Source organism: Aquabacter cavernae (assembly GCF_003993795.1).
Lineage (GTDB): Bacteria > Pseudomonadota > Alphaproteobacteria > Rhizobiales > Xanthobacteraceae > Aquabacter > Aquabacter cavernae.
In genome coordinates, this window is sequence record NZ_RWKV01000008.1 from 1,192,180 (window position 1) to 1,249,850 (window position 57,671).

Sequence of the window (57,671 nt, forward strand, 5' to 3'; positions counted from 1 at the left end):
CGTGAGGTCATGCGGGCCGAGGACTGGCTGTTCCGCATCGGCGGGGAGGAATTCGCCGCCATCCTCATCGGCTGCGACGGCAACTCCGCCACCGAAGCCATGGACCGCTTTCGCCGGGAAGTGGCCAACCGCGACTTCGCAGTGAGCGAGGGGCGCTTCCGCATGACCGCCTCGGGCGCCGTGATCGAAGCGGCCAATGCCGAGGGCACCGCCCTCGGCCCCCTCGCCCACCTGCTGGAACTGGCGGACAAGGGGCTTTATCAGGCCAAGCGCCTCGGGCGGAACCGCATCGTCAAGGTGGCCTAGCCCATCTCCCGCACCCGCCCCGGACCCTCCGGCACGGCACGCAGGACCTTTTGGCGCAGGCCCGCCACGGCCGCCCAGCGCCCCGCCAAAACCAAGAATATCAATTTAAATTCAACATCTTGGAAAGACGGACCCGAGCCCGCCGGACGCGGCCGCGGGCGCCTTACTTTTGACTTGTATCAAGGAGGGACAGCGGCCCCCCACGCATGGTGCATCCAGAAGCTTCGGGGACCTCCGTCTCCGGGGCAGGGAACCGACGATGCCGACCGCACCAGCCCCAACCACCTTGCCCCGCAAGTCGATGACCAACGGCGAGATGCTGCTTCTCGTGGTATTCGCCCTGCTGGCACTCCTCTCCATCACCGTGATGGCGAAGGCCCATACCAGCGCCTATGCCTTCCATGCCTTCCTGTTTGCCGCCGCGTCGATCGCCTCGGTCTTCGCCATCGGCAACCGCTACATGGACAGGCCCGCGGAACTCCCGCCCCAGACCATCGACGGGCTGCCCAACTACAATATGGGGCCGGTGAAGGTCTCCACGCTGCTGGCAGTCTTCTGGGGCATTGCGGGCTTCCTGGTGGGGGTGATCATCGCCCTGCAGCTCGCCTTCCCGGTGTTCAACTTCGACCTGCCCTGGATTTCCTTCGGGCGCCTGCGGCCGCTGCACACCTCGGCGGTGATCTTCGCCTTCGGCGGCAACGTGCTGATCGCCACCTCCTTCTACGTGGTCCAGCGCACCTGCCGCGCCCGGCTGGCCGGCGACCTCGCCCCCTGGTTCGTGATCCTGGGCTACAATTTCTTCATCGTCATCGCGGGCACGGGCTACCTGCTGGGCATCACCCAGGGCAAGGAATATGCGGAGCCGGAATGGTATTCCGACCTGTTCCTGACCGTGGTCTGGGTCACCTATTTCCTGGTCTTCCTGCTCACCATCCTGAAGCGCAAGGAACCCCACATCTATGTGGCCAACTGGTTCTATCTCGCCTTCATCGTGACCATCGCGGTGCTGCACCTCGGCAACAACGCCACGGTGCCGGTGTCGCTGTTCTCGCCGCACTCCTACATCGTCTGGTCGGGCGTGCAGGATGCCATGGTGCAGTGGTGGTACGGCCATAACGCGGTGGGCTTCTTCCTCACCGCCGGCTTCCTCGCCCTGATGTATTACTTCATCCCCAAGCGCGCGGAGCGGCCGGTCTATTCCTACCGCCTGTCCATCGTGCACTTCTGGGCGCTGATCTTCCTCTATATCTGGGCCGGTCCCCACCATCTGCACTACACCGCCCTGCCGGACTGGGCGCAGACCCTGGGCATGACCTTCTCCATCATGCTGTGGATGCCCTCCTGGGGCGGCATGATCAACGGCCTCATGACCCTCTCGGGCGCCTGGGACAAGCTGCGCACCGATCCGGTCATCCGCATGATGGTGGTGTCGGTCGCCTTCTACGGCATGGCCACCTTCGAGGGGCCGATGATGTCGGTGAAGGCGGTGAACTCCCTCAGCCACTACACGGAATGGGGCATCGGCCACGTTCATTCCGGCGCGCTCGGCTGGGTCGCCTACATCTCGTTCGGTGCCATCTACTGCCTGGTTCCCTGGCTCTGGCACAAGAAGGAGATGTATTCGGTCAAGGCCATCAACTGGCACTTCTGGATCTCCACCCTCGGGATCGTGCTCTACATCTGCGCCATGTGGGTGGCGGGCATCCTCCAGGGCCTCATGTGGCGTGCCTATACCGCGCTCGGCTTCCTCGAATACTCGTTCATCGAGTCCGTCGAGGCCATGCACCCCCTCTATGTGATCCGGGCGCTCGGCGGAATCCTGTTCCTCGTCGGCGCGCTGATCATGGCCTGGAATGTGGTGATGACCATCCGCAAGGCCGAGCCCGTGGCCGCCGCCGAGACCCCGGCCGGCCTCACCCTCGCCCCTGCGGAATGACGGAGAGAGACATGTCCACGAAATCCGCCTCGCTCTGGGCCAAGCACGCGATCTTCGAGAAGCACTCGTCGATCCTGCTGCTGGGTGTGCTGCTGGTGATCTCCATCGGCGGCCTGGTCGAGATCGTTCCCCTCTTCTACCTGAAGAGCACCATCGAGAAGGTAGAGGGCATCCGCCCCTACTCGCCGCTGGAGCTTGCCGGCCGCAAGATCTATGTGCGCGAGGGCTGCTACAGCTGCCACAGCCAGATGATCCGCCCGCTGCGCGACGAGGTGGAGCGCTACGGCCACTATTCGCTCGCCGCCGAGAGCATGTACGACCACCCCTTCCAGTGGGGCTCCAAGCGCACCGGACCGGACCTTGCCCGCGTGGGCGGCAAGTATTCGGACCTCTGGCAGCTTGAGCACCTGAACAATCCGCGCGCGGTGGTGCCCCCGTCCATCATGCCTGCCTATCCCTGGCTGGCGCAGAACAAGCTGGACGCCAAGCACATCGCCAAGGACATGCAGGTGCTGCGCCTGGAAGGCGTGCCCTATACGGAGGAGATGATCGCCAGCGCCCAGGACGACCTGGCCGCCCAAATCAATCCCGACGCCGACACGGACGCGCTGCTCAAGCGCTATCCCAAGGCCCAGGTGCGCGACTTCGACGGCAATCCCGGCATGGTCAGCGAGGCCGATGCGCTCATCGCCTACCTGCAGATGCTCGGCACCCTCGTGGACTTCAAGCTCTACGACAACAAAGCGAATGTGAGGTGAGCCATGAGCGACCTTTACATGACCCTGGCCTCCTTCGCGCAGACCTGGGGCCTGCTCCTCTTCTTCTTCGGCTTCCTGGGCGTCATTGCGTATGCCTACTGGCCTTCCAAGAAGAAGAAGAAGGAATTCGAAGACGCCGCCCAGATTCCGCTGAAAGAGGATTGATGCCGTGAGCACCGCGCATGAGAGCCACGATACCGACGTGGACGCAAAGAGCGGGAAGACCACCACCGGTCACGAGTGGGACGGCATCCGCGAACTCAACAACCCGCTGCCCCGCTGGTGGCTCTGGTCCTTCTATGCCTGCATCGTGTGGGCGGTGGGCTACTGGATCCTCTACCCGGCCTGGCCGCTCGTCTCCTCCGCCACGCCCGGTCTGCTGGGCTGGAACTCGCGCACCGCCGTGCAGGAGCAGCTGACGGACCTCGCGGCCCTGCGCGCGGCCTCCTCCGCGCGGCTCAACACGGCCTCTCTGGAGGAAATCGAGCGCTCGCCCGATCTGCTTTCGCTGGCCCGCGCGGAAGGCCGGGTGGCCTTCGCCGACAATTGCGCGCCGTGCCACGGCGCCGGGGGCGGCGGGGCCAAGGGCTTCCCCAACCTCAATGACGATGACTGGCTGTGGGGCGGCACGCTGGCCCAGATCCAGGCCACCATCGCCCACGGCATCCGCGCCGGTGACGATGAAGGCCACCAGGGCAACATGACGCCGTTCGCCGGCGTGCTCTCCCGCGCGCAGATCTCGGACACGGCGGACTATGTGCGCTCGCTCGCCGGGCTGGTGCCCGCCACCGATCCGGGCGCGCAGCGCGGCGCGGTGGTGTTCAAGGCCAATTGCGCCGTCTGTCACGGCGAGGACGGCAAGGGCAAGCTGGAGCTGGGCTCGAAGAACCTCACCGACAACATCTGGCTCTATGGCGGCGACAAGGCCACCATCATGCAGACCATCGCGCTGGGCCGGGGCGGCGTCATGCCCGCCTGGGGCACCCGCCTGCCTGCCTCCACCATCAAGGCCCTCACCGTCTACGTCCACACCCTGGGCGGCGGGCAATAGGAGGCCGCTGGCCGGCTCCCCCCATGAGCGCACCCATCCGCAAGCCCGACACGGCCTCCACCCCCTCCCTCGCGGAGGAGGTGGAGGAGCCGTTGTATGTCGCCCGTCGGCAGATCTACCCCCAGAGCGTCCACGGCACCTTCCGGCGCATCAAGTGGATCATCCTGGCGATCACGCTGGGCATCTATTACCTGCTGCCCTTCGTGCGCTGGGACCGGGGACCGGGCGCGCCCGACCAGGCGGTGTTGATGGATTTCCCCGCGCGGCGCTTCTATTTCTTCTTCCTGGAGATCTGGCCGCAGGAATTCTATTACGTCGCGGGCCTGCTGATCCTCGCCTCGCTCATCCTGTTCCTGATGAATGCGGTCGCCGGGCGCGTCTGGTGCGGCTATCTCTGCCCGCAGACGGTCTGGACCGACCTGTTCCTCGCCATCGAGCGCCTCATCGAGGGCGACCGGCGCGAGCGCATGAAGGCCGATGCCGGCCCCATGACGCTGGAGAAGTTCACCCACAAGACGCTGAAGCATGCCATCTGGCTGCTCATCGCCTGGTGGACCGGCGGCGCCTGGGTGCTCTATTTCGCCGACGCCCCCACCCTGGTGGTGGAACTGGCGACGCTGCAGGCGCCCACCATCGCCTATGCCTCCATCTTCGTGCTCACCTGCACCACCTATGTGCTGGCCGGGCACATGCGCGAGCAGGTGTGCACCTATATGTGCCCCTGGCCGCGCATCCAGGCGGCGCTCACCGACGAATACGCCCTCAACGTCGCCTATCGCTATGACCGGGGCGAGCCGCGCGGCTCGCTCAAGAAGGCGGTGCTGCTGCGCGAGGCGGGCAAGCCGGCGGGCGACTGCATCGATTGCGACCAGTGCGTGGCCGTGTGCCCCACGGGCGTGGACATCCGCAAGGGCTCGCAGCTCGACTGCATCCAGTGCGGCCTGTGCATCGATGCCTGCAACACGGTGATGGACAAGATCAGCCGTCCCCGGAACCTCATCGCCTATGACAGCGAGGCCAATTTCGCGGCCCGCGCCGCCGGCAAGCCGCAGGTGCGCCACTTGGTGCGCCCGCGCACCCTGCTCTATGTGGCGCTCATCGCGGTGACCGGCATCACCATGCTGGTCAGCCTCGCCATGCGCGACACCGAAGGCGTCGCCGCCATCCACGACCGCAACCCGCTGTTCGTGCGCATGGCGGACGGGGCGGTGCGCAACGCCTATACGCTGCGCATCGCCAACAAGCAGCGCGCCGAGCGCACCTTCCTGCTCTCCGTCGCGGGCGTGCCCGGCGGGACGCTGGACGTGGTGGGCACCGGCGGCACCACGGACGTGAGCGTGGGGCCCGACCAGACCCGCGAGCTGCGCGTGTTCGTGACCACGCACACGCCGCTCGATCCCGGCGTGTCGCTGCCCATCACCTTCCTCATCCGCGACAAGGCGACTGGCGTGGAAGCGAAGGTGCCCGACCATTTCATCGGCCCCTGAACGGGCGCCATGGACCATACGAGGCCCCAGATGCCCGGAACATTGGAGAGCGGTCGGCCCCGCGAGATCACCGGCCGGTTCGTGCTGGTCTGCATCCTCGCCTTCTTCGCCACCATCATCGCGGTGAATGTGGTGATGGCGCGCTTCGCCGTGACCACGTTCGGCGGGGTGGAGACGGCCAGCTCCTACAAGGCTGGCCTCGCCTTCCGCGGCGAGGAAATGGCCGCCGAGCAGCAGGCGGAGCGCCATTGGAACGTGGTGGCCGAGTTCCAGGATTTGGGCGGCGGGGGCCGCATCGTCACGCTCATCGCCCGGGACAATGCGGGCCGCCCGCTTTCGGGCCTGATCGCGGCCACGCGCCTCTCCCACCCCACGGACGCGCGGCGTGACGTGACCACCGAGTTGAAGGACCTGGGCGACGGGCGCTACGGCGCCTCGCTCGACGCGCCCGCCGGGCAGTGGGATCTGGTGATTGATCTTTCGCAAGGCGACCAACGCCTCTTCCGCTCAAAAAACAGGATGCAATTGCGCTGAGCCCGCCTCCAGAGACGGGCCGGAGGATGCGGACCGTGGGAGCTGAAGCCGTCGATTATTCCGTGTTCGTGGATCACGACGCGGCAGGCCATGCCCAGATGAACCTCGTGGTGGAGGGCATTTCCGGCGACGGCTGCATCGAGGAGATCGAGCGCGGCCTCACCGCCCTTCCCGGCGTGGTGCGCGCGCGGCTCAACTACACCAATCACCGCCTGTCCGTGGCCTGGGGCGCGGAGACCTCCGCCGATGCGGTGGTGGCCCGCCTCTCCGATCTCGGCTATCGCGCCCACCCCTTCGCCATGCCGGCGGCAGACGAGGAGGCGGAGCGCGCCAAGTGGCTGCTGCGGTGCCTCGGCGTCGCGGGCTTCGCAGCCATGAACGTGATGCTGCTCTCGGTCTCGGTCTGGGCCGGGAATGTCAGCGACATCACCCCCGAGACGCGCGACCTGTTCCACTGGGTCTCCGCGCTCATCGCCTTGCCCGCCGCCGCCTATGCGGGCCAGCCTTTCTTCCGCTCCGCCCTGGCGGGCCTCAAGGCCCGCAAGCTCAACATGGACGTGCCCATCTCCCTGGGCGTGCTCCTGGCACTGGGCATGTCGGTGGTGGAAACCGCCCTGTCGCAGGAGCACGCTTATTTCGACAGCGCGCTCATGCTGCTCTTCTTCCTCCTGGCCGGCCGCTATCTGGACCATGCCGCGCGCCAGCGCACCCGGGCGGTGGCGGCCAATGTGGCGGCGCTCAGGGGCGAATTCGCGCATCGGCTGGATGCGGAGGGGTGCCCCGTGCAGGTGCCGGTCCAGGCGCTGCGGCCCGGCGACCTCATCCTGGTGCCCGCCGGCGAGCGGGTGGGCGCGGACGGCGTGGTGGTGGACGGCCGCTCCAATATGAGCGAGGCGCTGGTGACCGGCGAGACCTTGCCCCGCACGGTCGCCGCCGGGGACGCGGTGCATGCCGGCAGCCTCAACGGCGAGGGCGCGCTGACGCTCCGCGTGACGGCGGGCGGCGACCAGACGCTGGTGGACGAGGTGCAGCGCCTGCTGGACGGCGCCATGACCGCGCGCACCGCCTATGTGCGCCTCGCCGACCGGGTGGCGCGGGCCTATGCGCCCGTGGTGCATGTGACCGCGCTCGCCTCGGCCCTGTTCTGGATCGCCATGGGCGCGAGCCTGCATGACGCGGTGATGATCGCGGTGGCGGTGCTCATCATCACCTGCCCCTGCGCCCTGGCGCTGGCGGTGCCCGCCGTTCAGGTGGTGGCCACCGGCGCCCTGTTCCGCTCCGGCATCCTGCTGCGCTCCGCCGACATGATCGAGCGTCTTGCCCAGGTGGACACGGTGGTGTTCGACAAGACCGGCACCCTCACCTTGCCCGACCCCGTGGTGCGCCTGCCCGAGGGCACGAACCCCGCTTTGGTCCGCCTCGCCGCCCGCCTCGCTCTGTCCAGCCATCATCCCCTGGCCGCCGTGCTGGCGCGGCAGGCGGAAGGGGCGCCCGTCCCCGAGGCGACGGAAGAGGCCGGCGCGGGCGTGCGCGCCGTGATCGACGGGCGCGAGGCGCGCCTCGGCAGCCTCGCCTTCTGCGGCCTCGACGCCCCCGCCGACCTGCCCGCCTCCGCCTCCCTCATCGCCTTTCGCCTGGGTGACGACGGCTTCGTGGCGGGCATCGACCAGGCGTTGCGGGCGGACGCCGAGGACGTGGCAACGGCCCTCACAGGCATGGGCCTCTCCCTCGTCATCCTCTCCGGTGACCGGCCGGACGCGGTGGCCCCGGTGGCCCGCGCGCTCGGCATTACCGATGCCCGCCCCGGCCTCAAGCCCGCCGCCAAGATCGCCGCCATCGCGGACATGAAGGCGCAGGGGCACCGCGTGCTCATGGTGGGCGACGGGCTCAACGATGCCCCTGCCCTCGCGGCGGCGGACGCCTCCCTCTCCCCCGTGGAGGGCGCCGCGCTCACCAAGGCGCAGGCGGATGCGGAGTTTCTCGGCACCAAACTCGGCCCGGTGCGCGACGCTCTGGCCTGCGCGCGCTCGGCCCTCAAGCGCATTCGTGAGAATTTGTGGATCGCCCTCCTGTATAATCTGATTGCGGTCCCCCTCGCTGTCGGGGGATATGTGACGCCTCTGGTGGCCGCGCTCGCCATGTCGGGCTCGTCCACCCTGGTCACGGTCAATGCACTGCGTGCCGGGGTTCCGCGCGCGGGCGGGATGCCGGCGGCGCAGCCGGGAAAGGCGCGGTCATGAACGTGCTGATCTATCTGGTGCCCTTGGCCCTGGCATTGGGGCTTGCCGGGCTGTTCGCCTTCCTGTGGAGCCTGAAGGCGGGCCAGTATGACGACATGGACGGTGCCGCCCGCCGCATCCTCTCGGACGAGGACGTGCGCAAATGAAGCTCGGCGCGTCCAGCCGGTCGGGGATGACGGTCCGCGCGGGCCTTCTCTCCTGCATCTGCGACGGCCTGAGCGGGCCGCCGCCCGCCAATGACAATGTGGGGCCCGGACCGGGCACGTTCGCGCTCACGGCGGGCTTCGCCTTCGCGGTGCTGGGGCAGACCGCCGCCTCCGCCGCCTTGCCGCTGGCGGGCGCCATGCTGGCCCCGCGCCCGGAACTCATCACTTGGCCGTTCGCGGCCCTCATGCTGGGGGCGGTGCTCGCCTCCTTCCCCGCCTCCTTCCTGCGCGATGCGTTCGGGCGACGGGCGGGCTTCGCCCTCGGTGCGTCCCTCGGCATGGCGGGTGGCCTGCTTCTGGCCATGGGCCTCGTTCAGCACCAGTTCGCCTTCGCCTGCATCGGCGGGCTGTGGCTGGGCATGGCGCAGGGCTTCGCCTTCTTCTACCGGCATGAGGCGGCCGCCGCCTCGGCCAAGCCCGGTGCCGCTGCGGCGGGCGTGCTGGCGGGTGGCCTTCTGGCCGCATTGGCCGGGCCCGCCCTCATGGCCGGGGCGGAACAGCTTCTCGCCCCCTTCTTCCTGGTGGGGGCCGCGCTTCTGGCGGCGCTCGCCCACACCGCCGCGCTCGCCGTGGCGGTGCGCCTCGCGCCGGACCCGGTAAGTGCCGCCCCAAGCGGCGCGGCCGCCCCGCTACGCGCCCTCGCCGCGCCCACCTTGGCGGCGGCGGCGGTGTGGTTCTCCATGACGCTGCTCATGGGCGGCGCGCCCTTGAAGCTGGTGGATTGCGGCATCGGCGAAGGGGCGATCTTCGGCTTCATCGCCCTGCATGTGTTCGCCATGTATGCCCCTGCCGTGCCGCTCATCTGGCTGGGCGCGCGCATCTCGCCGCGCCTGCTGGCTGCGGGCGGGCTGGCGCTCTCGACGCTCGCCTTGTGGATCGCCATGGCGAGCACGCGGCCGGAAGCGCTGGCCCTGGCGCTGATCCTGTCCGGGGCGGGATGGTCGGCCGCCACTATCGGGGCCACCGCATGGCTGCGGGAAAGCGGCGCGCAGGGCCGCCTGGGCCTTGCGTTGCATGACGGCGCCCTGTTCCTCGCCGCCCTCGGCGGCGCCCAGCTCGCCATGGTGCTCTGAACGCACGCCGCCCAATGAAAAAGCCGGGCGCAGAGGCCCGGCTTTTTGTGTCTTCGGCAGATGGCGGTACCGTCAGAGAGCGGCGCGCATCATCTCCAGCTTGCTGCGGAACGCCACCAGGGCGCCGGGAGACTTGGGGTCGATATCCGCGAGGATGAAATCGGCCACCGCACCGGCCTTGTGCTCGCGCAGGAAGCCCTTGGCCTCCTTCAGCGAACGCACTTCGCGCTCGGTGGAGCCGATGACCATGCGGACGGAGGCGGCGGCAACTTCCCTGGAGATCGAGCCCATCGCAGTCTCTTCCTTCTCGGTGCGGGCGCATGGCGCGCTGTCGAGAAGGTAAACCCGCAGCCAAGCCCCGGGTTCCATGGGTTTCGCGGCTCGGGCGATGAAAATTCGCGCACGGCCAGATCCTGTGCGCGGCTCCCTCCCCCGAACCGCCTTACTTCGTCAGCGTACGCGCCGCCAGCGCCGCAACCTCGGCAATGGCGGCGTTCGAGCCCGCAAGGTCGAGGCGCGACTGGGTGAGATAGACCGACAGGATGATCGGCCGCGTGCCGGGGGCGGCGCCGGGTGGGACGGCGATGCCCACATCGTTGACCGTGCCGGTCGTCGCGCCCCCCGTGCCGGTCTTGTCTCCCACCCGCCAGCCGGGCAAGCCTGCACGCAGGCGATCGTCCCCGGTCTTGCAATCATAGAGCCAGGTGGCCAACAGCGTGCGGGACGGCGGGGAAAGGACATCCCCCACCACCAGCGCGTGGATGTCGCGGGCCATGGCGAGCGGGCTCGTCGTGTCCCGTGGATCGCCGGGTATGGCGCTGTTCAGGGCGGTCTCCCAGCGGTCGTTGCGGGTTACCGTGTCGCCTATGGCCCGCAGCATGGCGGTGAGCCCTTTCGGACCGCCCAATGTCGCGAGCAGCAGATTGGCCGCCGCATTGTCGCTGAGAGTGACGGTGGCCGCGCACAGGTCCGCGACGCTCATCCCCTTGCCCAGGTTCGCCTTGGTGACGGGGGAATGCTGGATGATGTCGTCCGTGCCGTAGGCGATGCGCCGGTCCAGGCGCTCCTTCCCCTCGTCCACCCGTTTCAGCACCGCGCCGGCGACCAAAAACTTGAAGGTGCTGCAGAAGGGAAAGCGCTCCTCCGCCCGGTGCAGGATGCGGGGTGCGCCGGTCCCGTCCAGCACGGCAACGCCGAGCCGGCCGCCCGTGCGCGCCTCTATGGCCGCACAGGCGTGTTCGGCCTGTGCCCACGCCGGGCGCGAGACAAAGGCGAACGCGGGAAGCGCCGCGAGGAAAACGCGCCGGTCGATCCGCATGGCACCGCTCAGGAGAAGCCGAGCACGGGATGGGGCACGTAGGGCGCTTCCAGCGCCGCCACCTCGTCATCGGTGAGGGTGACGGAGAGCGCCGCCACCGCGTCTTCCAGATGGCCGGGCCGTGTGGCGCCCACGATGGGGGCGGTGATGCCCGACGTGCGCAGCACCCAGGCGAGCGCCACCTGGGCACGCGGCAGCCCCCGCGCGGCGGCGACGGCGGCCACCGCCTCCACCACCTTGCGGTCCGCCGCCTCCATCACCGCATAGAGGCGGTGGGACACCTCGTCGGTCTCCGAACGGGCGGTGGTCTCGTCCCAGTCGCGGGTGAGGCGCCCGCGCGCCAGCGGGCTCCAGGGAATGACGCCGATACCCTCGGCGCGACAGAGCGGCAGCATCTCGCGCTCCTCCTCGCGATAGAGAAGGTTCACGTAATTCTGCATGGAGACGAAGCGCGCCCAGCCGTTCCTCTCGGAGATGGACAGCGCCTTCATGAACTGCCACGCGGCCATGGAGGAGGAGCCGATATAGCGGACCTTGCCCGCCCGGACCACGTCGTTCAGCGCTTCCAGGGTCTCCTCGATGGGGGTCGCGGGGTCGAGCCGGTGGATCTGGTAGAGGTCGATATAATCGGTGCCGAGCCGCCGCAGGCTCGCGTCCACCTCGCTCATGATGGCCTTGCGCGAGAGCCCGGACCCGTTCGGCCCCGGCCGCATGCGGAAATAGACCTTGGTGGCGATCACCACCTCCTCGCGCCGGGTGAAATCCTTCAGCGCGCGGCCCACGATCTCCTCGCTGGAGCCGTCGGAATACATGTTGGCGGTGTCGAAGAAATTGATGCCGAGGTCCAGCGCCATGCGGATCAGCGGGCGGCTCTCGGTTTCCGGCAGCGTCCAGGCATGGGTGCCGCGCCCGGGCTCGCCGAAGCTCATGCAACCCAGGCACAGGCGGGACACATCGAGGCCGGTGCGGCCGAGCTTCACATAATCCATGGACAGCCTCCCAACGAACAACGCACGCCCGAACGGCGCGCGGCCGGCGAGATGACCCGCCGGCCGCAGCATTCCTACCAGAGTTTTTGGCGTCCGCGTGGCCGCCCGGCTCAGATGAGCGGGGGCACGTCGTTGGTGATGGGCACCTCGATCACCAGCGGGCCGGGACCGGAGAAGCCCGCCTTCACCCGCGCCTTCAGCACCTCCAGGTCGGAAATGCGCTCGGCCTCGCAGCCGAAGCCCTTGGCGAGGCTGACGATGTCGAGGCCGGGAATGTCGAGGCCCGGCACGCCGGGGGTCTCTTCGAGCACCGCGAACGACTTAAGGATGCCGTACTGCCCGTTGCGCAGCACGATATAGACGATGGGCAGCTTGCTCTGGGCCGCCGTGTAGAGCGCCTGGAGCGAATATTGAAACGAGCCGTCGCCCACGATCATGATGACCGGGCGATTGCGCCCCGTGTCCCGCTCGCCCAGGGCGATGCCCACGGAGGCGGGCAGGTTCCAGCCGAGGCCGCCGCTGGCGAAAGTGAAGAAGGTCTGCGGCTCAGTGATGGGCCACCAGCGGTGCAGGTCCGCGAGGTTGGAGGGGGATTCCTCCACCAGCACGCAATGGTCGGGCCGCACCTCGGCGAGCGCCGCGAACACGTCGGCGGCGGTGTGCACGCCGTCCTTGCCGCCGGGGGCGTCCTCGGGATGGCAGGCCGGATGGGGCGCCATGCGGTGGGGGAGAGCGGCGGGCGTCGCCTTGGCCGCGCCGGGCTTCACCAGCTCCACGAGGGCGCGGGTGGCGAGCACGGCGTCGGAAACCAGGCTGTCGCCCACGGGCGCGCGGGAGGTCTCGCCCGGATCGTCCGAAATGTGCAGCAGGCGCATGCCCTCGGGCAGATAGGGGCCGGGCACATAAGGATAATAGCGGAACACGGGGGCGCCGATGACGATGGCCACGTCATGGCCCTTGAGCCGGTCGGACAGGGGCCCGGTGGCGAAGGGCAGGCCGCCCACATAGAGGGGGTGATCTTCCGGGAAGGGCGTGCGCTCGCTGGCGGGGGCGGCGAAGACGGCGGCGTTCAGCTTCTCCGCCAGCGCCACCGCATCCGCCCATCCATTGCCCCGGTCGATGGCCGCGCCGAAGATCAGCGCGGGCGATTTGGCGCCGGAGAGGATGTCGGCGAATTCCTTCAGCCGGTCGAGATCGGGGGCGACGCGATGGCCGAGGGTGCGCACCACGGCCGGGCCATTGCAGGGCTTGTCCCAGTCGTCCAGCGGCAAGGAGAGGAAGACCGGCCCGGCGGGCGCCTGAACGGCGGTGGCATAGGCACGCATGAAGGCCGCGGGCACGTCCTCGGCGCGGGTGGGCTCATAGGCCCACTTCACCCAGGGGCGCGGCAGCATGGTGGAATCCACGTTCGTCAGCCACGGCTCCATGAGCAGCATCTCGCGGGTCTGCTGGCCGGCGGTGACGATGAGCGGGGTCTTGTTGAGGCTCGCCGTGATGAGGTTGCCCATCGCGTTGCCGAGGCCGGCGGCGGTGTGGACATTCACGATGGCCGGCTTGCCGGTGGCCTGGGCATAGCCGTCCGCGATGGCGATGGCGGAGGCTTCCTGGAGGGCGAGGTGATAGGTGAAGTCGGCCGGGAAATCCTTGAGGAAGGTCTCCTCGGTGGAGCCCGGATTGCCGAAGAAGGTGGTGAGGCCGAGCTGGCGGAGAAGATCGTATGTGACGGTGCGCACGGTCGAACTGGACATCTTACCTCCCTGCGGCGCGCAGTGCCGCAACCCGGCGCCCGGCGGCGACGCCCCGCCGCCCGACGCACCCCAAACGACCGGCCGGGAACCGTATCCATCAACCGGGAAGACAGGGACTCGCATACCTAACGGCATGAGACAAGGGTTTAAGGCCGTGCGGCAGCGAGAACCAAGCGACCGGAAGCAGCCCCTAAACCCTTGATAGAGCGCGGTTCACGCCACACGACGAACCACAGGCGTGCCTCGACGCGGGTCGATCCCAGCCTCGGAAAACGGCCAAGCCTCAGTTGCGCAGGCCGCCCGTGACCACGCGGATCGGCGTGGTGATCACCTCGCCGATGACGCTCTCGCCCGGCTCCACGAAATTCTGCCCCGACATGACCCGCGTGCCCAGCAACTGGACCACTTCGGGCGAGGTGGCGAACTTGGAGTGATTGAGGGAATCCCCGTTCTGCACGGCAGTGAGGTCTACCACCGTGATGCCCTCCGCTCCTTCGAGCTGGGTGCGGTAGGGCTCCTGGGCGAGGTCCACGGCGCCCACCCGCGTGATGCCGCCGCTGATGAGCGAGGACACGCTGAGCGCGTGGTCGGTGCGCGAGACGAAGATGGTGATGGCGGGCCGCTGCGTGCCCATCTCCTCCACCTGGCGGCGGAACACGTCCACGTCCAGATCCGGCGAGGCGAGCACCACGTTGGAGATCTTGGCGGGGATGCGCCCGTCCCGCAGCGCCATCTGGCGCAGCGCCTCCACCGTCAGCCAGGCCCCCATGGAATGGGCGATGACGATCACCTCGTCCACCTTGGGGCTGCGGGCGGCGGCGGTCAGCACATAGGCAAGGTCGGAACGGGAGAAATTGGCACTCTCCCGGTCATAGACATAATCCACGATCCGCCCGCGCGAGGGCCAGGAGAACAGCACCGGCGCGAGGCCGGAATCCATGTCGTGGACGATCTGGGCGAAGCGGAACACCGAGGAGTCAAAACGGGTGTTGAAGCCGTGGACGAACACCAGCACCCGCCGCTTGCCCGAACGGGCCAGCCAATGGCCCACATCCGACCGCGGCACGGGGGAGATCTCCGCCACCGCGAACTCCCGGTTCGGATTGGCCTGCGGGCTCGAGGGCCATTGCAGCGAGCCGGGCGCGCGGTCGGGCGGAATGGAGACCACCACATTGGCGAAGGACAGACTGTCGCCCCGCTCGCCGCTGAACACAATGCCCGGCGCGTCGCTGGGCGCGCGGGTGGTGGCGGCGAGAATGTCCACGGTGGCAACATTGGGGGGCAGGTCGGCGACGGGAATCATCACGCCTTCACGGGTCCCGCAGGCGGCGAGCCCGGCCATGGCCGCGACAACCATCAAGAGGCGCCTTGCGCGCATGTCCCGCTCGTCTCCTCGTATCCCACTCGTCCTTAGCCGATCCCGCGCCGGAACAGAAGGCGGGGGTGACGCCATGGTTAGGGGCCGCCCCGGGCAGACGCATGGGCCGCGCCGACATCGAACAGTCTTGAGCCGGTCCAAAGAGCTTCCGGGAAACCCTGGATTGCCAAGCATATCCTGTAAGATTATGTAATTCTCGGCCGATTATTTTTCGTATTGCCGCGCTCAACATCGCTGTTTATCTGTTTGTCGCAGCGCAGCGTCCGGCTGCTGCGTGAATTTTGAGCGACTGCGTTCATCCTCGTGCCGCGGATACACGCGCTGCGAGCAGCGGGAAGGTACTGTTGCGCATGAATATTGCCACGCACGCGGACCGCCCTGGCATTCTCATCGGCCACCGCGACCCCTCGCTGATCCGGGACGAACTGCTCCCCGAAATCTTCGCGGACACCGTGCGCCGCACGCCCGACAAGACCGCGATCATCTTCGGCACCGAGCGCGTCTCCTATGCGGAGCTGGACGCGCGGGCGAACCGCGTGGCCCACACGCTGCGTGCACGCGGCATCGGCCCCCGCGATTTCGTCGGCATCTGGATGTCGCGCTCGCTGGACCTGCATGTGGCCCTGCTGGGCATCCTGAAATGCGGCGCGGCCTATATCCCGTTCGACATGGATGCCCCGCCGGACCGCATCGGCGAGTGCCTGGGCGATTGCGAGGCCAAGCTCGTCATTATCGACGCGGTGACCAAGGCCAAGCTCGACCGCGCCCTGCCCGCCCCCGCCGAGGCGTGCCTCGACCTTCTGGCGCAGAGCGACGACCCGACGCCCCTCGATTTGCGCGCGGACGGGCTGACCCGCTCCGATCCCGCTTATGCCATCTACACCTCGGGCTCCACGGGCAAGCCCAAGGGCATCGTCATCGAGCACCGCAACATCTGCCACCTGCTGCGCTCGGTGAACGCGGTCTACGGCTTCCGCGAGGAGGACGTGGTCTTCCAGGGCGCCTCCATCGCCTTCGACCTGTCGCTGGAAGAGATCTTCGTTCCCTATCTGGCGGGCTCGACGCTGTTCGTCGCTTCCTCCCGCGTGCTGGGCGAAGTTGAGAAGCTGCCGGCCCTCATGGCCGAAGGCGGCGTCACCGTCCTCGATACCGTGCCGACCCTGCTGGCCATGATGCCGCAGGACGTGCCGTCGCTGCGCATCATCATCCTGGGTGGCGAGGCGTGCCCGCCCTCCGTTAAGGCGCGCTGGTGCAAGCCGGGCCGGGTGGTGTTCAATTCCTACGGCCCCACCGAGGCCACCGTGGTCGCCACCGTGGACGAGGTGACCATCGACGGTCCCGTCACCATCGGCCGCCCCATCCCCAATTACACCTGCTACGTGGTGGACGAGCAGATGCAGCCCATCGCCACCGGCGAGGGCGAATTGCTGATCGGCGGGCCGGGCGTGGCGCCCGGCTATCTCAAGCGGCCAGAACTGTCCGCCGAGAAGTTCATCGCCAATCCGTTCGGCGATGCCGAGGGCGACCCCGTGCTCTATCGCTCGGGCGACGCGGTGAGCCTCACCGAGGACGGGCGCATCCTGTTCCACGGGCGCATCGACGACCAGGTGAAGCTGCGCGGCTTCCGCATGGAGCTTGGCGAGATCGAAGCCCGCATGTCGGACCTGCCGGGCATCAACCAGGCGACCGTGGTGCTGCGCAAGGATGACGGCATCGACCGCCTGGTGGCGTTCGTGGTGATGGATTCCGGGGTTAGCCTCGACCGGGGCGCCATCCGCGCCGGGCTGAAGGCGACCCTGCCGCCTTACATGGTGCCGTCCCATTTCGAGGAGATGTCGGTCCTGCCGCGCCTCACCTCCGGCAAGGCGGACCGCAAGACCCTGAAGGTGGCCCCGCTGAGCGCCCCCGCCGAGGCGGAGGAGCAGGAGGAGCCCTCGACCGAGATCGAGGCCGCCCTGCTGGGGGCGGCAAAGCCGCTCTTCCCCGGCCAGTCCATTCCCTTCGACGCGGACTTCTTCGCCGATCTCGGCGGCCATTCGCTGCTCGCCGCCACCTTCCTGGCGAAGGTGCGCGAGAACCCGGCCCTGCCCCCGATCACGCTGGAAGACCTCTATAGCCTGCGCACCCTGCGGGCCATCGCCGCCAAGCTGGCGGAACGCGAGAAGGCGAGCGGGCCGCGCAAGCAGCTGGACCTGTCCTTCGAGCCCCCGCCGCTGGCGCGGCGTGTCATCTGCGGCATCGCGCAGCTCTGCTGTACGCCGCTTCTGCTGCTGGCGCTCACCGGCCCCTGGCTGACCATCTACGTCACCTACGAGATGATCTCCATCGACCAGACCATCCACTGGTACGAGGTGCTCCAGCTGATGGGCGTGTACATGTTCGTCACGTTCGGCATCAGCGTGATCGGCATCGTGGGCAAGCGCCTCGTCCTGTGGCGCGCGACGCCGGGACGCTATCCGGTCTGGGGCTTCTATTTCTTCCGCTGGTGGCTGGCCCGCCAGCTGGTGGAATTCACCCATCTCGGCCTCATGCAGGGCACGCCCCTCGCCCCCGCCACCATGCGCCTGCTGGGCGCCAAGGTGGGCAAGCGGGTGTGCATCAGCGGCCTGCATGCGGGCGCCATCGACCTGATGGAGATCGGCGACGACGTGACCATCGGCGCGAAGGTCAGCATCGGCAATGCCGAGGTGATCGGCAACGAACTGGTGATCGGCAAGGTGGTGATCGGCAAGGACGCCTATATCGGCACCTCCTGCGCCCTTGCCCACGACACCGAGATCGGCGAGGGGGCGGAACTCGCCGACCTCACCGCGCTCCTGCCCGGCGACCGCGTCGGCGCCTTCGAGCATTGGGACGGCTCGCCCGGCACCAAGGTCGGCACGGTGGACCCGTCCACCTGGCCCGCCTTTGCGCCGGAGCCCTCGGCCCGCGTGCAGGCGCTGCAGTCGCTCTATTATGCCGTGCTGCTGTTCGCCATGCCGGCCATCAGCCTGCTTCCCATCTTCCCGGCCTTCTACATCTTCGACCGCTATGACGCGGTGTTCCAGCAGCTCACCGGCTTCCAGTGGTATCTGCCCATCCTGGCATGGCCCACCGCCATGATCATGATGCTGGGCACCGTCATGCTGGTGACCGCCATCCGCTGGATCGTGCTGCCTTCCTCGCCGGCGGGCACCATCTCGATCCATTCCGCCTTCTACATGCGCAAATGGACCGTGGCGCTCGCCGCCGAGGTGATGCTGGAAAGCCTCTCATCGCTGTTCTCCACCATCTATATGCGCTCCTGGTATCGCCTGATGGGCGCGAAGATCGGCCGCGACACGGAGATCGCCTCCAACTTCGCCGGCCGCTACGACACCATCCAGGTGGGTGAGAAGTGCTTCGTGGCGGACGAGGTGACGCTGGGCGACGAGGACGTGCGGCGCGGCTGGATGACCACCAAGATGGTCACGGTGGGCAACCAGGCCTTCATCGGCAACGATTCCGTGCTGCCGCCCGGCGCGGTGGTTCCCGACGGGGCGCTCATCGGCATCAAATCGAAGCCCCCGGCCGACGAGCCCATGCTGCCGGGTGAGATCCGCTTCGGCAGCCCGCCCATCCGCCTGCCCGGCCGCCAGCGCTTCGACAATGCGGACGTGAACCAGACCTTCCGCCCACCGGTCTGGCGGCGCGCGCTGCGCGCGGTATTCGAGCTGTTCGCGGCCTCGCTCCCCACCATGCTGTTCATCCTCGTGGGCACCGTGACGGCGGACTATGTGCTGTTCCCCGCACTCGACGCCGCGGAAAGCTGGGGCGAGTTCCTGCCCACGTTCATCGCCGCCTGCGTCGCCTGCTCCTTCATCCTGGCGGGGGTGGTGCTGGCCATAAAATGGCTGCTCATGGGCACCTACAAGGCCGGAAACTACGGCCTCTGGTCCTGGCGGGCGCTGCGCACCGAGGCCATGACCACCCTCTACTGGGGCACGGCGGGGCGCATCCTGCTGGATGCCTTCCGCGGCACGCCCATGCTGCCCTGGGCGCTGCGCCTGTTCGGCGCGAAGATCGGCGAGGGCGTGTTCATGGACAGCACGGACATTACCGAGTTCGACTGCGTGTCCATCGGCGACTATGCGAGCATCAACGCCACCTCCAATCTCCAGACCCATCTGTTCGAGGACCGGGTCATGAAGATCGGCCATATCGACATCGGCAAGGGCGTCACCATCGGCGCCCTCACCACCGTGCTCTACGACACCAAGGTGGGCGACTATGCCGAATTGGGCTTGCTCACCATCGTGATGAAGGGCGAGGCGATCCCCGGCAATACGCGCTGGGCGGGCGCCCCCGCCCAACCGCACAACCACTGACCGCACGGCGGCGCGCGTCCGCGCGCGCCGCCGCCCGTGACGGGTTTCGGCCCGCGGCTTCGCCCCGAACGGACCCGTCTCCGGATCGGCCCGTCCTATGATCGGCCCTCCCCGCGACCGGCACCAAGACCGGCCCCGCTCAAGGCCGGCCCCGCTCCAGACCGGACCCGCACCATGACCGACGCCAAATCCGCGGGCTCCCCCTCCCCCCAAGGTCCGCCCGGCGGCACCCTCTCGCTCGCCGCCCTCGCCTGCCTGGTGGTGGGCTCCATGGTGGGCGGCGGCATCTTCTCGCTGCCCCAAGCCTTCGGCGCGGCCACCGGCATCCTCGGCGCGCTCATCGCCTGGGGGCTGGCGGGCACGGGCATGCTCATGCTCGCCTTCGTCTTCCAGGCCCTCGCCTCCCGGCGGCCGGACATCGACGCGGGCATCTATGGCTATGCCCAGGCGGGCTTCGGCTCCTATGCGGGCTTCATCGCCGCCCTCAGCTACTGGGCCAGCGCGGTGCTCGGCAACGTGGCCTTCCTGGTGCTGGTCATGTCCACGCTGGGCGCCTATGCGCCCCTCTTCGGCGACGGCGATACCCTGCCCGCTTTGTTCGGCGCCTCCGCGCTGCTCTGGCTGTTCCACATCCTGCTGCTGCGGGGCGTGAAGGAAGCGGCGGGTATCAACACCATCGTCACCATTGCGAAGCTGCTGCCCCTCGCCGCCTTCCTGCTGATCGTCGCCTATGCCTGTCGCGGCGACCTGATGCAGGCGAATTTCTACGGCGGGGAATCCGCGTCCGTGGGCTCCATTCTGGAGCAGGTGCGCCAGACCATGCTGGTGGTGGTGTTCGTGTTCCTGGGCATCGAGGGCGCCAGCGTCTATTCGCGCCTCGCGCGGCGGCGCGAGGATGTGGGGCGCGCCACGGTGCTCGGCTTCCTGGGCGTGCTCACCCTGTTCATGCTGGTCACGGTCCTGTCCTACGGCGTGCTGCCGCGCGCGGATCTGGCGGAGCTGCGCAACCCGTCCGTGGCGGGCGTCCTGTCGGCGGTGATCGGCGATGCGGGCACCGCCTTCGTGAGCCTCGGCGTGCTGGTCTCGGTGCTGGGCGCGTTCCTCGCCTGGTCGCTGCTGGCGGCGGAAGTGCTCTACAGCGCCGCCAAGCACGGGACCATGCCGCGCCTGCTGGCCCGCGAGAACCGGGCCGGCGCCCCGGCGCCCGCCATCTGGGTGAGCACGCTGGCGGCCCAGTTCTTCCTGGTTCTGACCCAATATGCCGAGTCCGCGTTCCGCTTCTTCGTGGACCTCACCAGCATCACCGCCCTCATCCCCTATCTGTTCGTGGCCGCCTTCGGCCTCATCCTCGCCCGAACCGGCCAGACCTATGAGGGACAGCCCCGCGAGCGGCGCCGGGACATGGTGCGGGCCACCCTCGCCACGCTCTGCGCCGTCGGGCTCATTTATGCGGGCGGGCTGAAGCTACTGCTGCTTTCCTCCCTCCTGTTCGCGCCGGGCACCCTGCTGTTCGTGCTGGTGCGCCGGGAACAGGGCCTCACGCTGTTCACCGTCCGCGAGGCGGCGGCGCTGGCGGTGATCGTGCTGGCGGCCCTCACCACGGTCTGGGGTCTTGCCTCGGGCGCGATCCAGCTGTGACCCGCCCCTCCGGGCTCCCCGGCCCCGACCTGTATTGGGTCGAGACGGGCGCGCTCACGGAGAGTGATGTCGTTGCCTTCGCAGCCTGCCTCGACGATGAGGAGCGCGCCCGCGCCGAGCGCCTGCGCCTGCCGGGCGCCCGCCGCGACTTCAAGGTGGCCCATGGACTTGCCCGGCTCGCCCTCTCCCGCGCCCGGCCGGACCGCTCGCCATCCGCATGGCGTTTCCAAACGGGGCCGCATGGCCGTCCCGAGCCAGAAGATGCGCCGGGCCTGCGGATGAACCTCTCCCACACGCGGGGGCTTGCCGTGGTGGCGGTGAGCGAGGCGGGCGCCGTGGGGGTGGATGCGGAAGCGACCGATGCCCCCCATGCCCGGCCGGAGACCGCCGCTTTGTTCTGCAATGACGCCGAACTCACCCAATGGCGGGAGCTGGCGCCCGACGCGCGCGACGCGGCCTTCTATGCGCTCTGGACCCTCAAGGAGAGCCTGCTGAAAGCCTGCGGCGCGGGCTTCACGCTGGATCCGCGCACCATCCTCTGCGACCTCCTCCCCTTGCGGGTCGTTGCCTTCCCACCCCGCCCGACCGGTCGCTGGCGCAGTTGGGCGACCACGCTTCCCGGCGGCTTCCGGCTCGCTCTATCGCTGGACGAAACCGGCCCGTCATCGGAGCCCCGCGCCTGCCGCATCATCGCGCCGGACGACATGAACGCGCCGGAAGACGAGGAGGCAACGGGTCTCTCGCCCGCCGTCACCCTCGATGAGATCCCTCACGGCCCGCCCCCTGATTTTCGTCCGGCATGAGGTAACACGATATGGTCAAGCTCCTGATGGAAGGTCTGATGGCTGCAATGGTTGTCCTGTTTCCCGTCAGGCGCGCAGATGACCCAAGGTCATACCCAGGTTCACGGAGCGATACGAAGCAAGTGCGCGGGCGCCATGTTCGACAAACGACATGGATGTGCGCTACAAAGACTTCAACCTAATTCACTTTTGTTACATTTTCTTCGCGCGGAATGACCTCCTTCCCGGCCGGGCGCCTCGGCAGACCTCTTCTTTTCGGCCGCACGCTGACCCTGGGAGCGGCCCATGGCCCCTGTCCCGGGCATGCGGGAGCGTGGCTTGCGCTCTTCCTCCTGCTGGCCGGTTTCCTGGCCGCCTGTCTTCCCGGATCTTCCGCGCGCGCCGAGGAAAGCACGGTCCTGCTCGATAGCGACCAGGGCCCCGTGCGCCTTGCGGGGCATCTGTCCGTCTATCGCGACGCGGAGGGGACCGCGACCATCGAGACGCTCGCCGCCGACCCGTCGGCCTTCACTCCGCTCGCGGGGGATTTCAACGTCGGCTATTCGGCCAAGGGGGCCTGGTGGCTGCGGGTCCGCCTGATGGCCACGCCGGACGGCGCGGGCACCTGGTATCTCGCCATCAATGCCCCGTTCGCGGACGTGATCGATGTCTATGCGCCCGACGCCGCGCCGGACGGGAGCAATCCCACCGTGCACAAGCGCATGGGCGGTCTGCTGCCCGTGTCCGCCCGCGACCTGCGCACCAATACCCAGATGGCGCGCATCGTGCTGGAGGCGGACGAGGAGACCGAGGTCTATCTGCGTCTCTCCGGCGCCCGCTCTCTCAGCGCCACCCCTACCCTCTGGCGCCTGCCCGCCTTCGTCCGGCACCTGACGCTGGACGTGCTCATGGCGGCCATCGCGGTGGGGGCGGCGGCCATCACCTGTATCGGCGCGCTCACCTTCGGCCTGTGGCTCGGCATCGCCCCCTTCGTCTGGTACGGCGCCTATGTGGGCGCCACCGCCCTGGTCTTCCTCTCCAACAGCGGCTTCCTCGCTTTGATGCTGGAGAACGTGCCGCCAAGCACCGTGCTGCGCATCCACGGCATGGTGGGGTGCCTCAGCATCATGACCGGCGCCTTCATGATCCGCTCCGTCTTCTGCCCGCCCGGCCGGTTGCGGATCATGGGGCTGGCGCTGGCCTTCTATGGCGCGCTGGCGGGCGCCTCGGTCCTGGTTTCCGCTGCGGGCTATTATTCCCTCGTCGCACCGGCGCTCATGAGCGGCGTCCTGCTGCTGGCGCTCATCCTGCCCATCCTGGCGGCCCTGCGCGTCAAGCGGCGCGAGCCGGCGGCGTGGTGGTATTTCGTGGGCTTCTCCGGCTATTCCATCGCCACCCTCTGGTTCGCGCTGGTGGTGCTCGGCTTCCTGCCCCCCGCATCGGCGCTGGACTGGGGGCACCAGACCGTGGGCCTCCTGCACATGGCCGCGGTGTTCGGGGGGCTCGCGGCGGCCCTGCGCGCGGGCATGCGCGAGCGGCGCATCCTGCAGGCGCGCCTGCTCTCCGCCTCGGAACGCAGCACCCATGAACTGGAGCGCGCCGTGACCCAGCGTACCGCCGCGCTGGAGGCCGAGGTGAAAGCCCGAAAGGAAGCGGAGGCGGCGCTGCGCGTGGCGCTGCGCGAGCAGCGCAACTTCCTCGTCATGGTGAGCCATGAATTCCGCACCCCGCTCGCCACCGTGCGCGCCGCCATCGCCATCATCGAGCGCGGCTCCGACGCCATGAACGAGCGCCTTCAGAAGGAGGCGGGCAAGATCGTGCGCGCCGTGGGGCGCCTCTCCTCCCTCATCGACACGTTCCTCACCGAGGATCTGGTGAACAAGGCCACCATGCGCCTGGAATGGGGACAGATGGACTTCGCGCTGGTGGTCCGCGCCATCTGCCGCGACCGGGCCGCCGAAAGCGCGCGCGCCATCCATGTGAGCGGGCTCGAAACAGCCCCCATCATGGGCGACCAGGTGCTGCTGAGCAGCGTGGTGGAGAACCTGGTGGGCAACGCCCTGAAGCACAGCGAGGCCGACATCTTCGTCTCGCTGGGTAGCCATGAGGACGGGGTCTGGCTTCAGGTGGCGGACACCGGCCCGGGCATCGACCCGGCCGAGCACGAAGCCATTTTCGAGCGCTATTACCGCTCGCCCACCGCCGGCTCGCGCCCCGGCGCGGGCATCGGCCTCAACATCGTGCGGCGCGTGGTTGAGATGCATGGGGGCGAGGTGGACGTGGACAGTGCACGCGGCAAGGGCAGCACCTTCTCGGTCTGGCTGCCCCGCCACAGGCCCTCAGGGGACGCCCGGACGGCGCGCCCCCAGACCGTGAAGGCGTAACCGATGCAGATCAAGATCCTCATGGTCGAGGACGACGACGACCTCCGCGACAGCCTGCACTCCTATCTGACCGACGTGGGCTTCCTGGTCCACGCCATGGCGAGCGCCGAGACGCTGGCGGAGGGCCTCGCCGAGATGGAGCCGGACATCGTCATCCTGGACCTGAATCTGCCGGGGATGGACGGGCTGGACGCGGCCCAGCTCGTGCGCGCCCATGAGCCCGCCGGGCTCATCATGCTGACCGGGCGTTCCATGCGCACCGACCGCCTCCAGGGGCTGGCCGCCGGGGCGGACCATTATCTCGTGAAGCCCGCCGACCCGGTGGAACTGGAGATGGTGATCCGCAATCTGGTGCGCCGCCTGCGCGGCCCGGACGCAGCCTTGGTGCCGGACCAGGATGTGTGGGTGCTGGACACCAAGCACTGGCAGTTGCGGGCGCCGGACGGCGCCGCCATGTCGCTCACCTCCGCCGAGAAGCACCTGCTGGCCCATCTGATGGCCCGCCCCGGCGAGCCCGCCACGCGCGGCGCGCTCATGCCGCCGCGCACCCACAGCGACCCCGATGCGGAAGGGCGCGGGCTCGACGTGCTGGTGTTCCGGCTGCGCCGGAAGGTGGAGCGGGATTGCGGCCGCCCGCTGCCGCTGCTCTCGGCACGGGGCATCGGCTACGTGTTCGCGGGCAAGGCGCGGCTGGAAGGCGACTGAGCGGCGCCACCGGCCTCACCCCTTCGCGCACAAAAAAGCGGGCGCGTCTCACGCGCCCGCCGCTTCACCTGCCCCGCCGGGATCGCGGAACGTCAGACCAGCCAGCCGCTGCCCGAGGCGCTGGTGAAGTCGAGCTGCACCACAAGGTCGTTATAGTCCAGGTCGCCGCCGCCATAGAGGTCTTCCCAGCCCCAGGTGTTGAGGCCGTAATTCCACAGATGGCCCACCGACTGGCCGTTCACCTGTTCGTTCGCCTGGGCGAAGGCATAGAAGGTGTTCGTCCCGTTGGTGATCTTCATGGCCACGAGGTCGCCCATGTCCACGCCGGTGATCATGGTCTGGCTGTAGGCGCCATAGCCCGCGCCGTCGATCCAGATCTCTCCGTCCGACGACACATAGGCCCGCCCCGTGGACGCCGCCTCATAGCCCGCCTCGCCCGGGGCGATGCCGTTGACGGTGCCGGCGGCGTCATCCACCGCATAGAACAGCACGGAGATGTCGTTCACGCCGTTCTGGCGCATGCGCACCACCACGTCCTGGTCGTCCGCGCCGCCCGCCGTCGCGGCGAGGGCCACGGCACGGGCCACCTGAACGGCGCTGTCCTGCGTGCCGTTCACGAAGTCCATGAAGCCAAAAGGGTTGGTGAAGGTGCTCTGGGGCTGATAGGTGCCCCCCTCGCCCAGCGTGATGCCGACGGCGACGTCCATGGCCACGTTGGACTGGTAGACCGAGCCGTGGCCGTAGCTATCGAACATGGTGACCAGATCGGCGGAGAAGTCCGCCTGGAGGCTCTGCTGGGCGAACTGGTTCGACCAAGCATAGGCCCCCGACTGCACCCCGGAGAAGCTGACGCTGCCGCCGCCGATGGAGAGCGACCAATCGAGGTCCGAGCTGAAGATGGGCTGGAACAGGAGGCTCTGGTTGGTCGCGCTGGTCCAGCCCGCGCTGGAATCCCCTTCCAGCAGGTTGGTGTCGAGATCGGTCCACTGGGTGTGGCCGATGGTGGTCAGGCTGCGGGCCAGGAGCGTCAGGTTGGGACTGCCGAGGCCGGTGGCGAGGTCGTAGCCCGGGCCCGTCTCATAGCCATAGCCCGTGGGGGTAATGGTGATGGGATCGCCGTCCCGGTCGAAGGTGGAATAGGGGCCACCCTCGTAATAGGTGGAGAAGATGCTGCCATAGGTCACGTCGTTGAACGCGCCGGGCGTGATCGCCGCCACCTGATAGAGCAGGTCGTTGTAATAGCCGAGCTGGGGCAGGCCCTGGTCCTGGAAGATGGCGTTGAGCTGCGCCGACACGGTCGCCCAGAAGGGCGAGGAGGCGCTGGTTCCGCCGCCCGGCGCATAGCCGGTCATGTCGGCATTCGGCACCAGGAAGGACAGGTTGCCGCCCGAGACCGCCGACACGTCCGGCGCGCCGCGCCCGGTCTGCGGGTCCGGGCCGTCCGTGGTGGGCGTGAGGCCGAAGGCCGTCTGGTACCAGGGCGTGGGACGCGAGATGTCCACGCCGCCGGAGCCCGCCTGGTTGACCGCATAGTCGGGGCCGACCAGACCCGTCACGCGGTATTGGTTCCAGACCGTCTCGATGACCAGATCATTGCCTTCCGCGTCCACGTCCATGAGGCCGCCCGCGACGAGACGCCAGATGACGCCGAGATCGCCCGCCTCAATATCGGTCACCACGTCCGCCAGGGTGGCATCGGAGGGAATGACGTTCGCCGTGCTGGCGGACGTGCCGCCCACCTGGATGACGTAGGACGAGCTGATATTGGGATCGATGTTCGGCAGGCCGTTGGCAAGCTCGTCGCCCGAGCCGCCGTCACCCAGCGCGTTGTAGACGGTCATGTTGCGCAGGACCGCGTCGATCATCAATTGCTCGTAGGCCGCGTGGAACGGCGAGCCGGCGGCCGACTTCACCACCTCGGCGAAGGACGAGGCGATGATGTCCGGATTGTTGATCAGGTCCCAGATGGCGAGCTGGAACGAAATGAACGTGCCCTCGCCGGCATAGATGCCGATGCGGCTGTTGGGCGCACCGGCAGCGATGATGCCCACGTCCATGGACCGCTCGACGGCGGCATCGGAGTCATAGGGCCCCATGGGGCCGACGGTGTAAAAGTCCGCCGGCGTGGTGATGCCCAGCGACGTGCGGTAGGCATCCAGGGCCTGCTGGAAGGTCCGCGTCGCATCGGCCGGCATGCGATCGCCGATGTCCGGCTCGATCAGCGCGATGGTGCCGGTGGAGATGCTGCCCGCCGGAACGGGGAAATTGTACATTTCCTGGACCTGCGCCGGGCTCAGGACCGTTTCCGGCCAGGGCAGCGTGGTCGAATTGCCTATGCTCTGAGCTCCCTCCGGCAGCGTGACGCTGACGTCGCCTGCGAGGTTCTGGACCGCCGGAATGGCGCCGGCCAAGACCCAGAGACCCTCCACGTTCCAGGCGTCGGGCACCGAGAGCGAGCCGTTCCAATAGACGAGCTGCTGCTCGGGCGTCGGGCCGGCCGTCATCAGCGGCGTGCCGAACAGAGCCTGGAACTGCGCGGAATCCACCGACACCCAGATGGTGCGGGACTCGGCGGAGGTGACGAAGCCAAAGGAGCCTGCCGCATCGCCGATGACCGGGATGCCCATGGCCTCGATCTGAGCCCTGATGGTGTTGAACTCGGTCTGGTCCGCGCCGAACGTGCTCCAGAGCGTGCCATCGTCATTGTATTGCGCGATCGCCTTCTGCCGGTCCGCCCAGCTCATGTTCAGCAGATCGGTGGGATCGTTCGCGCGGCCAAGGGTGATGGCCACCTGCGTCGTCCCACCCACGCTGATCATGGATGACGGAATGTCGTAGGCTTCCTGGACGGTGGTCGCAGTGGTCGTGTTGTAGCTCGTGTGATCAAGGAAAGTGGAATTCGCCAAAACAGCCATTTTCAAATCCCCCCGTTCTGAAAAACAAACAACGGAACACTCAAGAGGAGCCGGAGTCGAGCCCGTCCCTCAGAACTGCACAGCGAAACGCGCACTCAACTCCTGCGACAAATAATTGTCGCCGATATCCGCCTTGTACTCGGCCCGCACCTCGTAGCCGCGCTGGTCGAACAGCTGGAGCCCGGCGGAGAGGTTCACGAGCGTGCCCGGAATGGTGGTCTGCGTGGTGAAGGCGGCGATGGCGTCGCTCGCTTCCACAAAAGTAACGTCGATGGACATGCTGTCCTTCGCGAAGAAGGTCATGCCCACGGAGGCATAGGGACGCAGCCACAGCTCCGGCGACAAATCCACCCGGCCGCCCAGCTCCAGATTGGGGCTCACCGCGAAATTCACCTGCGCGGCGGAGGAGAAATCCAGGGTGGGGCCGGTGCCGTTCTCCCGATAGCCGGGCATGTAGGTGTAGAGCACATCGAAGTCCACATAGGGCCGCAGATACCAGGCGGCGTGGGCGAACTCGTAGCTGGCGCGGAACCGGCCGGCACTGGTCATGACATTGGCCGTGCCCTGCGAGGTGAAGGCCGCGTCGCCCGCATCTACGATGCGGTCCGTCTCGTAATTGCCGTAGCCCAGATGGCCCGACAGGGAGAACAGCCAGGGGCCGACCTGATGCTTCAGCGACAGCGCGGCATCGAAGCTGTTGCCCTCGGTGCGGGAGGCGCCATCCGCCCCGTTCAGCCAGGATTGGGAGAAGCCCGCCGTGGCGCCCAAGAACCAGTTGTCGATCACTTCCCGCTGGGCACCGATGCGATAGGTCACCGCGCTCTGGTCATAGCCGGAGATGGACGCCGTGCTGGTTTGCTGGGTCCAGGTGCCGATGATGCGCGCCCAGGCGCAATCCGTCTCCTGCATGAGCGTGCCGGAGCCCTCGAAGACCGGGCAGCTCAGGGAGGCGTGCATGGAAGTGCGGGCATTGAGCGTCTGGGACGTGAGGCTGCTGGAGGATTCGTCCGGCACCATGGAGTCGATGCCCTCCATATATTCCTCCGCGCTGCCCAAGCCCGCGAAGGCGCCGAACAGATCGGCGAAGTCGGGATCCACCGCGCCCGAGCGCCAGACATCCTGCAGGTAGCGCATCACCGAGCGCTCGGAATCGGTGGTGCCCACCCCGCGCACCGGCTCGAACCGCGCGTCGGGCGTCAGGTCCAGGTTGGAACCGTTGCGCTGCACGGACCAGACGAAGGGCGCGCCGACCGCGCCAGCCGCCGCCATGCCGCCCCCAAGGGTTCCGGTGGCGGTGAGGATGCGGAACGTCTCCGGCCGCAGCCCGCCTTCCACATTCACATCCACCCGGCCGGACAGGACGGCATTGCCCTGGATGGCGAGGAGATCGCTCTTGGGCGCGCCCGCCGACGGCGTCGAGGTCACGTCCACCGCCAGGACGCCGCCCCTGCCCTGCTGGAACGATGCCGCCCGCACCGTGGTGGTGCCGATGGAGCCCTGGCCCGCCAGCGCGAACACGCCGTCATTGGCGAAGGTCCCGGCCTTGCCCACGTCCACGAGGCCGCCTGCATTGCTCTGGTAGAAGCCCTTATTGGTGAAGGCGTTCACCTCGCCCCGGTCGGCATAGCCGTCCACGAGGTTCACGGAGCCGAAGAGCCGGCCGTAATTGGTCACCTGCTCGCTGCCGAACGTGCCCTGAATGGCAGTGCCCGACAGGGCGCTGACCACGGCATCCTTCGACAGCGTGATGATGTTGGCATTCGCCCCGGACAGGTCCGCCTTGCCGCCGTCCACACGGATCGCCGCGCCGCTGCCGGAGCCGCCCAGGAGCCTGCCGTCGCTCTCGACGGTGATGACCCCGCCCTTGCGCGTGGGATCGAGCGCGCCCTGCGTGTCCTGCACGCCGCTCTGGGCCAGGATGGCATAGGCCCCCTCGCCCGTGGCGAACACGTCGCCGCGCAGCGCGATGGAGATGTCGCCGCCCGCGCCCGCCACCGTGGTGCGGGACTTTCCGCCCGTGGGGGCGATGAAGGCCGTGCCGTTCACGTCGGTCAGCATGCCGCCGCCGCCGCCGAGGCTCTGGGCGAAGATGCCGTGGGCCCTGGTGCCCGACGTGGAGATGGTCACCGTTTCAGCGGCGGATGCCGTCGCATCCATGCCGATGGTGATGGCCCCGCCATTGCCGCTGGCCTTGTCGTCCACCACCAGCGGCGAGCCGACGGAGCCCACGGTGTTGATCACACCGACCCCGCCATATCCGCCGCCGCCGCCCACCGACTGGGCGAAGACCGCCGTGGCGTAGTCGCCATGGGTGGTGATGTCCGCGCGGCCTGAGAAGGTCACCGCCACGGCGCCGCCATTGCCCGCCACCCCGCCCTTGCCGCCCAGCTGGACGGCATAATTGATCACGCCCGCGCTGCTGGCATCGCCGCCGAGGCCGCCGCCGCCGCCCACCGACTGGGCGAAGATGCCGAAGGCGCCCGCGCCCTGGGTCTCGATGGCACCCGAATGGGCCACGGTGACCGATCCGCCATTGCCCCCGCCCACGCCGCTGCCGCCCAGCGCGAAGCCGATGCCCGGCGCGATGAGGGCCGAGGGGCTGTCCTGCACCTTGCCGCCGTCCATGACCCCGGCTGCGGTAAGGATGGCATAGAGCGCGTCCAGCGCTTCCTTCTCGTCGCTGGTCTCCGCAAGCGTGCCCGCCGCGCCGGGATCGGCCCGGGTGAGCAGCACGGCGCCGCCGCCGCCGCCCACGCTCTGCGCCACCACCGCATGGGCCTCGCGGCCCTCGGTGGTGATGGTGCCGGTATTGGTCACCGTCACCGTGCCGCCCGCGGAGCTTTTGCCCCCGCTGCCGCCCAGCTTCACGTCGCCGGAGAAGCTCACCGTATTGGCGCTGGTGGCCGCCGCCCCCACGCCGCCGCCGCCGCCGACCGACTGGGCGAACAGGCCGATGGCCCCCGCGCCGCTGGTGGCGATGCTGCCGTCATTGGTAACGGTGACGGCGCCACCCGCGCCGCCGTCACCGCCCATCCCCCCCACGGAAAGGTTGAGGTTCCACATATTGTCGCCGGTCGCGGTGGCCGAGCCCGCGACACCGCCGCCGCCGCCGATGGACTGGGCGAAGACGCCCCAGCTGCTGGCCCCCAGCGTCACGATGGAACCGGAATTCTCGACGCTCACAACGCCGCCCGCACCGCCCTTGCCGCCGGTGCCGCCCACGATCTGGTTGACCGTGATGGCGAGGAACTCTTCCTTCTTCTTGGTGGAGACCAGGGAATACTGGCTCTTCACCGTGTCCTTGAAGGATTTGAGCAGCGACTTGATCTGCATGTTCAGCGCGGACTGAATGATGAATTCCGCCGCCGACTTGTCGTTGTTGATCAGCGCCTTGAGGCCCTTCAGGACCTCCTTGGCGTAGGTCATCTTCTCCTGGGTCGGCCCCTTGGGGTCGAACACCGTATAATTGGCCGTCGGGCCCTTCTTGTCGGGATCGCCCAAGAGCTTGGAGAGCACGTCATTGGACTTCAGGAAAGTGTCGGTGAACTTGAACACATAGTCCGACCCCACCTTCACGGCGGACGGATCACCGGCCGATTTGGAGACGCTCTTTTCCTTGGTGGCCAGCGCCCCGCCGGAGCCGCCGCCGCCGCCCACGGACTGCGCGAACACCGCCACGGCGCCCGCGCCCTCGGTCTCGACCAGACCGGAATTGGTCACGCTGACCTTGCCGCCCGCGCCGCCGTCGCCGCCGCTGCCGCCCACATTGAGATTGGCGCTGGAGGTGCCGCCCTTGCCGCCGGAAAGGAAGCCCTCGCCGCGCCCGCCGCCGCCGCCCACGCTCTGGGCGAAGATGCCCTTGGAATTGTCGCCGGTGGTGAGCAGCGCGCCGCTATTGGTCACATCAACCACACCGCCCGCGCCGCCCTTCCCGCCCCAGCCGCCGATCCGGTACTGGATGGTGAAGGAATCGGCGAGCGGCAGCGCCCCGTTCACGATGGTGGCCGCGCCTTCCTTGACGGAGCCGAACCCGGCCGGAACCCAGGCGGCATTGCTGGAGGACTTGTCCTTCCAGGAGAGGCCCGCAGCAGCCGAGGCATCGGCCGTGCCGCCATCGCCGCCGCCGCCGCCATTGCTCTGGGCGACGATGGCGTGGGCGAAGTTGCCCTGCGTCTCCACGATGCCGCCGGTCAGCAGGCCCTTGGACGAGATCGTGCCCACATTCTTCACGGTGACCGCGCCGCCGGAGCCCCCGCCCCCGCCGGAGCCGCCGACGCCGATATTCACAGCCACATTGGCGTAGAGGCTCAGCAGGTCGGCCACCGTGTCCGCCGCCCCGCCCGAGCCGCCGCCGCCGCCCACGCTCATGGCCTCGATGCCGCTGCCCTTGCGGCCCAGCGTCGTGACGCTTTCGGAATTGGTGACGGTGACCGTGCCGCCCGCGCCCCCCTCGCCCCCAGCGCCGCCCACGGCGAAACTGAGCGCCACGGCGGGCAGGTCCGGCGGGCCCACGGTCAGCGAATAGGCGCTGGCATTGCCCGCATTGCCGCCGCCGCCGCCGATGCTCTTGGCCTGGATGCCCAGCGCCTCCACGCCTTCCGTGGAGATGGCGGAGGTGTTGGTGACGTCCACGGTGCCGCCCGCGCCGCCCTTTCCGCCCGCGCCGCCCACGGCCACGGTGAGCGAGAGAACGGCGCTCGCGGTCTTCGCCGAGGCGGTGCCGCCCGTGCCGCCGCCGCCGCCCACGCTGAGCGCGACGATGCCGGACGCCTTGTCGCCCTCGGTCTGGATGACCGGGACCGCGCCCACGCGGAAATCGGGATCATTCGGCAGATCGGGAGCGGCCAGGATGGTGACGGACCCGCCGTCGCCCCCGCCGCCGCCATTGCCACCCAAAGCGATGCCGATGCCGAAGGAATAGATGTCGGCATTCGCGCCGGACCCGCCGCCGCCGCCGATGGACTGGGCGAGGATGCCGTAGGCTTCGATGCCCTTTGTATAGATGCTGCCGCCGGTGGAGACGGTGACGCCGCCGCCCGTGCCGCCCGACCCGCCATCGCCGCCGCCCGCGAGGAAGCTGCCCCGGCCGCCCGTGCCGCCGCCCGTGGAGGCCGCGGCCGCCAGGATGGGCCCGGTCTGGAACGCATCGAGCGCGTTGCCGCCGCCCACGCTCTGGGCGACGATGCCGCTCGCGCCCATGCCCGCCGTGGAGATGAGCCCGTAATGGGTGACGGAGACCGTGCCGCCCGCCGAGGCCGCGCCGCCCGTGCCCCCGCCCCAGAAGCCGTCGCCGCCCTTGCCGCCCGTGCCGCCCACGGACTGGGCCACGAGGCCGAAACTGTAGTCGCCCTTGGTGTGGATGCTGCCCCACTGGGTGGCGGTGACCGTGCCGCCGAGCCCGCCCTGGCCGCCCGGCTGGCCGCCCGCCTCGCCCTGGAAGCCGCCCGCGCCGCCGATGCTCTGGAGCAGCACAGCCGGGGAGTTGGCGCCATCGACGACGATCTGGCCGCGATTGACGAAGGAGACCGTGCCGCCCGCCCCGCCATCAGTCACGTAAGGCAGGGAATAGAAGGTGCCGAAGCCGCGCTCCGAGCCGCGCCCGCCGAGCGATTCCAGGATCACGCCCGGCGCATTTGCGCCCTTTGTGGAAACCAGCGTGCCGGCCGAAATCGTGGTGGAGACGGTGCCGCCCACCCCGCCCAGCTGGCCCGCCTTGTTCTCCTGCGCGATGCCGCCCCCGCCGGAGCGCCCACCCTGCGAGCGGGCCCAGATGGCGGCGAAATTCGCGCCTTCCGTGACTGCGTCGGCATTCAGCGTGAGGGAGACCGCGCCGCCCGCGCCGCCGCCGCCCACATTCTTCTGGGCGAAGCCGCCATTGCCGCCGGTGGAATAGAGGCGGATGAGGGACGCGGCCGATGTCAGGCTGGCCTTGCCCCGCAGGGCACCATTCTGGACGAGGCTGATGGCGCCGCCCTGCCCGCCTTTGGATCCCGGCTCCCACGAGAGCCCATAGGAATCGCCCGCCCCGCCCGCTCCGCCGGTGGACAGCAGTTCCACCGCAGGCCCGCGCGCCGGAGAGGTGGCGGTGGTGAAGGTGTTGGAGAGGATGACGATGCTGCCCGCATTGCCGCCGGCGGTGGAGGTGACATTTGCGCCGATCAGCTTGGCATGGGCATTGCGGCCCTGCGTCCCCGTGGCCTCGCGCCGCGCCACACTCTCGGCAGCCGCCGGCGTACCCGCGGCGCAAACGATGCCCGCCACCAGCGACGCCACGCTCGCCCCCGACAAGAAGGCCCGCCGCAAACGCATGCCGTTTCCCCGCAATCCGACATCACCCGCCGCAATGAACGGATATTATGATACCTCTATATCCAGTACATTCAGCAACAATCGGGGAAACGTCTAGCATGGCGAGAGCAGGAATAAAGCAAGATAATTATTTCACATTCTTACATCGTCGTTTTTGAAAGCACAGAAAAATGAATACGCAGGATTGATACAAGTAAAATCCGCCGAAATGTGACGACTTTGATTCATGTGGAGAAATGTGGAGGACATCACCCCCTGAATACAACCCGACCTGGATCGCTTGATCCGCTGCAACAGAGTGCCCCGCCGCCGATCCGCCGCAGAAGCACATTTTCGGAACAGCTTACCCAAAGTCGGTCTTTTCGAGATCAACGGCGCGCCGTCGCTTTATTACGCAGCGAAATCGCGCATAAGCTGCACTTCGAGAGGCCATGGTCCGGCGGTTACAAGCAGCCCGCCTGCACCAGATAAGGGCGATGCTCCGACACTGCCTTTCTTCGTGTTTCACGCTTTAGCTCAAGATCATCTCAACGGCCCGACCGCGGGAAGCGCCTGCAATTTTTGCAGCAAGGGCAAAAGTCGTCATTCAACGAAACCGCCCGAGACTTTACACTGGTACGGATCGCTTCACCCGGTACGGCTATGCATTCCGATTTTCCCCGCCACCTGAAGACATGGCGCCGACTGAACGGAATCAAACAGGCAGCCCTGGCGGAAATGCTGGGCGTGTCGCAGGCGGCCATTTCCTTCTGGGAATCGGGCCGCGACACCCCCGCCCCCGGCAGCATGAAGCGGCTGAAGGCCCTGATGGCGCATACGGCCCGGGACGAGGTGCGCGTGGAGCGGCTCTTCGTGCAGCGTCAGGCCGGCGTGCGGGCGCTGTTCGACCTGGACGGCATCCGTTTCATCGCGGCCTCACAGGGCTTCCAGTCCCTCTGGCCGGAAACCTCCGCCTTTGAAGGCCGCTTCATGGCCGATGCCCTGGCCAACGAGGCGCGGGCGCTCATCTTCGGCCCGGATCTGCGCCCCTCCGTACTTGCCGGAAACCTCGCATTGGCGAGCGGTGTCAGCGAGCGCATGACGGACCTGCAGACCGACGAAGCCATCCGGTTCCGGTGGCACATCTGCTTCCGCCGCTATGGCCCCCGCACCCTCGTGGACGTGGTTTACGAGCCGTGCGCGCCCGACCTCTCCACCGGCATCACCGATCTGGTCTATCTGGATGCAGGCACCTCCGCGCCCTCTATCCCCGAACGGAGCGACTGACCGGACGCGGCGTTGAAACCTGAATGAAGGGCGCGCGCGCCCCACAGGAAAACGCGCGCGCCTCCATGCGGGACGCCCCAAACCTAGAAGCGGCTGCTGAAGCGCAGGCTGAGTTCCTGGTTGAGGAACTCGTCCGCCACCTGCGCCTTGTATTCGCCCCGCAGCTCATACTTGTCGTGGGCCATGAACTGCACGCCCGCCCCGAGATCCAGCAGGACCTGCGGGAGTTCAGACGACGAGGTAAAGCCGAAGCCCGCCTCGTTGCCCACCGCCACCCAGACATTCGTGTCCAGGCTGCTCTCGCTGAGGAAGATGCCGCCCACCGTGCCGAACACCCGCAGCCAGCTCTTCTCGTCCAGTTCGATGCGCGCACCCAATTCCACGGCTGGCCCCAAGGCGAGGCCCCACTGGCGCATGGGATCGGCCCGCAGCATCAGCCCACCGCCCTCGAAGTCATAGGCGCTCATGTTCGTATAGAGGATGTCCAGGTCCACATAGGGGCGCAGATACCAGGTCTCGAACGCCATCTCATACGCCGCCCGCAGGCGGAGGCCGCCGGTCCAGACGCTGTTGTCGTCGGTCATGCTCCAGGCATTGTTCCCGAAATAGAACATGTTGGTGGAGTCATACTTCCCATAGCCGCCATGCAGCGTGCCCGCGAACAGCCAGGGGCCGAGCTGATATTTCAGCGCCACGGACACATCCCCGCCTGTGCCGGACGTGGCGGACAGGCCGTCCGAGGCATTGAGCGTGCTGGTGGTGAATGCCGCGCTCCCGCCCAGGAACAGGTCAGGCATGATCTCCCACTGGCCGCCCATGCGGTAGCTGACGCCGCTCTGGGTGAAGCCCTCGCTTCCTGCGCCCTCCCCGAGGGTCATGCGGTTGGCGGTCACGCGCGACCAGACGCACTGGGTCTCCTGAATGAGGGTGCCGCTTCCCTCGAAGGACGGGCAGCTCATGGCCGCGCCCAGAGATCCGCGCGCCGCGAGCGTCTGGATCGCCGCGGGCTGGCCCTGCGCCTCGCTCACCCCATAGCTGTCCACCATCATGCGGTAGGCGGCCTGGGACGGTGCGTTGGCCATGCCCGCGAAGGTGCTCGACGCCCCCGCATTCCCGGTATTCCAGGCGGTCTGCAGGCTGTTGAGAAAGTTGACCTGCGTGCGGGAGAGGTTGGACCCGGCGCTCGCCACGAACGTGGCGGAGGGGGTGATGGTCACCGTCTTGTCGGAGGTGGTGGCGGTCCAGGAGATGGGGCTGCCGGAAGCCGCCTCCACCGTCGCGGCCTTGGTGGTCGAGAGGGACGAGGCTGTGACGACCGTGAAGGTCCCCGGCAGGAGGCTATCGACGGCCTGCGGCTTGATGGCGACGCCGTTGAGCTTCACGTCACCCGCCACCAGCACGTCGCTGAGGGCTGCGCCCGCGGCGGGCGTGCTGACATCCACGAGGAGCGATCCGCCCAGCGTGGTGGTGCCGTTGCTGATCGTCAGCGCGCCGATGATGCCCGTCCCGGCAATATTGACCGAGCCCGCATTGGTGAACGTCCCCGCCCCGCCGTCACCGGACAGGCGGATGCTGCCGTTCACGTTGGAAATATAGGTGCCGCTGCTGGTGTTCTGGAAGGAATTGCTCTCGGTCGTATTGCCCACGGCGAGGTCGATATCGCCGGTTATCTGGCCACTGTTGCTGAGTTGGTCGATGCCGAACGACGACCGCACGGCCGTGCCCGAAAGCGCGCTGAGGGAGCCACCGGAGACCGTGATGTCATTGGTCTTGCCGCCGTCAACGCCGATGGCCGCGCCGGTGCCTGAGCCGCCGGACACAATGCCCTTGGTGGTGATGTCGATCGATCCGCCCTTCACCGTCGGGTCGAGGCTGCCGTCCAGGGTCTGGCGGCCGCTTTGGGCGAAGATCGCGTAGGCGTCCGCACCGTATGTGGTGATATCGCCGTTGAAGCTGATGTCCACCCACTGCCCCGTTCCCGAGGCGCTGCTGCGAGAGCTGAGGTTCGCGAGGTTGCTCACCGCCGTGTCCAGCGTGGTGGTCCCGCTGCCCAGCAGGCGGGCATAATTCTGCAGCGATGCGGGGATCTGGTCCATGCTGGCGTCCAGCGTGCTGGAGCCTCCCGCGCTCGCGACCAGTGCGGTCAGCGTGCCGGACAATTGCGTGAGCGCCGTCTGTGCCCGCGTATCCGTGCCGAAGGGCGTCGCCACGAGGCCGCCACCACCGCCCACAGATTGCGCGAAGATGCCGTGGGCCCGGGCGCCATAGGTGGTGATCGCGGCCGTCAGCCCGGAATCATTCGTGACGGACGAGATGGAAATCCGGCCGCCGTCGCCGGAGGAGGTGCCGTGAATGCTGCCGATCACGGGAACCGTTTCGCCGGCAAGAACCGAGGCGCCGCCATAGCCGCCGCCGCCACCCACGGACTGGGCGACAATGCCCATGGCATTTGCCCCATAGGTGGTGATGCTGGAGCCATCGCCGAGAAACAGGTCCAGCTCCGCGCCTTTGCCTGAACCGCCGCCATAGGCGAGCACATAGGGGTTCTCGCCCGCGCTGCCGGGAGAATTGACGAAGCCACCGCCGCCGCCCACGGACTGGGCGAAAATGCCGAACGCCGCCTCGCCGTGGGTGGTGATGGTGCCGAGGGTTTGCTTGCCGCTATAGGCGTTTTCCCGGATGTAATTGTAGACGAGCACTTCACCGCCATAGCCCGAAACACCGCTCGCGCCACCGAGAACCGTCGTGGCCCCGGCCAGAGCCGGGCCATCGGCGGAGCCGGACAGGGTGATCACCGGCAGGTCCTCGATCCCCGCGGACTTGAGGAGTGCCAGCAGGGTCGCGACAGAGACCGTCTCGTCGCTCTGCGTGCCGCTCGTGCCGGCCGTGCTGCGATAGGGCGTCGTGAGGAAGATGCCGCCGCCGCCGCCGACGCTCTGGGCCACCACGCCGTGCGCCTCGCTGCCGAACGTGGTCACGGGGGCATAGTTCGTCAGGGTGACAGTCCCGCCGTTCCCGCCGGTGCCGCTTATGCCACCGATGCTCTGATTGAGGCTCGCGGAGAGGGAGAGCGTCTTCAGGTCCGCGCCATAGGTGATGGTTTGCGCGCTCAACCCGCTGCCGCCGAGGCCGCCGCCGCCGCCGATGGACTGGCCGAGAATGCCGTAGGATGTCCGCCCGTAGGTGGTGACTTCAGCGGAATTGGTGATGGTCACCTTACCGCCGCTCGCCCCGCCGCCGCCGTTACCGCCCAGGGCATTGTTGAAATTGAGCGTGGAGGAGCCGGCCCCGTAGGCGCCGCCGCCCTGGCCGCCGCCGCCGCCCACCGACTGGCCAAAAATGCCGTGGGCCACGTCGCCCCATGTGCCGATCGTGCCGGTATTGATGACGGTGACATCCGAACCCGTGATGCCGTCGCCGCCGTTTCCGCCCACGGACACCGTGATCGCGACGGTGGGGGTGGGCAGCTTGCCCTGAGCAAGGTTGGAGAGGGTGCTGAGACTGGTCTTGAAGGTCCTCAGATCCGCCAGGAAGTCCGACAGCTCATAGGCGGCATTCAGCTCGGGATAGGCATCCGCATCCTGGATGTCGGCGATGAACTGGTCGAGCGCGGCCTTTGTGTCCGTATTGCCGGTGGAGGCGGCCCATGCCTCGTAATTCCCGATGCCCACCGCCTTCTTGAGGGCGGCCCACAGTTCGGCGACGGAATCGGGCGTGTCCGAGGTGTTGGAACTCAGGCTGCCGCCCCGGCCGCCGCCGCCGCCCACGGACTGCGCGAAGATGCCGTGCGCGCCATCGCCCATGGTGGTGATGGTGCCCGCCTGGGTGACGGAGACCCGCCCGGCGGCCCCTCCTGAAGCCCCAGAACCGCCTACGGACAGGCTGTAGGAGAAGGTGCCGGACGCAGAGACGATGTTGTCGCCGCCCGAGCCGCCGCCGCCGCCCACGGACTGCGCCAGGATGCCTTCCGCCCCCGCGCCATAGGTGGTGATGGCAGAGCCTGCCGTGGTGACGACGTTGACCGTCCCGCCGCTGCCCCCATCGCCGCCGCTGCCGCCGACGGATTTCGTGATTGAGACGGAATCACCCAGCGGCAGGAATTTGACCAGCTCATTCGCCACGTCGTTGAAGGACAGCCCCTGGGCCGCCGAGACCGTGGCGGCGCCGCCATTGCCGCCGCCGCCGCCCACGGACTGCGCGAGCACACCGGCCGCGCCCGTGCCGAGGGTGACGACCGTCCCCTCCTGCTGCACCTTCACCCCATTTCCCGCACCACCGGAACCGCCGCTGCCGCCCACGCTGGCGCTGATGACGATGCTCCGCTGGAAGCTGATGGCATCGGCGGTGGCCGTGGCGGAACCGCCGTCGCCGCCGCCGCCGCCCACGGACTGGGCCTGCAGGCCGAAGGCCGTGTTGCCCCAGGTCTGGACCGTGCCGGTATTGGTGAGGCTGACAGAGCCACCCGCCCCGCCGGACCCACCCGAGCCGCCGATGGAATCGCTCATGCTGAAGGCGCCGGAATCGGGGGCGGAGACGGACAGGCTGTAGGCCACCGCATTGCCGGACGTACCGCCGCCGCCGCCCACGGACTGGGCCAGGATGCCCGTGCCGCCGACCCCATAGGTGCGGATCTGCGCGGCGTTGGAGAGCGTGACCGATCCGCCCGCGCCGCCCGTGCCGCCGGACCCGCCGGTGGCCATGGCGAAGCTGATGGAGGGCGGCGAGCCGCCCTCCGGATTATAGAGCGGCAGCGCGATGGCGAGGGCATTGCTGTCGCCGCCGGTTCCGCCGCCGCCGCCCACACTGAGGGCGTTGAGGCCCATGGCGGTGTCGCCGAACGTGGTGATGGAGGTGGCATTGTCCACGGTGACGCTGCCGCCCTTGCCGCCGTCGCCGCCCGCCCCGCCGGTGGACACGGACACGGAGAGGACGACGCCAACGGAGCCCGCGCTCGCGTATCCGCCCTGCCCGCCCGTGCCGCCCACCGATTGGGCGATCACACCCGTGGCCTCGCTGCCGAAGGTGGAGAGGTCGCCGCCCGTGCCGTTGAAGGTGACATCCGCCGCATCGCCGCCCGAGCCGCCGTCGCCGCCCAGTGCCACCGCGAGAAACGCACCCGACGTGATGTTCGCGCCGCCTGTGCCGCCGCCGCCGCCGATGCTCTGGAGCAGGATGCCGTAGGCCTGATCCCCCATGGTGAGGACGGACCCGCTATTGTTCACCGTGACATTGCCGCCGGCGCCGCCGGAGCCGCCCGTTCCGCCGCTGCCGAACAGGCCGCCTTTGCCGCCATCGCCGCCGCCGCTGGTATGGACCACCGTCTCCGACACGCTGAACGCATCGATGGCATTGCCGCCGCCCACGCTCTGCACGACGATGGCGCTCGCCCCCGTGCCCTGCGTGGTGATGGCGCCGGAATGGGTGATCTCCACCACGCCGCCGGTTCCGGCGGCACCGCCGTCGCCCCCGTCGAAGAAGGTGGAATTGCCGCCCTTGCCGCCGACCCCGCCCACCGACTGGGCGACGAGGCCGAAGCTGTAATCGCCGGCCGTGGTGATGGAGCCGGTATTGGTCCCGCTCACCACCCCGCCCCAGCCGCCGGCCTGCCCGGCCTGGCCGACGCCGAACGCATTGCCGCTGGAACCGCCGCCCGCGCCACCCACGCTTTGCAGGACAAGGCCGGAGGAATTGCTTCCGGTGCTGGTCAAGATGCCGTCATTGGAGACGGTGACGGTGCCGCCATTGCCGCCCACGGATCCGTAATAGGACCCGCCCAGGGTCGCGCCGGCCGTTCCCCCGAGGCCGCCCTCGGACGAGGCGATCACGACCGGGGCCATGGCTCCCGCTGTGGAGACAAGAGCCTGCGCGCCGATGGTGGCGGTGATGGCCCCGGCATTTCCGCCGTGGTCCCCGGTGATGCCGTCCTCGTCCGTTCCACCCGTGGACGCGCCGCGGGAATAGTTTGCCTCGCCGCCCTGGGAGAGCATGTAGATGGCGGGCGAATTCTTGCCCGTGGCCGTGACCGAGGAGGTCAGGTCCAGCGTCACCGCCCCGCCTTCGCCGCCCTTGCCGAAGCGGCCGAAGCCGTATCCGCCATTGCCGCCGATGGAATAGAGGTAAACCAGGGGTGTGACGGAGGTCTGGTCCGAGCCGCCGGACACCGCGCCGCTCAATGTCAGCGAAATCGCACCGCCGTCGCCGCCCTGGGCGCCGGCAACGGTGCTGAAGGCATAAGCGCCGTTGCCGCCCCTGCCGCCCACCGAGCCGAGCTGGATGGCGGTGCCGGCTGCGCCCAGCACGTCATAGTCGATGGTGTCGGAAACCGGGTCTCCGGGCAGGCCGGGGGTCGCGAGCGTTGTGATGATGATGTAGGACGCGCCGTTCTCACCGTTCGCTCCCACGCTCACGGTGCAGACCGTCGCATTGCAGGTGGTGTTGTCCGCGCGCGCGGCGCCCGCCTGGAGAAGGACTGCGACGCTGACCCCGCACAGAAGCGCCTGGGCCCGGTTGCCGATCCGCTTGCGTGTCAGCGGACGATTTTCGTTTACGCGCGCACCGACTTCCATTTACTGACGCCCCCGACAGAATACTGAACTTTCGTTCCGATGAATTCGGTAGAAACATTCAATATATTTCCGAGCACACCAATATATGTTATAAAATATTAGGCTCAGATGAGCTTTTAACATAGCACTGACCTCGCCGGGCGGCCGACGCCGGCGCGATCACCAACGGAAGGTCCGGCACGAACGGGAAGGGCTGCCCTCCCCGTCCGGCGATACGGCCCTATGAGGGACCGTGGACCGGCGCCGCATGGCTTGCGCGCGCGCCACGCATACGCTCCAGAACCGTGAAGAAGGCCGGGACGAACAGGACCGCGAGGCCCGTGGACGCCAGCATTCCGCTGACCACCGCGACGCCCAGCGACACCCGCGCCCCGGCCCCCGCGCCGGACGCGAACACCAAGGGCAGCATGCCGAGGATGAAGGCGAAGGAGGTCATGAGGATGGGGCGGAAGCGCAGGCGCGCCGCCTTCACCGCCGCCTCCCCCGGGGCCATGCCCTCGGCGGTCATCTCGCGCGCATATTCCACGATGAGGATGGCATTCTTCGCCGCCAGCGCGATGAGCAGGACGATGCCGATCTGCGTGTAGAGATCGTTCGGCATGCCCAGGGCCTGCAAGGCGATGACCGTGCCCAGCAAAGTGAGCGGCACGGCGAGGATCACCCCCAGCGGCTGCACCCAGCTCTCATATTGTCCCGCAAGCACGAAGTAGACGAGCAGCAGCGCGATGGCGAAGACATAATAGATCTGATTGCCGACCACCTGCTCCTGATAGGACATGGCGGTCCATGCCGTGCCCATGGTGGCGGGCAGCGTGGCCTTGGCGATGTCGGTCATGAGCGACATGGCATCCCCCGAGGAGAAGCCGGGCGCCGCGCTGCCCAGGACGCTGGTGGCGGGATAGAGATTGTAGAGGGTGATGAGCGGCGGCCCCACCTCGCCCACGAAGCGCGCCAAGGCGCCGAGCGGGACCATCTGGCCGTCCGCGCCCTTCACCTTCAGCTTCAGGATGTCGGCGGGCTGCAGGCGATAGCCCGCATCGGCCTGCACATAGACCTGGAAAACATTGTTGAACTTGGTGAACTGGTTCACGTAGGACGAGCCCACATAAGCCTCCACCGCCGAGAAGACCTGGTTGACGGTGACGCCCAGCGTCTCCGCCTTCATGCGGTCCACCACGAGGCGAAGCTGCTTCACCTTGCCCTGGAAGTTGGACGCGACGCCCGTCAGGCTGGTCTGGGTATTGGCATTGGCGGCCAGTTCCTGCGCGGCATCCTGAAGGGCGGAGAAGTCGGCGCTGCCGTCCTTCATCTCCACCATCATGCTGAAGCCGCTGGAATTGCCGATGCCCTGGATGGGCGGCGGCAGCAGGAGGCGGGCCGTGGCGGTGTCCATGCCGTCCAGCGCCGCCTTCACCTTGCCGCTGATGCCGGTGAGGCTCAGGTCGGCCGTCTTGCGCTCGTCCCAGTCCTTCAGCACCACATAGATCATGCCGGCATTGTAGAGGGTGGCGTTGCTGTCGAGCGGCGAGATGCCGGAGACGCCGATGACGCTCTCCACCCCGTCCACCTTGCGCACCCGCGCCACGGCCTCGCTCACCGCCGCCTCGGTGCGCTGGGCGGAGGCGGAGGCGGGCAGCTCCACGGCGATGATGAAATAGCCCTGGTCCTCGCTGGGCATGAAGCTGGTAGGCACTTGGGAGAGCCCCCAGAAGGACACGCCGATGAGGGCAATCCCGGCCAGGGTGGTGGGCACCGCGAAGGCCACGAGCCGGCCGATGAGGGCCGCATAGGCGTCCTCGCACCGGGCATAGACCGCGTTGAACGCGCGATAGACGATGTTGCGCTTTTCGGGCGGCACGGTCGGGCGCAGCCACAGCGCGCATTGGGTCGGCTTCAGCGTCACGGCGTTCACCGCCGAGATGAGGGCGGTCGCCGCGATGACCAGGGCGAACTGCTGGTACATCTTGCCCGTGAGGCCGCTGAGCATCGCCGCCGGCAGGAACACCGCCATGAGCACCAGGGTGATGCCGATGATGGGCCCGGTCAGCTCGTTCATGGCCTTCACCGACGCCTCGCGGCTGGAGAGGCCCGCTTCCATATGCCGGGCGACGCCTTCCACGATGACGATGGCATCATCCACCACGATGCCGATGGCGAGCACCAGCGCGAACAGGCTGGTGGTGTTGATGCTGTAGCCCATCACGGACATGGCCGCGAAGGCGCCGATGATGGTGACGGGAACGGTAGTGGCGGGCACCAGGGTGGCGCGCCAGTCCTGAAGGAACAGGAGGATCACCGCCAGCACCAGCACCGCCGCGATGATCAGGGTCTCATACACCTCGTGGATGGAGGCCGTGACGAACTTGGTGCTGTCGAACGAGACCTTGTAGTCGAGCCCCGCGGGGAAGGCCGCCGCCAGCTCCTTCATCTTGGCGTTCACATTCTCCGCGACGGTGAGCGCGTTGGCGCCGGAGAGCTGCGAAATGGCGATGGCGGCGGCGGGCTTGCCGTCCAGCGAGGCAACGGTGCCGTAGGAGGCCGCGCCCAGTTCCACGCGGCCGATATCCTTGATGCGCACCGCCCTGCCGCCGCCGGTGCTTTCGGACTTCACCACGATGTTCTCGAAGTCCGCCACCTCGCTGAAGCGGCCGGTGATGTTCAGCACATATTGGAAATTGGCGTCGGAGGGCGAGGGCGGCCCGCCCACGAGGCCGGCCGTGACCTGCGTGCTCTGGAGCGAGATGGCGGAGGTCACGTCGCTGGGCGTGAGGCCGTAGGCCTGCATGCGGTCCGGGTTTAGCCAGACGCGCATGGCATAGTCGCCCGCGCCCAGCACCGTCACATCACCCACGCCCGGCAGGCGCGACAGCTCGTTCTTCAGATTGATGCTGGCATAATTGGCGAGGAACAGATTGTTGAACCGGCCGTCCGACGAATAGAGGTTCACGAACTGAAGGATGGACGTGGACTTCTTCTTGACGGTGAGCCCCTGCGTCGAGACCGACGTCGGCAGTTGGGCCTCCGCCAGCGACACCCGGTTCTGCACCAGCACCTGCGCCATGTCCGGATCGGTGCCGATGTCGAAGGTGACCACCAGCGAGTAGGAGCCGTCGCTGGCGCTGGTGGACTGCATGTAGATCATGCCCTCCACGCCGTTCACCTCCTGCTCGATGGGCAGGGCGACCGTTTCCATCACCGTGCGCGCGCTGGCGCCGGGATAGGTGGCCGACACCGAGACGGTGGGCGGCACCACGTCCGGATATTGCGAGATCGGCAGGCTCATGAGCGACAGGGCGCCCACGAAGACGATGACCAGGGCCAGGGTGTTGGAGAGCACCGGCCGTTCGATGAAGAAGCGCGAGAACATGGGACCGCCTTCGGAACCGCCGGTTGCGTTACGGGTTGGCTTTGCCGGACGCCGCTGCGGGCGCGTTCGCGGCAGGTGACGCAGCCTTCGGCCGCTCCGCCATCGCCCCCTCCACCGGCGAGACGGTGGTGCCCGCCCCCGCCCGCTGGATCGACCCGATCACCACCTTGTCGGTGGCGGACAGCCCCTTGGTGATGACGCGCAACTGGCCCTCCACCGGGCCGGTCTCCACCTGCCGCTGCTCCACCACATTGTTCGCGCCCACAACCAGCACGTAGCTGCCCACCTGGTTGGAGAGGACGGCGGTGTCATTCACCAGCAGGGCCGTCTCGATCTTGCCCACCGGCACCCGCACCCGCACGAACATGCCGGGCACCAGGGCCACGTCCTTGTTCTCCAGGGCGGCGCGCATCTGGAGCGTGCCCGTTCCCGTCTCCAGGTTCGGCGCCACATAGTCGATGCGGCCGGAATATTGGTAGGGCTGCTCCGCCGAGAGGGCGACCTCCACCGGCATCTTCAGCTCTTCCTCGCGCAGGCTCTTCAGCGTCTTGCCCATCTTGGCGAGGCTGTCCCGCATGTCGATCTGCTGCTGCTCCGACATGGTGAAATAGATGTAGATGGGATCCACCTGCAGGATGGTGGCGAGCTTGGTGGCACCCGTGGAGCCCACCAGCGCCCCCACATCCACCAGATGGCGGGTCACCACGCCATCGAACGGCGCGCGGATGGTGGTGTAGGCCAGCGACGTCTCGGCGAGCTTGAGATTGGCCTCGGACGCTGCCACCTGGGCGCGGGCGGTGTCGAGGGTGGTCTTGGCATCCTCCACCTGGCGCTGGCTGGACACTTCCTTCAGCCCCAGTGCCGCCTGCCGCTCATATTGCCGCCGGGAATTCTCCTCGGTGGCCTTTGCGGATTCGAGCTGCGCCTTCTGGAGGTCCACCTGGGCCTGATATTGCGCCTGCTCGATCTCGAACAGGACGCGCCCCTTCTTCACGGCCTCGCCGTCCGCATAATCGATGGCGGTGAGGAAGCCCTGCACGCGGGCCTCCAGAGTGACGGTGCTTGCGGCCGCGCTGTTGCCCGTAAACTCCGCATAAAGCGTGACGGGCGCCTGAACCGGCGGGGCGACGACGACCTTGGCCGGCGGCGGCGCGACATATTGGTTTTTCTGATTGCAGCCCGCCACCATGAGCCCGGCAACGACACTGAATGCCGCGACCATCGAGCGGCGAAGGCCCGCAGCGGACCGCCCCTGTTTACCCGTCATCACATCCCGCCCCCGTCCACCACGCGACCCCTTACAAGTCCCGGCCACCGCCCCATATCGGCTAGCCCACCTTACGACCGCCCCAACGATCACTGTTATTATTCAATTAAATTCAATAATTCGATATAATTTATCCCTATATAAATGTGTATATAATTTCAATATACACATACGTGTGCGCCACTTATAAATTATAAGTTTGAATGCGATCGATTAAACATAGCGCATACACGAGTATTACATCCAAAATTTGCTGGAAAACGGAAGCGAGCACCAATCAAGACCGTCGGCGCATCCGAGCCACACGACTCACCCCGCCGGAACTGCGGACCCGGCGCATGCATCAGGCAGAGGTGTGAGCGCAGGACGACGCGGCCTCAGGATCACATGGATCGTCGGCCACGAGCGGTCGCCTGAATAAGGCCCAGTGAAAAGGTGAACGGCACGCAATGCGCCCGAACCCGAGCCGATCAGCTCTGGGCCAACGGCCGGGAAACCCAATGATGTCGGATAAGGAAATTCGCTTGTGGTGCGCCCTAGGGGAGTCGAACCCCTCTCTCCACCGTGAAAGGGTGGCGTCCTAACCGATAGACGAAGGGCGCTTAAGCGGTGGCCCTTATAGGAGGCGCGTCGGCGGTGCGCAAGGCCCCGCCGACGTAAACCCACAGGCTGTGGACAGATGCGGGCCCGCCCTCACCATTTTCCGGTATTGGGCATGGAGGCCCAGGGCTCCTGCGGCGGCAAGGCGGGGCCCTTCTGCAGCAGTTCCACCGAGACATTGTCGGGCGAGCGCACGAAGGCCATGTTGCCGTCGCGCGGGGGGCGATTGATGGTGACGCCGCCTTCCATCAGGCGGGCGCAGGCGGCGTAGATGTCGTCCACCTCGAATGCCAGATGGCCGAAATTGCGGCCCTCGCCATAGACTTCGTGATCCCAATTATAGGTCAGCTCCACCTCCGCGACGCCTTCCTGGCCAGGCGCGGCGAGGAAGATGAGGGTGAAGCGCCCCTGGGGCACCTCCTTGCGCCGAACCTCCTGCAGCCCCAGCTTATTGCAGTAGAAATCCAGGGATTGGTCGATATCGGTCACGCGGACCATGGTGTGGAGAAAGCGCATGGCTGATCCTGGATGGAAGTGGACAATGCCGGCGGCCGGCCTGGGGTAGGTATGATGTCGGAACGAGAACTCAAGGCGGCCCAGGACACGTTGCGCGATTTTCTCGCGCAGGCGCGCAGCGCGGTGGCCTTCACGGGGGCGGGCCTTTCCACGGAATGCGGCATTCCCGACTTCCGCTCGCCCGGCGGGCTGTGGACCCAGAACAAGCCGATTCCCTTCGACGTATTCGTCGCCCATCAGGCCGCCCGCGACGAGGCCTGGCGGCGCAAGTTCGCCATGGACGCCGCCTTCGGCGCGGCGACCCCGGGGCGCGGCCACACGGCGCTGGCGCGCCTTCTCGCCGACGGCCGCCTGCGGGCCATCATCACCCAGAATATCGACGGCCTGCACCAGGCGTCCGGCGTGCCGGACGCGGCGCTGGTGGAACTGCACGGCAACACCACCTACGCCACCTGCCTCGATTGCGGCCAGCGCCATGAACTCGACTGGGTGCGCAGCCGCTTCGAGGCGAGCGGCGGAAAGGCGCCGTTCTGCGAGGCGTGCGAGGGCCCGGTGAAGACCGCCACCATCTCGTTCGGCCAGGCCATGCCGGTCGCGGAGATGGCGCGGGCCGACAAACTCTCCAGGGCCTGCGACCTGTTCATCGTCATCGGCTCGTCCCTGGTGGTCTATCCGGCGGCGGGCTTCCCGCTCATCGCCAAGCGGGCCGGAGCCCGGCTCGTCATCATCAACCGGGAGGAAACGGACTTCGACGAGATGGCCGATCTCGTGGTCCGCGCCGAGATCGGCGACGTTCTCGAACCCTTCATCCAAGGGGTGGCCGCGAACGCCTGAGGCGGACAACCCTGAATGGAGTGTTTTGCCCAACAATCGCGCATTCCACCCCCTCCGGGCGCAAGGAAAAGGTGTGCGCCGCACACCGGACTTGCTATCCTGTCCTTTCCTGGAAACAGGAGCCCGTGCGTGGCGATCGGGACAGTGGGGTCGGGTGGTATGGGGTCTCACGAACCAAGCTTCGAGACACAGCTTCTGCCTGCGGCCGAAGACAGCGCGGAGGCGCCGGCCCAGCTCACCGAAGTGGCCGGAACCATCAAATGGTTCGATGCCGCCAAGGGCTATGGATTCATCGTCCCCGACGGGGGTGGACCCGACGTTCTCCTGCATGTCACCTGCCTGCGCCGGGACGGGTTCCAGACCGCCCTGGAAGGCGCGCGGGTGGTGTGCGAGGCGGCTCGCAGGGCCAAGGGCCTGCAGGCGTTCCGCGTCATCTCGCTGGACCTCTCCACCGGCATCGCGGCGCCCGTCGCGCCGGCCACGCGGGTGCGCGCCGCCATCGAGCCCACCGGCGGGTTCGAGACCGCCACCGTGAAATGGTTCAACCGCCTGCGCGGCTTCGGCTTCCTGACCCAGGGCGAAAACGGGCCGGACATTTTCGTGCATATGGAGACCCTGCGTCGCCACGGCCTGACGGAATTGCGGCCCGGCCAGACTGTGCTGGTCCGGTTCGGCAACGGCCCGAAGGGGCTGATGGCCACCGACGTGAAGGCGGAAGACGCCGCTCCCTCCACCCATTGAGGATCACATGAGCGAACCTGCGACGCTTTCGGCGCGCGGCAACAGGCTTGTCCGCGCTTTGGCCCTGGGACTCGGCCTCGCGGCCCTCGCCTTCGGTGCCCCTGCCCTTCTGACCGCCGCCGTGCCGCCCGCTTATGCGCAGGGCCCCGACGCCGCCCAGCCCGTGGGCCCGCTCGATCCGCTGGAGATCGCCACCAAGTCCGGCGTGGTGGTGCTGGAAGTGGAGCTGGCACGCACCGACAAGCAGCGCGAGACCGGCCTGATGTTCCGCAAGCAGATGCCCGAGCGCCAGGGCATGCTGTTCGACTTCAAGCAGGACCAGCCGGTCTATATGTGGATGAAGAACACCTACATCCCGCTGGACATGCTGTTCATCCGCGCGGACGGCACCATTGCCCGCATCGAGGCCATGACCACGCCCTTCTCGGAACGGACCATCTCCTCCGGCGAGCCGGTGCGGGCGGTGCTGGAGCTGAATGGCGGGGCCTCCCGCCGCCTCGGGATCGCGCCGGGCGACCGCCTGTCCACCACCCTCTTCGCCCGCTGACGGGCCTCCGCCGCCCGCCTGGAGCGTTTCCGAGCGACGTGTGAAGCGGTTCGCGTGACGGAAACGCATAAAAACGAAAAGACAGAGCGTCGCAGCGTTTCCATGAAAGGCTGAAACGCGCTACCGGCGATGCGGGCCGTTTCAGGCGCGGCGGATGGGAAGGGAATGGTCGGAGCAGCAGGATTCGAACCTGCGACCCTCTGCTCCCAAAGCAGATGCGCTACCAGGCTGCGCTATGCTCCGATGGCCAGGAAAGGCTGGCGTTTGCCTACTTTCTTGTACTCCGCCGCGCAAGGGGGCGGGTGAATTATGTGCGTGGCGGCGATCATGATGCACGGGACAGATCCGCGCGCCGACACGGATGCGCCGTCTCGCCGTCTTGCGCCAAGCGCCAAGCGCCAAGCGTCTTGCGCCCGCCACGCCCCTGCCCCGCAGATGCCCTTTCCCTGGCCCGGGACGCGCGCGGGCGCGCGGCACGTTGCGGGCAGGCCCCGGGGTCCGGGAACGAAAAAGGCGGCGGCTCCGGGAGCCGCCGCCTGATGGAACTCGTCCAGCGTCAGCCGATCAGAAATCGCGCTCCACCATGAACATGAGCTGGTGGGCCTTCTGATCCTGGACCGGCAGGCCATAGCCCGTATTCACATAGCCGTTGGCCGCGTAGCTGTTGAAATCATACTGCAGGGTGATCCCGAGATTCTTCACGGGCGTCCAGGTTACGTTGGCACCGAGGTTGTAATTGGTGCCCGACGTGCCGCCATAAACCGCCTCGGCGATGGCATTGTCGAGATTGAACTTCGCATAGCCGCCGAAGAAGGCCGACTGCCACGCCTCGTTCCAATTGTGCAGGAACTGGGCCGTGAAGTTCCAGCCGCTGACCTTGGACACGGTGCCGTCCGTATTCATGAAGGCGTCGGGCGGCGAGAAAGATCCGCTGGGATTGACGAGGCCAAGATAGGACACCGCGCCGTTCACATAGGCGCTCTGCAGATAGAGCGAATCACCCTGCGCGATGAAGGGCAGGTTGAACATCAGGCCCGCCTGGAGCGCGTAGCCCCAGCTCGACGTGGTGTCCGAGCCCACATAGGTGTAGCCCGCCTCGGTGGGCATCATGGCCGTGATCTTGTGCAGCGCGCCGGAGAGCTGGACCTGACCCCAGTCCCCGGTCTGGCCGAAATTGGCCACGAAGTCCGGGATGCGCGAGCCGGCCTGGTAATTATCGACGGCGTCCGGCGAAGTCGGGTCGGACGGATTCACGCCGCTATCGCGGGTGGCCGAATCTTCGACCGAGACCGTCGCCGCCCAACCCTGCTGGAATTCCCAGGTATAAGCGACCAGCGGCGTGCGCACGTCGTCGCCGATGGTGGCCGGATCGGTACCGAGAACGTTCGCGTTGGCGTAGAAGTCGAAGAAGGACTGGGCATAGCCAAAGGTGAAGCCCGAGAACTGGATATAGATGTTCCAGGGGGCGAACTGAGCCGTGTTGGGGCCCGGCTCCCACGGATCCGACGTACGCCACATGAAGCGCATGTCCATATAGGAGCGCAGCACGCCATATTCGGTATTGGTACGCGCATCCATGATCAGGCCGAACAGCCCGATGGAGTAGGTCTGATCGTTGCCCGCGGGATAGTTGGTGTAGGTGTTGTAATAACCTTCAGCCCGGGTGTAGCCGCCGAGGCGCAGGCAGGTGTCCGTGCCGGGCACGTAATAGAAGCCTTCCCCCATGGCCGTGCACTGCTTCACATAGGCGACCTGCGCAGCCTTGACCGGCAGATCAGCCGCCGAGGCGCCGGACGTTGCCGCCACGAAGGCGACGGCCGAAACCAAGTGCGAACGCTTCATCATAATCCCCCACCCCCGAGCGCGCGAAGCGACTCTATCCATGACCAGTATGCGACAGCCCCTGACGCGACGCAAAGCAATAAATGCTACATTGTATCATTTCCAGCGCGCGTCGGATCTTAATACCGCCAAAGAATAGATCAAGATTACCCAAAGAAAAACCCCGGCAGTTGCCTGCCGGGGTTCTTTTCCAATCGAAAAGTTCGATCAGAAGCTACGCTGAGCGCGGAAGCCGCCCGACCACACGTCCGTGGAGCCGCCGTAGACAGCGGTCGGGATCGTGGTGGCGGTGCCGCCGGTGACGGTGAACGGCGCGCCGCCGTCAACCTTGGAGTAGACAACCTCGAGACCGAGGTCGAGGTTCTTGACCGGCGACCAGATGGTGTTGAGGCCGACCTGCCACATGTTCACGTCGTAGGCGTTGAGGGTGTTCGCGGGAACTTCCACGGACACGTAGCCGCCGTAGATCGCCGAACGCAGGTTCGGGACCCAGTAGTGACGGAACTGACCCTGGATCGACCAGCCGGACTCCTTGGAGAAGCCGGTGCCGGTCCAGATCGCGTCGGCGAGCGGGTAGTAAGCGCCGGAGAGCGCATTCAGCTGCGTGCCAACGTCAACGATGCCGAGGCCGGTCGCGCGGCCCTGGGCGGTGCCCGAGAGACCGAGGTAGTTCAGAGCGCCGTCAGCATAGTTGGCCTGGATGTACAGGCTGTCGCCGGGGGCGAGCATCGGGAGCTTGAACTCGACCGAACCACCGAGGGCCCAGCCCCAGCTGTCCGAAGAGGTCTCGCCGACGTAGGTCGCGCCACCGATGGTGGGGGTCAGAGCAGCCACCTGGTGCAGGGCGCCGGACAGCATCGCGGTACCCCAAGCCTGGTCGAGGCGCAGGTTGGCGACGATATCGGGAACGGACTGGCCGTCCTGATAGTTGCTGTAGGAGATGCCACCGGTGGTGACAGACGCCGCAGCGAACTGGATGCCGGTGATGCGGTTGGCGGCGTCTTCGAGGGCGATGGTCGCCGAGAAGCCGTTGCCGAACTGCGCCGTGTAGGCGATCGCAGAGGTCCAGGTGTTGGAACCAGCGTACGGGGTGGTCAGCATGTAGTTGATACCCGTGTCGAAGAACGACTGGGTATAACCGAAGGTGAAGCCCGCGAACTGGATGAAGGCGCGCTCGAAGTAGAGCGAACCGCCAGCCGGCGAACCCGCAGACGCCTGCGAATCCCACTGGCCGCCGAAGCGGACATACGAACGCAGCACGCCGTAGTCGGTCGCGGTGCGGGCGTCGACATCCACGACGCCGCGGGCGCGGGTCATGTAGTCAGGGGTGTCGGAGGTGGAGAGCGGATAGCCAGCCACGCCGTTGCCGGGGGCGTTGAACGCAGTGGCGCCGGCAGACGAGATCGCCGGGTTAAAGGTGCCAACCGCGTTGATGTAGGTGTCGAAGCGGGCATAACCGCCGAGCTTCAGGCAGGTGTCCGTGCCGGGGACGTAGTAGTAGCCCGCGCCGTACGCAGAGCAGACCTTCACGTACTCGACAGCCTTCGCCTTGACAGGCAGATCGGCAGCCTGGGCGCCAGCGACGGCGGCAAGACCCGCGGCGCTACCGAGCAGAAGGCTCTTCACCATCTTCATTGTGACCTCCAAAAGTTTTGTTCCGAGGGAGCGAGTGCCGCCTCGTTGGTGCCACCGCACCTCGAGAGGTTCTTGCCCCGATTAGCCCCCCGCACCCTGGCAAAGCCCCCGGCGCGGAAGGGCGACCGGGGACTGCCCCCCTTCGTCGCAAAGCCACCATACAAAAGGCGGACCCCCGATCAACGCCGTTCATGCCCCGAAACCCCTTGCTATGACTGAATCCCAACCTGTGTTGCAGGAATAGCACGCAAACAATCCGGTACCCAGAAACCGCAAAATATGGCGAAAATTCTTCATTTACCGTGTTTCCCGCTCGCGGGTCCGTGATGCCACCCCTTCGTCGGCCATGGATCCGGCAGGCACCCTGTCCTTCTCACGGAGCGGGAAAATATCCACAGCCCCGCCCCGCGGGCGGTGGGGGCGGCACGATTCGCCCAAGCGGCTTGATTCGGCGCGCAGTTTCGCGATTTCCCCGGCAACCCGCCAAAGCCGAGCTCCAGATTGCCCGCCGGCCGGTGACGCCCGAAAGGCGGCCGGATCAGGTTTCCGCCGCCAATGCGTCAAAGGCTTCGTGCAGCAGTTCCACGAAGGAGCGCTTGCCGCCGTCCCGGTGAAACGTCTCCGATGCGAGGCGCATGGCACCGATGGCGAGCATAGCGACCAGCCTGAGGCCGGTTTCCCGCCCGGGCTCCGGCCACCGCTCCCGCAGGGCCGCGAACAGCGCTCTCTCCTGCTCCACATAGCTCGCCTGCTTGCGGGCTTGAACGGCCGGGCTTGAGCGCATCAGGCGGTCGATGGCGATCATGTCGTCGGGGGGAATGAGCGCGCACACGTTCAGGATCGCCTCGCGGATGGCGTCCAGGGGCCGCTTTTCATGCGGCACGTCCCGCAGGGCATTGACGAGCATGTCCCCCACGCCGCTTTGCAGGGACAGGAGAATCTCGTCCTTGGACTTGAAGTAGTAGAAGAATGTCCGCCGGGAGATGCCCGCCGCTTCCGCGATGGCGTCCAGCGTCGTGGCCTCATAGCCCTTCTCGATGAACAGGCCGATTCCCGCATCGGTGATCCGCTGCAATGTCTCCCGGCGCTTGCGCGCCCGCAGGCCCTCGCCCGGCACGTCCGTCTCGCGATCCTTGGCCATCACAGGAGCGCCTTGATAATTGCACTGAGTGCGATATTATTTTTGCACTTGATGCGATATTTTGAAATGGCAGGACGATGACCACCTGGACCGCCGCGGACATTCCCGATCAGCATCGCCGCACGGCCGTGGTTACCGGCACCGGGGGGCTGGGCTTCGAGACGGCCCTGGCCCTGGCCCGGGCGGGCGCGGACGTGATCATCGCCGGCCGAAATGCCGAGAAGGGCACGGATGCCGTCGCGCGCATCCGCGAGAATGCCGCGCGCGGGCATGTCCGCTTCGAGAGGCTCGACCTTGCCAGCCTGCAGTCCGTCGCGGATTTCGGCGAAAGACTGCGCCGGGAGCGGGAGAGCCTCGATTTGCTGGTCAACAATGCGGGCGTGATGGTGCCGCCGCGACGGCTGGAAACCGCTGACGGCTTCGAACTGCAGCTCGGCACCAATTATCTCGGCCATTTCGCACTCACGGGTCATCTCCTGCCGCTCCTGCGCAAGGGCAGGGATGCGCGGGTGGTCACGGTGTCGAGCGTCGCGGCCCGCAGCGGCGCGATCGCGTTCGACGATCTCAACGCACACAAGAGCTACAGGCCCATGCCTGTCTACAGCCAGTCGAAACTCGCCTGCCTCATGTTCGCCTTCGAGCTGCAGCGCCGCAGCGACGCCCGTGGCTGGGGCCTTTCCAGCATGGCCGCCCATCCCGGCGTCGCGCGCACCGATCTCCTGCACAATGCCCCCGGCCGCTGGAGCGCCCATGGCCTTGCGCGGTCGGTGCTGTGGTTCCTGTTCCAGCCCGTCGCCCAGGGCGCGCTCCCCACCCTGTTCGCCGCCACCGCGCCGGATGCCGAGGGCGGCGGCTATTATGGTCCGGACGGCCTCAGCGAAACGCGCGGCTTCCCGGCCGTGGCGAAAATTCCCCCGCAGGCCCTCAATGCCGGAGCCTCGGCCCGCCTGTGGGGCATTTCGGAACAGCTCACGGAAATCGCGTTCTGAAGCCGGTTGGACGCGCGCCGCGTGAGGCCGGCGTCAATCAACCCCTTCCATGCCGCCGCCGCCTTTCCGGGAATGTTGACGGCCGGCTGATCCATAGAGCGCTTCCGAGCGAATCGTGAAGCCGTTCGCGTGAAAGAATCGCGTAAAAACAAAGAGATAGAGCGTCTCTACGTTCCATGGAAAGCTGAAACGCTCTATGGATCAGCCGGCCGTCCGCACGAAATCCACGAATGCGCGGAGCGCGGAGGGCATCTGGCGGCGGCTGGGATAGTAGAGATAGAAGCCCTGATAATAGGGGCACCAGTCTTCCAGCACCCGCACCAGCCGCCCCTGCGCCACGAGATCGCGAACCTGATCCTCGAACGTATAGGCGATGCCCGTGCCGTTCAGCGCCGCCTCCACCATCAGGTCCTGGTCGTCGAGGATCAGCCGCGCCGAAACCTCCACCGCCAGATTGACCCCGCCGCGCTCGAACTCCCAGGCATAGAGGCGGCCGGACCCGAAGCGCAGGCCGATGCAGGGCAGCCCCTTCAATTGCTCCGGTGCCGAAGGCCGCGCATGGGCCTCGAAAAATGTAGGCGTTGCAACGATGGCCGAGCGCTGGCGAGGGCCCAGCGGGATCGCGATCATGTCCTGCGCGATGGTCTCCCCGAGGCGCACGCCGGCATCGAAGCCGTCGGACACCATGTCCACCAGCGCATTGTCGGCGACGACCTCCACGCTGACGCCGGGATGCGCCGCGAGGAAGCGCGCCACCAGCGGCAGCAGGACCAGCCGTGCCGAGGCCGGGGCGGCATTGATCCGCAATTGGCCGGTGGGCGTGCCGCGAAAGCTGTTCAGGTCTTCCAGGGCGTCGTCGATATCCCGGAAGGCGGGGCTCACGCGGGCATAAAGCTGCTCGCCCGCTTCCGTCAGCCCGACACTGCGCGTGGTGCGGTTGACCAGCCGCAGGTCCAGCCGCTCCTCCAGCGCCCGCAAGGCATGGCTGAGCGCGGAGGGCGTGCAGCCCAGCTCATCGGCCGCCCGGCGAAAACTCCTGTGGCGCGCAATGGCCAGGAAGGAGGCGAGATCGGCTGAGCTGATTTTCCGCATTGGTGAATTTCACTCATCAACTTGCGAAAAACATAGGCGATTATCTCAACATAAGCGAGGACGTAAAACCCTTCCACCGGCCCGGACCATTCGAGACGGGCCTTTTGGAAGGAATAAACTCATGCGGATCTGGTTCATCACCGGCGCGTCTCGCGGTTTCGGCGCTCTCATCACCCGGCAGGCTTTGGCGGCCGGCGACGCCGTCGTGGCCGCGGCCCGCAACCCCCAGGCGGTCACGGACCGCTTCGGCGATCACCCCCAGCTCATGGCCGTGAAGCTGGATGTTACCGACGAAGCTGAGGCGCACGCCGCCGCCAAGGCCGCCGTCCAGCGCTTCGGGCGCATCGACGTGCTCGTCAACAATGCCGGCTACGGGCTGCTGGGCGCGGTGGAGGAAGCCACGGGCGCGGAAGTGGAAGCGCTTTACCGGACCAATGTGTTCGGCCTGCTGAACGTGACCCGCGCCGTGCTGCCCCACATGCGGCGCCAGCGTTCGGGCCATATCCTCAACTTCTCGTCCGTGGGCGGCTACCAGAGCGGCGCGGGGTTCGGGGTCTATTGCTCCACCAAGTTCGCTGTGGAGGGCCTGAGCGAAGCCCTGGCCGATGAACTGGCGCCGCTCGGCATCCATGTCACCGCCATCGAGCCCGGCTATTTCCGCACGGACTTCCTGGATTCCACCTCCCTCTCCATCAGCCCGACGGTCATCGCCGACTATGCCGGCACGGCCGGCTCCGTGCGCACCTTCGCGGCGGGCATCAGCCATGCCCAGCCGGGCGACCCCGAGCGGCTCGCCGAAGCGGTGATCGCCTTCGTGGCCGCACCCAACCCGCCCGTCCGCCTGCCGCTCGGCAGCGACACCGTCGCCGCCATCGAAGCCAAGCACCGTGCGGACGCCGCGATCCTCAAGGACTGGCGGGCCATCGCCGTCTCCACCGACTTCCCCGTCGAGGCGGGCACGGCCGGCTGAGGGCGCCCGGCTCATAAAGTGACGGATGACAAAGAGGGCGTGGATCACAGGGCAACCTGTTCCACGCCCTTTTTCGATCTCCGAAGGGATGTCAGCAGGAGGCGGTTTTCGCGCCGGCCTCCATCATTGGGCCGGTCACGGGCGGGCTTCTGGTGGAATGGGTCGCGCGGTGCTGCGTGTTCCTCGTCTATGTGC

The 57,671-nt window shown here is 67.5% G+C and carries 37 protein-coding genes and 2 tRNA genes (2 of these 39 only partly in view); 22 read left to right on the plus strand and 17 right to left on the minus strand.

Going from position 1 to position 57,671, the window contains the following annotated elements; all coding sequences use genetic code 11:
• From EJJ38_RS10235 to EJJ38_RS10280, 10 genes are all read left to right on the plus strand, one after another.
• Positions 1 to 306: the end of a sensor domain-containing diguanylate cyclase gene (locus EJJ38_RS10235; RefSeq protein ID WP_164738470.1), read on the plus strand. Its footprint begins 630 nt before the window's first position; the window shows 306 of its 936 coding nt (coding positions 631–936); the start codon falls outside the window, past its left edge; it ends in the stop codon at positions 304 to 306.
• Between the two features lie 259 nt (positions 307 to 565).
• Positions 566 to 2,242, plus strand: coding sequence for a cytochrome-c oxidase, cbb3-type subunit I (ccoN, locus tag EJJ38_RS10240; protein ID WP_127089963.1), 1,677 nt, complete (start codon positions 566 to 568; stop codon positions 2,240 to 2,242).
• Between the two features lie 11 nt (positions 2,243 to 2,253).
• Complete coding sequence (gene ccoO, locus EJJ38_RS10245; protein ID WP_127089964.1) at positions 2,254 to 3,000, plus strand: cytochrome-c oxidase, cbb3-type subunit II; 747 nt, start codon at positions 2,254 to 2,256, stop codon at positions 2,998 to 3,000.
• 3 nt (positions 3,001 to 3,003) lie between these two features.
• The gene (locus EJJ38_RS10250; protein WP_127089965.1) at positions 3,004 to 3,165 is read left to right on the plus strand and encodes a cbb3-type cytochrome c oxidase subunit 3; all 162 of its coding nucleotides are present in this window, start codon (positions 3,004 to 3,006) and stop codon (positions 3,163 to 3,165) included.
• 4 nt (positions 3,166 to 3,169) lie between these two features.
• Positions 3,170 to 4,051: a cytochrome-c oxidase, cbb3-type subunit III gene (gene ccoP / locus EJJ38_RS10255; protein WP_127089966.1), complete on the plus strand. Its 882-nt coding sequence runs from the start codon at positions 3,170 to 3,172 to the stop codon at positions 4,049 to 4,051.
• Positions 4,052 to 4,074: 23 nt separating this feature from the next.
• Positions 4,075 to 5,538 carry a cytochrome c oxidase accessory protein CcoG gene (gene ccoG, locus EJJ38_RS10260; protein ID WP_127089967.1) on the plus strand — a complete coding sequence of 488 codons (1,464 nt, stop codon included), beginning with the start codon at positions 4,075 to 4,077 and terminating at the stop codon, positions 5,536 to 5,538.
• Between the two features lie 30 nt (positions 5,539 to 5,568).
• Positions 5,569 to 6,072 carry a FixH family protein gene (locus tag EJJ38_RS10265; protein WP_127089968.1) on the plus strand — a complete coding sequence of 168 codons (504 nt, stop codon included), beginning with the start codon at positions 5,569 to 5,571 and terminating at the stop codon, positions 6,070 to 6,072.
• Positions 6,073 to 6,098: 26 nt separating this feature from the next.
• Positions 6,099 to 8,312, plus strand: a complete 2,214-nt coding sequence (locus EJJ38_RS10270; protein WP_127089969.1) for a heavy metal translocating P-type ATPase — start codon at positions 6,099 to 6,101, stop codon at positions 8,310 to 8,312.
• Entirely contained in the window at positions 8,309 to 8,458 is a 150-nt protein-coding gene (gene ccoS / locus EJJ38_RS10275) for a cbb3-type cytochrome oxidase assembly protein CcoS (protein ID WP_127089970.1), read from the plus strand. Before EJJ38_RS10270 ends, ccoS begins: the two co-directional genes overlap by 4 nt.
• Complete coding sequence (locus tag EJJ38_RS10280) at positions 8,455 to 9,591, plus strand: hypothetical protein (protein WP_127089971.1); 1,137 nt, start codon at positions 8,455 to 8,457, stop codon at positions 9,589 to 9,591. Before ccoS ends, EJJ38_RS10280 begins: the two co-directional genes overlap by 4 nt.
• 72 nt (positions 9,592 to 9,663) lie before the next feature.
• Here the strand turns inward: EJJ38_RS10280 and EJJ38_RS10285 are convergent, their stop codons facing one another.
• The 5 genes from EJJ38_RS10285 to EJJ38_RS10305 form a co-directional block, all read right to left on the minus strand.
• The gene (locus EJJ38_RS10285) at positions 9,664 to 9,882 is read right to left on the minus strand and encodes a hypothetical protein (RefSeq protein WP_127089972.1); all 219 of its coding nucleotides are present in this window, start codon (positions 9,880 to 9,882) and stop codon (positions 9,664 to 9,666) included.
• A gap of 151 nt (positions 9,883 to 10,033) precedes the next feature.
• Positions 10,034 to 10,909 (minus strand): class A beta-lactamase, encoded by an 876-nt coding sequence (gene bla, locus EJJ38_RS10290; protein WP_127089973.1) that lies wholly within the window; start codon positions 10,907 to 10,909, stop codon positions 10,034 to 10,036.
• 8 nt (positions 10,910 to 10,917) lie between these two features.
• Entirely contained in the window at positions 10,918 to 11,898 is a 981-nt protein-coding gene (locus tag EJJ38_RS10295) for an aldo/keto reductase (RefSeq protein ID WP_127089974.1), read from the minus strand.
• A 110-nt stretch (positions 11,899 to 12,008) separates the two neighbouring features.
• Positions 12,009 to 13,646: a benzoylformate decarboxylase gene (mdlC, locus tag EJJ38_RS10300; protein WP_127089975.1), complete on the minus strand. Its 1,638-nt coding sequence runs from the start codon at positions 13,644 to 13,646 to the stop codon at positions 12,009 to 12,011.
• Positions 13,647 to 13,929: 283 nt separating this feature from the next.
• Positions 13,930 to 15,024, minus strand: a complete 1,095-nt coding sequence (locus tag EJJ38_RS10305; RefSeq protein WP_245454176.1) for an alpha/beta hydrolase — start codon at positions 15,022 to 15,024, stop codon at positions 13,930 to 13,932.
• Positions 15,025 to 15,374: 350 nt separating this feature from the next.
• On the opposite strand from EJJ38_RS10305, the gene EJJ38_RS10310 reads away from it, so the two are divergent.
• From EJJ38_RS10310 to EJJ38_RS10330, 5 genes are all read left to right on the plus strand, one after another.
• Positions 15,375 to 19,370 carry a Pls/PosA family non-ribosomal peptide synthetase gene (locus tag EJJ38_RS10310; RefSeq protein ID WP_127089976.1) on the plus strand — a complete coding sequence of 1,332 codons (3,996 nt, stop codon included), beginning with the start codon at positions 15,375 to 15,377 and terminating at the stop codon, positions 19,368 to 19,370.
• 174 nt (positions 19,371 to 19,544) lie between these two features.
• Entirely contained in the window at positions 19,545 to 21,008 is a 1,464-nt protein-coding gene (locus tag EJJ38_RS10315) for a basic amino acid/polyamine antiporter (RefSeq protein WP_127089977.1), read from the plus strand.
• A complete protein-coding gene (locus EJJ38_RS10320) occupies positions 21,005 to 21,811 on the plus strand; it encodes a 4'-phosphopantetheinyl transferase family protein (protein WP_127089978.1) in 807 nt (268 codons plus the stop codon). Before EJJ38_RS10315 ends, EJJ38_RS10320 begins: the two co-directional genes overlap by 4 nt.
• 212 nt (positions 21,812 to 22,023) lie before the next feature.
• Complete coding sequence (locus tag EJJ38_RS10325) at positions 22,024 to 24,174, plus strand: sensor histidine kinase (protein WP_127089979.1); 2,151 nt, start codon at positions 22,024 to 22,026, stop codon at positions 24,172 to 24,174.
• Positions 24,175 to 24,177: 3 nt separating this feature from the next.
• Positions 24,178 to 24,879 carry a response regulator transcription factor gene (locus tag EJJ38_RS10330; RefSeq protein ID WP_127089980.1) on the plus strand — a complete coding sequence of 234 codons (702 nt, stop codon included), beginning with the start codon at positions 24,178 to 24,180 and terminating at the stop codon, positions 24,877 to 24,879.
• A gap of 92 nt (positions 24,880 to 24,971) precedes the next feature.
• Here the strand turns inward: EJJ38_RS10330 and EJJ38_RS10335 are convergent, their stop codons facing one another.
• Positions 24,972 to 27,794 carry a DUF4114 domain-containing protein gene (locus EJJ38_RS10335; RefSeq protein ID WP_127089981.1) on the minus strand — a complete coding sequence of 941 codons (2,823 nt, stop codon included), beginning with the start codon at positions 27,792 to 27,794 and terminating at the stop codon, positions 24,972 to 24,974.
• A 69-nt stretch (positions 27,795 to 27,863) separates the two neighbouring features.
• The gene (locus EJJ38_RS10340; protein ID WP_127089982.1) at positions 27,864 to 34,103 is read right to left on the minus strand and encodes an autotransporter outer membrane beta-barrel domain-containing protein; all 6,240 of its coding nucleotides are present in this window, start codon (positions 34,101 to 34,103) and stop codon (positions 27,864 to 27,866) included.
• Between the two features lie 642 nt (positions 34,104 to 34,745).
• On the opposite strand from EJJ38_RS10340, the gene EJJ38_RS10345 reads away from it, so the two are divergent.
• The gene (locus EJJ38_RS10345) at positions 34,746 to 35,369 is read left to right on the plus strand and encodes a helix-turn-helix transcriptional regulator (RefSeq protein ID WP_127089983.1); all 624 of its coding nucleotides are present in this window, start codon (positions 34,746 to 34,748) and stop codon (positions 35,367 to 35,369) included.
• An 83-nt stretch (positions 35,370 to 35,452) separates the two neighbouring features.
• On the opposite strand, the gene EJJ38_RS10350 is transcribed toward EJJ38_RS10345, so the two are convergent.
• From EJJ38_RS10350 to EJJ38_RS10370, 5 genes are all read right to left on the minus strand, one after another.
• On the minus strand, positions 35,453 to 41,935 hold the full coding sequence (locus EJJ38_RS10350; RefSeq protein ID WP_127089984.1) for an autotransporter outer membrane beta-barrel domain-containing protein: 6,483 nt from the start codon (positions 41,933 to 41,935) through the stop codon (positions 35,453 to 35,455).
• 220 nt (positions 41,936 to 42,155) lie between these two features.
• Complete coding sequence (locus tag EJJ38_RS10355) at positions 42,156 to 45,302, minus strand: efflux RND transporter permease subunit (RefSeq protein ID WP_127089985.1); 3,147 nt, start codon at positions 45,300 to 45,302, stop codon at positions 42,156 to 42,158.
• 28 nt (positions 45,303 to 45,330) lie between these two features.
• Positions 45,331 to 46,524, minus strand: coding sequence for an efflux RND transporter periplasmic adaptor subunit (locus EJJ38_RS10360; protein ID WP_245454215.1), 1,194 nt, complete (start codon positions 46,522 to 46,524; stop codon positions 45,331 to 45,333).
• A 572-nt stretch (positions 46,525 to 47,096) separates the two neighbouring features.
• Positions 47,097 to 47,171: transfer RNA gene (locus tag EJJ38_RS10365), tRNA-Glu, on the minus strand.
• A gap of 91 nt (positions 47,172 to 47,262) precedes the next feature.
• The gene (locus tag EJJ38_RS10370; RefSeq protein ID WP_127089987.1) at positions 47,263 to 47,685 is read right to left on the minus strand and encodes a VOC family protein; all 423 of its coding nucleotides are present in this window, start codon (positions 47,683 to 47,685) and stop codon (positions 47,263 to 47,265) included.
• A gap of 54 nt (positions 47,686 to 47,739) precedes the next feature.
• Between EJJ38_RS10370 and EJJ38_RS10375 the strand changes: the two genes are divergently transcribed.
• From EJJ38_RS10375 to EJJ38_RS10385, 3 genes are all read left to right on the plus strand, one after another.
• On the plus strand, positions 47,740 to 48,519 hold the full coding sequence (locus EJJ38_RS10375) for an SIR2 family NAD-dependent protein deacylase (RefSeq protein WP_205666158.1): 780 nt from the start codon (positions 47,740 to 47,742) through the stop codon (positions 48,517 to 48,519).
• Between the two features lie 159 nt (positions 48,520 to 48,678).
• Positions 48,679 to 49,260 carry a cold-shock protein gene (locus EJJ38_RS10380; protein ID WP_127090351.1) on the plus strand — a complete coding sequence of 194 codons (582 nt, stop codon included), beginning with the start codon at positions 48,679 to 48,681 and terminating at the stop codon, positions 49,258 to 49,260.
• Between the two features lie 7 nt (positions 49,261 to 49,267).
• Entirely contained in the window at positions 49,268 to 49,807 is a 540-nt protein-coding gene (locus EJJ38_RS10385) for a DUF192 domain-containing protein (RefSeq protein ID WP_127089989.1), read from the plus strand.
• 166 nt (positions 49,808 to 49,973) lie between these two features.
• Here the strand turns inward: EJJ38_RS10385 and EJJ38_RS10390 are convergent.
• The 4 genes from EJJ38_RS10390 to EJJ38_RS10405 form a co-directional block, all read right to left on the minus strand.
• Positions 49,974 to 50,050, minus strand: a tRNA-Pro gene (locus tag EJJ38_RS10390).
• A 321-nt stretch (positions 50,051 to 50,371) separates the two neighbouring features.
• Positions 50,372 to 51,649 (minus strand): porin, encoded by a 1,278-nt coding sequence (locus tag EJJ38_RS10395; RefSeq protein WP_245454178.1) that lies wholly within the window; start codon positions 51,647 to 51,649, stop codon positions 50,372 to 50,374.
• Positions 51,650 to 51,856: 207 nt separating this feature from the next.
• On the minus strand, positions 51,857 to 53,284 hold the full coding sequence (locus tag EJJ38_RS10400) for a porin (RefSeq protein WP_127089991.1): 1,428 nt from the start codon (positions 53,282 to 53,284) through the stop codon (positions 51,857 to 51,859).
• 538 nt (positions 53,285 to 53,822) lie between these two features.
• Positions 53,823 to 54,425, minus strand: coding sequence for a TetR/AcrR family transcriptional regulator (locus tag EJJ38_RS10405; protein WP_127089992.1), 603 nt, complete (start codon positions 54,423 to 54,425; stop codon positions 53,823 to 53,825).
• A gap of 77 nt (positions 54,426 to 54,502) precedes the next feature.
• Here EJJ38_RS10405 and EJJ38_RS10410 point away from each other — a divergent pair, with 77 nt between their 5' ends.
• Complete coding sequence (locus EJJ38_RS10410; RefSeq protein ID WP_127089993.1) at positions 54,503 to 55,414, plus strand: SDR family oxidoreductase; 912 nt, start codon at positions 54,503 to 54,505, stop codon at positions 55,412 to 55,414.
• A gap of 201 nt (positions 55,415 to 55,615) precedes the next feature.
• Here the strand turns inward: EJJ38_RS10410 and EJJ38_RS10415 are convergent, their stop codons facing one another.
• Positions 55,616 to 56,506 carry a LysR family transcriptional regulator gene (locus EJJ38_RS10415; protein WP_127089994.1) on the minus strand — a complete coding sequence of 297 codons (891 nt, stop codon included), beginning with the start codon at positions 56,504 to 56,506 and terminating at the stop codon, positions 55,616 to 55,618.
• Between the two features lie 121 nt (positions 56,507 to 56,627).
• Between EJJ38_RS10415 and EJJ38_RS10420 the strand changes: the two genes are divergently transcribed.
• Both EJJ38_RS10420 and EJJ38_RS20770 read left to right on the plus strand, forming a co-directional pair.
• Positions 56,628 to 57,476 carry an oxidoreductase gene (locus EJJ38_RS10420; protein ID WP_127089995.1) on the plus strand — a complete coding sequence of 283 codons (849 nt, stop codon included), beginning with the start codon at positions 56,628 to 56,630 and terminating at the stop codon, positions 57,474 to 57,476.
• 152 nt (positions 57,477 to 57,628) lie between these two features.
• Positions 57,629 to 57,671, plus strand: the beginning of a protein-coding gene (locus tag EJJ38_RS20770; protein WP_274704722.1) for a hypothetical protein. Its footprint extends 89 nt past the window's final position; only the first 43 of its 132 coding nucleotides appear in the window; its start codon is at positions 57,629 to 57,631; its stop codon lies off the right edge, out of view.

Excerpts from the sequence above, each read along its gene's own strand:
- EJJ38_RS10270 (WP_127089969.1), top strand. The coding sequence starts at position 6,099 with ATGCGGACCGTGGGAGCTGAAGCCGTCGATTATTCCGTGTTCGTGGAT.
- EJJ38_RS10410 (WP_127089993.1), top strand. The coding sequence starts at position 54,503 with ATGACCACCTGGACCGCCGCGGACATTCCCGATCAGCATCGCCGCACG.
- EJJ38_RS10335 (WP_127089981.1), bottom strand. The coding sequence starts at position 27,794 with ATGGCTGTTTTGGCGAATTCCACTTTCCTTGATCACACGAGCTACAAC.
- EJJ38_RS10380 (WP_127090351.1), top strand. The coding sequence starts at position 48,679 with ATGGGGTCTCACGAACCAAGCTTCGAGACACAGCTTCTGCCTGCGGCC.
- EJJ38_RS10350 (WP_127089984.1), bottom strand. The coding sequence starts at position 41,935 with ATGGAAGTCGGTGCGCGCGTAAACGAAAATCGTCCGCTGACACGCAAG.
- EJJ38_RS10285 (WP_127089972.1), bottom strand. The coding sequence starts at position 9,882 with ATGGGCTCGATCTCCAGGGAAGTTGCCGCCGCCTCCGTCCGCATGGTC.
- EJJ38_RS10340 (WP_127089982.1), bottom strand. The coding sequence starts at position 34,103 with ATGCGTTTGCGGCGGGCCTTCTTGTCGGGGGCGAGCGTGGCGTCGCTG.
- EJJ38_RS10360 (WP_245454215.1), bottom strand. The coding sequence starts at position 46,524 with ATGGTCGCGGCATTCAGTGTCGTTGCCGGGCTCATGGTGGCGGGCTGC.
- EJJ38_RS10355 (WP_127089985.1), bottom strand. The coding sequence starts at position 45,302 with ATGTTCTCGCGCTTCTTCATCGAACGGCCGGTGCTCTCCAACACCCTG.
- EJJ38_RS10325 (WP_127089979.1), top strand. The coding sequence starts at position 22,024 with ATGACCTCCTTCCCGGCCGGGCGCCTCGGCAGACCTCTTCTTTTCGGC.
- EJJ38_RS10420 (WP_127089995.1), top strand. The coding sequence starts at position 56,628 with ATGCGGATCTGGTTCATCACCGGCGCGTCTCGCGGTTTCGGCGCTCTC.
- EJJ38_RS10405 (WP_127089992.1), bottom strand. The coding sequence starts at position 54,425 with ATGGCCAAGGATCGCGAGACGGACGTGCCGGGCGAGGGCCTGCGGGCG.
- EJJ38_RS10305 (WP_245454176.1), bottom strand. The coding sequence starts at position 15,024 with ATGCGCGCAAGGCGCCTCTTGATGGTTGTCGCGGCCATGGCCGGGCTC.
- EJJ38_RS10370 (WP_127089987.1), bottom strand. The coding sequence starts at position 47,685 with ATGCGCTTTCTCCACACCATGGTCCGCGTGACCGATATCGACCAATCC.
- EJJ38_RS10400 (WP_127089991.1), bottom strand. The coding sequence starts at position 53,284 with ATGAAGATGGTGAAGAGCCTTCTGCTCGGTAGCGCCGCGGGTCTTGCC.
- EJJ38_RS10280 (WP_127089971.1), top strand. The coding sequence starts at position 8,455 with ATGAAGCTCGGCGCGTCCAGCCGGTCGGGGATGACGGTCCGCGCGGGC.
- ccoO (WP_127089964.1), top strand. The coding sequence starts at position 2,254 with ATGTCCACGAAATCCGCCTCGCTCTGGGCCAAGCACGCGATCTTCGAG.
- EJJ38_RS10395 (WP_245454178.1), bottom strand. The coding sequence starts at position 51,649 with ATGAAGCGTTCGCACTTGGTTTCGGCCGTCGCCTTCGTGGCGGCAACG.
- EJJ38_RS10385 (WP_127089989.1), top strand. The coding sequence starts at position 49,268 with ATGAGCGAACCTGCGACGCTTTCGGCGCGCGGCAACAGGCTTGTCCGC.
- EJJ38_RS10315 (WP_127089977.1), top strand. The coding sequence starts at position 19,545 with ATGACCGACGCCAAATCCGCGGGCTCCCCCTCCCCCCAAGGTCCGCCC.
- bla (WP_127089973.1), bottom strand. The coding sequence starts at position 10,909 with ATGCGGATCGACCGGCGCGTTTTCCTCGCGGCGCTTCCCGCGTTCGCC.
- EJJ38_RS10415 (WP_127089994.1), bottom strand. The coding sequence starts at position 56,506 with ATGCGGAAAATCAGCTCAGCCGATCTCGCCTCCTTCCTGGCCATTGCG.
- ccoN (WP_127089963.1), top strand. The coding sequence starts at position 566 with ATGCCGACCGCACCAGCCCCAACCACCTTGCCCCGCAAGTCGATGACC.
- EJJ38_RS10295 (WP_127089974.1), bottom strand. The coding sequence starts at position 11,898 with ATGGATTATGTGAAGCTCGGCCGCACCGGCCTCGATGTGTCCCGCCTG.
- EJJ38_RS10330 (WP_127089980.1), top strand. The coding sequence starts at position 24,178 with ATGCAGATCAAGATCCTCATGGTCGAGGACGACGACGACCTCCGCGAC.
- EJJ38_RS10250 (WP_127089965.1), top strand. The coding sequence starts at position 3,004 with ATGAGCGACCTTTACATGACCCTGGCCTCCTTCGCGCAGACCTGGGGC.
- EJJ38_RS10375 (WP_205666158.1), top strand. The coding sequence starts at position 47,740 with ATGTCGGAACGAGAACTCAAGGCGGCCCAGGACACGTTGCGCGATTTT.
- EJJ38_RS10265 (WP_127089968.1), top strand. The coding sequence starts at position 5,569 with ATGCCCGGAACATTGGAGAGCGGTCGGCCCCGCGAGATCACCGGCCGG.
- EJJ38_RS10310 (WP_127089976.1), top strand. The coding sequence starts at position 15,375 with ATGAATATTGCCACGCACGCGGACCGCCCTGGCATTCTCATCGGCCAC.
- ccoG (WP_127089967.1), top strand. The coding sequence starts at position 4,075 with ATGAGCGCACCCATCCGCAAGCCCGACACGGCCTCCACCCCCTCCCTC.
- EJJ38_RS10345 (WP_127089983.1), top strand. The coding sequence starts at position 34,746 with ATGCATTCCGATTTTCCCCGCCACCTGAAGACATGGCGCCGACTGAAC.
- ccoS (WP_127089970.1), top strand. The coding sequence starts at position 8,309 with ATGAACGTGCTGATCTATCTGGTGCCCTTGGCCCTGGCATTGGGGCTT.
- mdlC (WP_127089975.1), bottom strand. The coding sequence starts at position 13,646 with ATGTCCAGTTCGACCGTGCGCACCGTCACATACGATCTTCTCCGCCAG.